The organism is Streptomyces sp. NPDC025618 (assembly GCF_055558795.1).
Window position 1 is genome coordinate 1 of the sequence record NZ_JBVHLW010000026.1, and the last position, 56,381, is coordinate 56,381.

The 56,381-nt window shown below is 73.0% G+C and carries 48 protein-coding genes and 2 pseudogenes (1 of these 50 running past the window's edge); 26 read left to right on the forward strand and 24 right to left on the reverse strand.

The annotated features are described in order from the left end of the window. Nucleotides 1-115, forward strand: a pseudogene (locus ACZ4A5_RS21265) (IS5 family transposase); the annotation flags it as partial. Nucleotides 116-151: 36 nt separating this feature from the next. Here ACZ4A5_RS21265 and ACZ4A5_RS21270 read toward each other — a convergent pair. The 4 genes from ACZ4A5_RS21270 to ACZ4A5_RS21285 all read right to left on the reverse strand — a co-directional run bounded on the left by ACZ4A5_RS21270 (nt 152) and on the right by ACZ4A5_RS21285 (nt 4,893). Then, on the reverse strand, nt 152-1,570 hold the full coding sequence (locus ACZ4A5_RS21270; protein WP_467586146.1) for a phytoene desaturase family protein: 1,419 nt from the start codon (nt 1,568-1,570) through the stop codon (nt 152-154). A gap of 28 nt (nt 1,571-1,598) precedes the next feature. Then, on the reverse strand, nt 1,599-2,426 hold the full coding sequence (locus ACZ4A5_RS21275) for an inositol monophosphatase family protein (RefSeq protein WP_467586149.1): 828 nt from the start codon (nt 2,424-2,426) through the stop codon (nt 1,599-1,601). Nucleotides 2,427-2,508: 82 nt separating this feature from the next. Continuing rightward, nucleotides 2,509-4,320 (reverse strand): gamma-glutamyltransferase family protein, encoded by a 1,812-nt coding sequence (locus ACZ4A5_RS21280; RefSeq protein ID WP_467586153.1) that lies wholly within the window; start codon nt 4,318-4,320, stop codon nt 2,509-2,511. 63 nt (nt 4,321-4,383) lie between these two features. Further along, nucleotides 4,384-4,893, reverse strand: a complete 510-nt coding sequence (locus ACZ4A5_RS21285; protein ID WP_467586156.1) for a DUF3761 domain-containing protein — start codon at nt 4,891-4,893, stop codon at nt 4,384-4,386. A 254-nt stretch (nt 4,894-5,147) separates the two neighbouring features. On the opposite strand from ACZ4A5_RS21285, the gene ACZ4A5_RS21290 reads away from it, so the two are divergent. After that, nucleotides 5,148-6,203: a lipoate--protein ligase family protein gene (locus ACZ4A5_RS21290; protein WP_467586160.1), complete on the forward strand. Its 1,056-nt coding sequence runs from the start codon at nt 5,148-5,150 to the stop codon at nt 6,201-6,203. Between the two features lie 18 nt (nt 6,204-6,221). Here the strand turns inward: ACZ4A5_RS21290 and ACZ4A5_RS21295 are convergent, their stop codons facing one another. From ACZ4A5_RS21295 to ACZ4A5_RS21315, 5 genes are all read right to left on the reverse strand, one after another. Beyond that, the gene (locus tag ACZ4A5_RS21295) at nt 6,222-6,905 is read right to left on the reverse strand and encodes a GNAT family N-acetyltransferase (protein WP_467586163.1); all 684 of its coding nucleotides are present in this window, start codon (nt 6,903-6,905) and stop codon (nt 6,222-6,224) included. Nucleotides 6,906-7,175: 270 nt separating this feature from the next. Beyond that, nucleotides 7,176-8,180 carry a TIGR03842 family LLM class F420-dependent oxidoreductase gene (locus ACZ4A5_RS21300; protein WP_467586166.1) on the reverse strand — a complete coding sequence of 335 codons (1,005 nt, stop codon included), beginning with the start codon at nt 8,178-8,180 and terminating at the stop codon, nt 7,176-7,178. Between the two features lie 11 nt (nt 8,181-8,191). Continuing rightward, nucleotides 8,192-9,592, reverse strand: a complete 1,401-nt coding sequence (gene hydA / locus ACZ4A5_RS21305; RefSeq protein WP_467586170.1) for a dihydropyrimidinase — start codon at nt 9,590-9,592, stop codon at nt 8,192-8,194. Further along, nucleotides 9,589-10,860: an aspartate aminotransferase family protein gene (locus tag ACZ4A5_RS21310; protein WP_467586395.1), complete on the reverse strand. Its 1,272-nt coding sequence runs from the start codon at nt 10,858-10,860 to the stop codon at nt 9,589-9,591. Before ACZ4A5_RS21310 ends, hydA begins: the two co-directional genes overlap by 4 nt. A gap of 83 nt (nt 10,861-10,943) precedes the next feature. Beyond that, complete coding sequence (locus ACZ4A5_RS21315) at nt 10,944-11,786, reverse strand: nitrilase-related carbon-nitrogen hydrolase (RefSeq protein ID WP_366003584.1); 843 nt, start codon at nt 11,784-11,786, stop codon at nt 10,944-10,946. 162 nt (nt 11,787-11,948) lie between these two features. On the opposite strand from ACZ4A5_RS21315, the gene ACZ4A5_RS21320 reads away from it, so the two are divergent. From ACZ4A5_RS21320 to ACZ4A5_RS21340, 5 genes are all read left to right on the forward strand, one after another. Further along, nucleotides 11,949-12,380 carry a MarR family winged helix-turn-helix transcriptional regulator gene (locus ACZ4A5_RS21320; protein WP_467586177.1) on the forward strand — a complete coding sequence of 144 codons (432 nt, stop codon included), beginning with the start codon at nt 11,949-11,951 and terminating at the stop codon, nt 12,378-12,380. Between the two features lie 7 nt (nt 12,381-12,387). After that, complete coding sequence (locus tag ACZ4A5_RS21325) at nt 12,388-13,692, forward strand: MFS transporter (RefSeq protein WP_467586183.1); 1,305 nt, start codon at nt 12,388-12,390, stop codon at nt 13,690-13,692. Between the two features lie 11 nt (nt 13,693-13,703). After that, nucleotides 13,704-14,258: an isochorismatase family protein gene (locus tag ACZ4A5_RS21330; RefSeq protein ID WP_467586187.1), complete on the forward strand. Its 555-nt coding sequence runs from the start codon at nt 13,704-13,706 to the stop codon at nt 14,256-14,258. Between the two features lie 121 nt (nt 14,259-14,379). Then, a complete protein-coding gene (locus ACZ4A5_RS21335; RefSeq protein ID WP_467586191.1) occupies nt 14,380-15,855 on the forward strand; it encodes an AlkA N-terminal domain-containing protein in 1,476 nt (491 codons plus the stop codon). Between the two features lie 5 nt (nt 15,856-15,860). Beyond that, complete coding sequence (locus ACZ4A5_RS21340) at nt 15,861-16,370, forward strand: methylated-DNA--[protein]-cysteine S-methyltransferase (protein ID WP_467586195.1); 510 nt, start codon at nt 15,861-15,863, stop codon at nt 16,368-16,370. Between the two features lie 142 nt (nt 16,371-16,512). Here the strand turns inward: ACZ4A5_RS21340 and ACZ4A5_RS21345 are convergent, their stop codons facing one another. After that, nucleotides 16,513-17,112, reverse strand: coding sequence for a hypothetical protein (locus ACZ4A5_RS21345; protein WP_467586198.1), 600 nt, complete (start codon nt 17,110-17,112; stop codon nt 16,513-16,515). Further along, entirely contained in the window at nt 17,109-17,987 is an 879-nt protein-coding gene (locus tag ACZ4A5_RS21350) for an SIR2 family NAD-dependent protein deacylase (RefSeq protein ID WP_467586200.1), read from the reverse strand. Before ACZ4A5_RS21350 ends, ACZ4A5_RS21345 begins: the two co-directional genes overlap by 4 nt. Before the next feature lie 2,175 nt (nt 17,988-20,162). On the opposite strand from ACZ4A5_RS21350, the gene ACZ4A5_RS21355 reads away from it, so the two are divergent. The 5 genes from ACZ4A5_RS21355 (at nt 20,163) to ACZ4A5_RS21375 (ending at nt 23,180) form a co-directional block, all read left to right on the forward strand. Then, complete coding sequence (locus ACZ4A5_RS21355) at nt 20,163-20,360, forward strand: hypothetical protein (RefSeq protein ID WP_467586203.1); 198 nt, start codon at nt 20,163-20,165, stop codon at nt 20,358-20,360. An 86-nt stretch (nt 20,361-20,446) separates the two neighbouring features. Further along, a complete protein-coding gene (locus ACZ4A5_RS21360) occupies nt 20,447-21,016 on the forward strand; it encodes a TetR/AcrR family transcriptional regulator (protein ID WP_467586206.1) in 570 nt (189 codons plus the stop codon). 65 nt (nt 21,017-21,081) lie between these two features. Continuing rightward, a complete protein-coding gene (locus ACZ4A5_RS21365; RefSeq protein ID WP_467586398.1) occupies nt 21,082-21,684 on the forward strand; it encodes a DUF4865 family protein in 603 nt (200 codons plus the stop codon). Between the two features lie 62 nt (nt 21,685-21,746). Beyond that, a complete protein-coding gene (locus ACZ4A5_RS21370) occupies nt 21,747-22,325 on the forward strand; it encodes a TetR/AcrR family transcriptional regulator (protein WP_467586210.1) in 579 nt (192 codons plus the stop codon). Nucleotides 22,326-22,397: 72 nt separating this feature from the next. Next, nucleotides 22,398-23,180 (forward strand): oxidoreductase, encoded by a 783-nt coding sequence (locus ACZ4A5_RS21375; protein WP_467586213.1) that lies wholly within the window; start codon nt 22,398-22,400, stop codon nt 23,178-23,180. Here the strand turns inward: ACZ4A5_RS21375 and ACZ4A5_RS21380 are convergent. Beyond that, on the reverse strand, nt 23,177-23,947 hold the full coding sequence (locus tag ACZ4A5_RS21380) for a TetR/AcrR family transcriptional regulator (protein ID WP_467586216.1): 771 nt from the start codon (nt 23,945-23,947) through the stop codon (nt 23,177-23,179). The genes ACZ4A5_RS21375 and ACZ4A5_RS21380 overlap by 4 nt on opposite strands. Before the next feature lie 135 nt (nt 23,948-24,082). Here ACZ4A5_RS21380 and ACZ4A5_RS21385 point away from each other — a divergent pair, with 135 nt between their 5' ends. Further along, nucleotides 24,083-24,343, forward strand: a complete 261-nt coding sequence (locus tag ACZ4A5_RS21385; RefSeq protein ID WP_398867587.1) for a hypothetical protein — start codon at nt 24,083-24,085, stop codon at nt 24,341-24,343. Here the strand turns inward: ACZ4A5_RS21385 and ACZ4A5_RS21390 are convergent. Then, the gene (locus ACZ4A5_RS21390; RefSeq protein WP_467586219.1) at nt 24,340-26,070 is read right to left on the reverse strand and encodes a BCCT family transporter; all 1,731 of its coding nucleotides are present in this window, start codon (nt 26,068-26,070) and stop codon (nt 24,340-24,342) included. The two genes, ACZ4A5_RS21385 and ACZ4A5_RS21390, sit on opposite strands and share 4 nt — an antisense overlap. A 151-nt stretch (nt 26,071-26,221) precedes the next feature. On the opposite strand from ACZ4A5_RS21390, the gene ACZ4A5_RS21395 reads away from it, so the two are divergent. Continuing rightward, a complete protein-coding gene (locus tag ACZ4A5_RS21395) occupies nt 26,222-27,400 on the forward strand; it encodes a glycerate kinase (RefSeq protein WP_467586222.1) in 1,179 nt (392 codons plus the stop codon). A gap of 285 nt (nt 27,401-27,685) precedes the next feature. Here the strand turns inward: ACZ4A5_RS21395 and pssA are convergent, their stop codons facing one another. The 9 genes from pssA to ACZ4A5_RS21440 form a co-directional block, all read right to left on the reverse strand. Further along, on the reverse strand, nt 27,686-28,546 hold the full coding sequence (gene pssA / locus ACZ4A5_RS21400; protein ID WP_398867584.1) for a CDP-diacylglycerol--serine O-phosphatidyltransferase: 861 nt from the start codon (nt 28,544-28,546) through the stop codon (nt 27,686-27,688). After that, the gene (locus tag ACZ4A5_RS21405) at nt 28,533-29,180 is read right to left on the reverse strand and encodes a phosphatidylserine decarboxylase (protein WP_361524891.1); all 648 of its coding nucleotides are present in this window, start codon (nt 29,178-29,180) and stop codon (nt 28,533-28,535) included. The genes pssA and ACZ4A5_RS21405 overlap by 14 nt, the downstream gene beginning before the upstream one ends. 171 nt (nt 29,181-29,351) lie before the next feature. Beyond that, entirely contained in the window at nt 29,352-30,557 is a 1,206-nt protein-coding gene (locus ACZ4A5_RS21410; protein WP_467586225.1) for an acyl-CoA dehydrogenase family protein, read from the reverse strand. Between the two features lies 1 nt (nt 30,558). Continuing rightward, entirely contained in the window at nt 30,559-31,071 is a 513-nt protein-coding gene (locus tag ACZ4A5_RS21415) for a MaoC family dehydratase (RefSeq protein WP_467586228.1), read from the reverse strand. 5 nt (nt 31,072-31,076) lie between these two features. Beyond that, nucleotides 31,077-32,042, reverse strand: a complete 966-nt coding sequence (locus ACZ4A5_RS21420; RefSeq protein ID WP_467586231.1) for an HpcH/HpaI aldolase/citrate lyase family protein — start codon at nt 32,040-32,042, stop codon at nt 31,077-31,079. After that, on the reverse strand, nt 32,039-34,051 hold the full coding sequence (locus ACZ4A5_RS21425; protein WP_467586234.1) for a protein meaA: 2,013 nt from the start codon (nt 34,049-34,051) through the stop codon (nt 32,039-32,041). The genes ACZ4A5_RS21420 and ACZ4A5_RS21425 overlap by 4 nt, the downstream gene beginning before the upstream one ends. Continuing rightward, nucleotides 34,051-35,388 carry a crotonyl-CoA carboxylase/reductase gene (ccrA, locus tag ACZ4A5_RS21430; protein ID WP_467586237.1) on the reverse strand — a complete coding sequence of 446 codons (1,338 nt, stop codon included), beginning with the start codon at nt 35,386-35,388 and terminating at the stop codon, nt 34,051-34,053. The genes ACZ4A5_RS21425 and ccrA overlap by 1 nt, the downstream gene beginning before the upstream one ends. Nucleotides 35,389-35,748: 360 nt before the next feature. Beyond that, on the reverse strand, nt 35,749-36,576 hold the full coding sequence (locus ACZ4A5_RS21435) for a TetR family transcriptional regulator (RefSeq protein WP_467586240.1): 828 nt from the start codon (nt 36,574-36,576) through the stop codon (nt 35,749-35,751). 100 nt (nt 36,577-36,676) lie between these two features. Next, nucleotides 36,677-38,509 (reverse strand): 3-hydroxyacyl-CoA dehydrogenase family protein, encoded by a 1,833-nt coding sequence (locus ACZ4A5_RS21440; RefSeq protein ID WP_467586243.1) that lies wholly within the window; start codon nt 38,507-38,509, stop codon nt 36,677-36,679. Between the two features lie 347 nt (nt 38,510-38,856). Here ACZ4A5_RS21440 and ACZ4A5_RS21445 point away from each other — a divergent pair, with 347 nt between their 5' ends. From ACZ4A5_RS21445 to ACZ4A5_RS21465, 5 genes are all read left to right on the forward strand, one after another. Continuing rightward, a complete protein-coding gene (locus ACZ4A5_RS21445) occupies nt 38,857-39,450 on the forward strand; it encodes a HEAT repeat domain-containing protein (RefSeq protein WP_398867576.1) in 594 nt (197 codons plus the stop codon). Between the two features lie 113 nt (nt 39,451-39,563). After that, the gene (locus ACZ4A5_RS21450; protein WP_467586247.1) at nt 39,564-40,007 is read left to right on the forward strand and encodes an SRPBCC family protein; all 444 of its coding nucleotides are present in this window, start codon (nt 39,564-39,566) and stop codon (nt 40,005-40,007) included. Between the two features lie 326 nt (nt 40,008-40,333). Then, nucleotides 40,334-42,727 (forward strand): MFS transporter, encoded by a 2,394-nt coding sequence (locus tag ACZ4A5_RS21455; RefSeq protein WP_467586401.1) that lies wholly within the window; start codon nt 40,334-40,336, stop codon nt 42,725-42,727. 148 nt (nt 42,728-42,875) lie between these two features. Beyond that, on the forward strand, nt 42,876-45,287 hold the full coding sequence (locus ACZ4A5_RS21460; RefSeq protein ID WP_467586250.1) for an ATP-binding SpoIIE family protein phosphatase: 2,412 nt from the start codon (nt 42,876-42,878) through the stop codon (nt 45,285-45,287). A gap of 98 nt (nt 45,288-45,385) precedes the next feature. After that, complete coding sequence (locus tag ACZ4A5_RS21465; protein ID WP_467586404.1) at nt 45,386-46,108, forward strand: class I SAM-dependent methyltransferase; 723 nt, start codon at nt 45,386-45,388, stop codon at nt 46,106-46,108. A 274-nt stretch (nt 46,109-46,382) separates the two neighbouring features. Here the strand turns inward: ACZ4A5_RS21465 and ACZ4A5_RS21470 are convergent, their stop codons facing one another. Further along, on the reverse strand, nt 46,383-47,102 hold the full coding sequence (locus tag ACZ4A5_RS21470; RefSeq protein ID WP_467586254.1) for a hypothetical protein: 720 nt from the start codon (nt 47,100-47,102) through the stop codon (nt 46,383-46,385). Nucleotides 47,103-47,289: 187 nt separating this feature from the next. Between ACZ4A5_RS21470 and ACZ4A5_RS21475 the strand changes: the two genes are divergently transcribed. Both ACZ4A5_RS21475 and ACZ4A5_RS21480 read left to right on the forward strand, forming a co-directional pair. Beyond that, complete coding sequence (locus ACZ4A5_RS21475; protein WP_467586257.1) at nt 47,290-48,897, forward strand: carboxylesterase/lipase family protein; 1,608 nt, start codon at nt 47,290-47,292, stop codon at nt 48,895-48,897. Nucleotides 48,898-49,016: 119 nt separating this feature from the next. Continuing rightward, nucleotides 49,017-49,302 (forward strand): annotated as a pseudogene (locus ACZ4A5_RS21480) (AraC family transcriptional regulator); the annotation flags it as partial. Here the strand turns inward: ACZ4A5_RS21480 and ACZ4A5_RS21485 are convergent. Beyond that, on the reverse strand, nt 49,292-49,657 hold the full coding sequence (locus ACZ4A5_RS21485; RefSeq protein ID WP_467586261.1) for a hypothetical protein: 366 nt from the start codon (nt 49,655-49,657) through the stop codon (nt 49,292-49,294). The pseudogene ACZ4A5_RS21480 and the gene ACZ4A5_RS21485 sit on opposite strands and share 11 nt — an antisense overlap. A 237-nt stretch (nt 49,658-49,894) precedes the next feature. Between ACZ4A5_RS21485 and ACZ4A5_RS21490 the strand changes: the two genes are divergently transcribed. From ACZ4A5_RS21490 to dhbC, 5 genes are all read left to right on the forward strand, one after another. Further along, the gene (locus ACZ4A5_RS21490; protein WP_467586407.1) at nt 49,895-50,728 is read left to right on the forward strand and encodes a M55 family metallopeptidase; all 834 of its coding nucleotides are present in this window, start codon (nt 49,895-49,897) and stop codon (nt 50,726-50,728) included. Then, nucleotides 50,721-52,070, forward strand: coding sequence for a M20/M25/M40 family metallo-hydrolase (locus ACZ4A5_RS21495; RefSeq protein ID WP_467586265.1), 1,350 nt, complete (start codon nt 50,721-50,723; stop codon nt 52,068-52,070). Before ACZ4A5_RS21490 ends, ACZ4A5_RS21495 begins: the two co-directional genes overlap by 8 nt. Before the next feature lie 66 nt (nt 52,071-52,136). Further along, nucleotides 52,137-54,122: a S9 family peptidase gene (locus ACZ4A5_RS21500; protein ID WP_467586269.1), complete on the forward strand. Its 1,986-nt coding sequence runs from the start codon at nt 52,137-52,139 to the stop codon at nt 54,120-54,122. A 169-nt stretch (nt 54,123-54,291) separates the two neighbouring features. Then, nucleotides 54,292-55,071, forward strand: a complete 780-nt coding sequence (locus ACZ4A5_RS21505) for a 2,3-dihydro-2,3-dihydroxybenzoate dehydrogenase (RefSeq protein ID WP_467586272.1) — start codon at nt 54,292-54,294, stop codon at nt 55,069-55,071. 102 nt (nt 55,072-55,173) lie between these two features. After that, a protein-coding gene (gene dhbC / locus ACZ4A5_RS21510; protein WP_467586410.1) for an isochorismate synthase DhbC crosses the window boundary here: on the forward strand, nt 55,174-56,381 show its 5' portion. The gene runs 43 nt beyond the window's last position; only the first 1,208 of its 1,251 coding nucleotides appear in the window; it begins with the start codon at nt 55,174-55,176; its stop codon lies beyond the right edge, outside the window.

The window sequence follows — 56,381 nt, forward strand, 5'->3', positions numbered from 1 at the left end:
CCGCGACTACGAGACCCACCCGCACCGCTCCGAAGCCATGATCCACCTCGCGATGATCGACCTCATGACCCGCCGCCTCACCGGCGAAACCACCCTGAACTGGCGCGGAGCCTAAACCCCAGGACCAAACACGAATCAACGGACCAAACGCTCAGTAAGCCCCCCGCAACCCCCGCCAGACCGCCCGAGCCGCATGATGCCCGCACATACCATGCACACCCGGCCCCGGCGGCGTGGACGAAGAGCAGATGAAGACATTCGGCCGCGCCGTCGCATACGGCACGAGCGAGAGCTTCGGCCGGATCACCAACCGCAACCCCGCCACCGACCCGGCGGCGATATCACCGCCGACATAATTCGCGTTGCGAGCGGCAAGCTCCGGCGGGCCCGCCGTCGCGCGGGCGAGGACGAGGTCGCGGAAGCCCGGTGCGAAGCGTTCGAGCTGACGCTCGATGACCTCGGTCGCGTCGCCCTGCCAGCCGTTCGGCACGTGGCCGTACACCCAGAAGGTGTGCTTGCCCTCCGGGGCCCGGGTGGGGTCGACGACGCTGGGCTGCGACGTGATGAGGAAGGGCACCGAGGGGTCGGCGCCGTGGAGCGCGGCGCCGAGAGCCGCGTCGACCTCCTCGTACGTCGGGCCGATATGGACCGTGCCCGCGCGGCGCGCGGCCTCCGACGCCCAAGGCACGGGGCCGCTCAGCGCATAGTCGATCTTGAACACCGCGGGGCCGTAACGGAAGTTCCGGTAGGCGTCGCCGAGCCCGGCGATGCGGGCGAGGGCGGTGGGCGAGGTGTCGAAGACGTACGCGCGGGCGGGCGGGAGGTCGTCGAGGCGTTTGACCTCGAAGCCGGTGTGGAGGACGCCGCCCTGCTCCCTCACGTACGAGCCGAGGGCGTCGGCGATCGACTGCGAGCCGCCGCGCGGCACCGGCCAGCCGCCCGCGTGCGCGGCGAGCGCGAAGATCAGGGCCATACCGCCGGTGCCGAAGCCGCCGAGCGGCGCGATGCCGTGCGCCGCGAGCCCGGCGAACATCGCGCGGGCCTTCGCGTCGCGGAAGCGGCGCGTCAGCAGGGCCGCGGGCTGCGCGGCGAGCAGGGCGAAGCGCGCGTAGAGCAGGGGGTCGCGCGGCAGGCCCTGCCAGGCGGTGCGCAGGAAGTCCGCGGCCACCGCGTCCCAGTGCCCCCGGAAGGGCGTGACCAGCCGGCGGTAGGCGCCCGCGTCGCGCGGCCCCAGCGAGTGCGCCGTCTCCCCGATGCTGTGGGAGAGGACGGCGGCGCTGCCGTCGGGGAAGGGGTGCGCCATGGGCACCTCGGGGTGGATCCACTCCAGGCCGTGCCGGTGCAGCGGCATCCTGGTGAAGGCGGGCGAGCCCGCCGCCAGCGGGTGCACGGCCGAGCAGGGGTCGTGGCGGAAGCCGGGGAGCGTGAGCTCCTGCGTGCGCGCGCCGCCGCCGATCGCCTCCGCGGCCTCGAACACCTCCACGGCCAGGCCTCGGCGGGCCAGTTCGGCGGCCGCCGTGAGCCCATTGGGCCCGGCACCTACGACGACCGCGTCGAGCATGGTGGGCACCGGACGCAACTCCCCTCGTCCCCGTGGATCAGCCGGCGGACGCCAGCAGGCCCAGGATATGCCGGAGCGTCACCTCGTCCCGCGCGGCGGCGAACGGCAGGGCGTTGCCCCCGGCTATCCGGAACGGCTCGCCCGCGACCGTGCCGCTCGCCCCGCCCGCCTCGGCGACCAGCAGCAGCCCGGCGGCGTGGTCCCAGGCGTTCTCCCAGGAGAAGGCGAGCCCGTCGATGTGCCCCCGCGCCACGTTGAGATATTCGAGCCCGGCCGAGCCGCAGGGGCGCGGCGCGACGCCGTCCGTGCGCAGGGCGGCCAGGACGCGCTTCTGCTCGTCGTTGGTGAAGTCGTAGTGCGAGGTCGCCACTTCGAGGACCTTGCCCGGCTCGGGCGAGCCGGAGCTCAGGCGGGTGCCGTTGAGCTCCGCGCCGCCGCCGCGGCGGGCGGTCGCCATCAGCTCCAGGGCGGGCGCGTACGTCCAGGAGGCGAGCAGCTCGCCGTGGTGGGCCAGGCAGACGAGCGTGGTGAAGCCGGGGTCGCCGTGGACGAACTGCCGGGTGCCGTCGACCGGGTCCACGATCCACACCGGGTCGCTGCCGCGCAGGGCGGTGAGGATGCCGGGGTCGGCGTGCACGGCTTCCTCCCCGACGACGACGGAGCCGGGCAGCAGGGCGGTGAGCGAGGCGGTCAGGTGCTCCTCGGCGAGCCGGTCGGCGACCGTCACCAGGTCGTGCGGGCCGTTCTTCTCGACGATCTCGTCCGCGGCGAGCTGCCGGAAACGCGGCATGATCTCGGTGGCGGCCGCCTTGCGGACCGCCTCCTCGACGTGGTTCAGATCACCTGCGAGAAATTCATCGATCATGCGTCCATCGAACCACGCCCCACCGACATCCGGGGGCGTGGTCATGGCCACAGGATGGCTTCCCCGTGAACGGACCCCGGGGTCAGCGGCCCACCGCGTAGCCCTGCATGCCCCGCGGATTGGCGGCCGCCGACAGCACGCCCGTCTCCGGGTCGCGCGCCACCGCGCTCAGGCGGCCCTGCGACCAGGGCCCGGCGACGGCCACGTCGTGGCCCCGGCGCCGCAGCTCCCCGATGACCCGCTCCCCGATCCGGGCCTCCACCGTGACCGATCCGGGCCGGGTCTCGCGCGGGTGGAAGGAGCTGGGGAAGGACTCCTGATGCCATTGGGGCGCGTCGATCGCGCCCTGGAGGTCGAGCCCGCCGCGCACGGCGGGGCGCAGCGCGGCCGCGAGGAAGAAGTGCAGCTGCCACTGGTCCTGCTGGTCGCCGCCAGGTGTGCCGAAGGCCAGCACCGGCTCGCCGCCGCGCAGCGCGAGGGAGGGCGTCAGGGTCGTGCGCGGCCGCCGCCCGGGGGTGAGGGAATTGGGCAGCCCGGCCTCCAGCCAGGTCATCTGCAGCCGTGAGCCGAGGGGGAATCCGAGCTCGGGGACGACGGGGTTCGACTGGAGCCAGCCGCCACTGGGCGTCGCGGAGATCATGTTGCCCCAGCGGTCGACGATGTCGAGGTGGCAGGTGTCGCCACGCGTCACCCCGTCGGGGCCGACGGCCGGGTCGGTGTCGTACGCGAGGGTCGGCTCGCCCCCGCCGGGCAGCAGCGGCACCCGCGCCACGTCGGCGGGGGTGAGCGCGTGCCGGGGCAGGCGCGGGGTGCGGCCCCCGGGGCTGCCGGGGCGCAGGTCGTACGACGCCAAGTCGCCGATCAGGGCCCGGCGGGCGGAGTTGTAGTCGTCCGAGAGGAGTTCGCGCAGCGGCACGTCACCGGTGGCGTCGCCGTACCACGCCTCGCGGTCGGCCATGGCGAGCTTGCCGCCCTCGACGAGCGTGTGGACGTAGTCGCCGGTGCCGTATTCGGGCAGCTCGCCCAGCAGGGCGAGCTGCTGGAGCAGGACCGGTCCCTGCGACCAGGGGCCGGCCTTGCACACGGTCCAGCCGTTCCAGTCGTACGTGACCGGGTCCTCGTAGCTCGCACGGAAGCCCGCGAGATCGTCACCGGTGAGCGGGGCCGCGTGCCATTCGCCGGAGGAGTCCAGGGTGGGGCGGGCGGCGGCCCGTACGAGCGCCTCGGCGACGAAGCCCTCGCGCCAGACGCGGCGGGCGGCGTCGATGCGGCGCTCCCGGCCGCCGCCCGCCGCGTCGGACTCGGCGAGGAGGCGGCGCCAGGTGGCGGCGAGCGCCGGGTTCCGGAAGAGCCGGCCGGGGGCGGGCGGACGCCCGCCGGGCAGATACAGCGCGGCGGAGTCCGGCCACTCACGGGTGAACAGCTCCCGCACCGCCGCTACGGTCCGGCCGACCCCCTCGACCGGGGCGTGCCCGGACTCGGCGTATCCGATGGCGTACGACAGGACGTCGGCGAGCGGCTTGGTGCCGTGGTCGCGCAACAGCAGCAGCCACGCGTCGAACGCGCCCGGCACCGCGGCCGCGAGGGGCCCCGTGCCGGGCACGAGCGTCAGCCCCAGCGAGGTGTAGTGCGCGATGCTCGCCCCCGCGGGCGCGGGCCCCTGACCGCAGAGCACCCGTACGGCGCCGCCCGCCGGGGCGATGACGGCGGGCACCTCGCCGGCCGGGCCGTTCAGGTGCGGCTCGACCACGTGCAGGACGAAGCCCGCCGCCACCGCGGCGTCGAAGGCGTTGCCCCCGCCCTCCAGCACGGCCATCGCGGACTGCGAGGCGAGCCAGTGCGTGGAGGAGACCATGCCGAAGGTGCCCTGCAAGGTGGGCCGCGTCGTGAACATGACCTCTAGGAGATCCCGCGGAGGCGGTTCCTTCAACCATGCGGGCGCGTCTTCCCGGACCTTTCAGGAGGGAAGATCCTTCAACCACTGCGCGACACCGCCGTGGTGGGAGCACGTGCCCCTGCGGTGCGCGGAGTAGGAGGACGAGCCGTCGTTGCAGATCGCGGACGCGCCCGCGTGGTCACCGGAGGCGGGCGAACCGCCGGTCGACGTGGTGCCGCCGGATCCGCCGGTGGTGGAGTGGGCGCCTCCGCCCCCTGCCGAACCGGCCGTGCCTGCTGAACCGGCCGAACCGGCCGTGCCGCCGCCGGACGGCGCTTCCTCCTTCGGCGTCGGCGCGGGCGTCGGGGACGCGCCGCCCGGTGTGGACGCGGGCGCGGACGACGGCGGGGCCGAGGCCGGCGCGGTCGTCGGCTCCTGGGACGGCGTGACCGGCGCGGAGGTGGCGGCGGTCGGCCTGGTGTCCGCGGACTTGTCGGAGTCGTCGCAGGCGACCGCGCCGATCCCCAGCGTCAGCGCGACGGCGAGAGCCGCTCCGGTCCGTCTCGCCCTGCGCGACAGAAAGGTGTTCACGTTCGGGTTCCCCCCTCGAACGGGCTGCTGCGTCGGAACGTTTCCGCGCATGGCCCCGCACCCGGTCACGAGCCGACGCCCGGCAGACCGGGGGAGCGGGTGGGGGGAGGTGAAGAGAAGGAGCGGTGTTATGTGTGGGGTGCACGTAGTGTAGGTGCTTCACCCACGAGAGTGACAGTAGATGGCGGAGTTACGGTTGATTCCGCTGTCGGCCGGAGGACCGGTCGGAGAGAACATAGCGGGAGGACGCGGCCGTGCACGGCGAATACAAGGTTCCGGGCGGAAAGCTCGTCGTCGTGGACCTGGAGGTCGAGGACGGAGCCCTGCGTGACGTCCGGGTGGCCGGTGACTTCTTCCTCGAACCGGATGAGGCGTTGTTCGACATCAACCGGGCGCTCGAAGGGGCCGACGCCGACCTGCCGGCCCCGGAGCTTGCCGCCCGCATCGACGCGGCGCTCCCCGAGGGCGCGGTCATGTTCGGCCTCACCTCCGAGGCCGTCGGGGTCGCCGTCCGCCGCGCACTCGCGAACGCCACCGACTGGCACGACTACGACTGGCAGCTCATCCATACCGGACCCCAGTCACCCGCCCTGCACATGGCCCTCGACGAGGTGCTCACCGCGGAGGTCGCGGCCGGGCGGCGGCCGCCGACGCTGCGGGTGTGGGAGTGGGGCTCGCCCGCCGTCGTCATCGGCAGCTTCCAGTCCCTGCGCAACGAGGTCGACCCCGAGGGCGCGGCCCGCCACGGCATGACCGTGGTCCGCCGGATCTCGGGTGGTGGAGCCATGTTCATCGAGCCGGGTAGCACCATCACCTACTCCCTGTGCGTGCCCGACGCCCTGGTGCAGGGCCTGTCCTTCGCCGACAGCTACGCCTATCTGGACGACTGGGTGCTGGGCGCGCTGGAGGGCATGGGCGTCAAGGCGTGGTACCAGCCGCTCAACGACATCGCCACCGACTCCGGGAAGATCGCGGGCGCGGCCCAGAAGCGGCTGGTCGGGGCGGAGGGCGCGGTGCTCCACCACGTGACCATGGCCTACGACATCGACGCCGACAAGATGCTCGACGTGCTGCGGATCGGCAAGGAGAAGCTGTCCGACAAGGGGACGAAGAGCGCGAAGAAGCGCGTGGACCCGCTGCGCCGCCAGACCGGCCTGCCGCGGGCGGCCGTCATCGAGCGCATGATCGCCTCCTTCCGCGACCGCTACGGCCTGACGGAGGGCGCGGTCACGCCTGAGGAGATGGCCCGCGCCCGCGCACTGGCGGAGACGAAGTTCAGTTCGGAGGAGTGGACGGCGCGCGTCCCGTAAGTCCTGGGAAGGGGCGGCCTAGGCCGACATGAGCGGACGCGACCGCTCCGGCCTGGGGCCCGCCGCCACCCGCTGTTCGAGCCGCTCGCGCACGTGGGGCCACTCCTCGTCGAGGATCGAGTAGAAGGCCGTGCCCCGCACCATGCCGTCCAGGCCGCGGGTGTGGGCCCGGCGGACGCCTTCGAGGGCCGCGCCGAGACGTTCGATCGCCGCGCGCGAGCGCAGGTTGCGGGCGTCGGCGCGCAGGGACACCCGCCGGACGCCCCACGTCTCGAAGGCGTGGCGCAGCAGGAGCAACTTGGCCTCGGCGTTGATCCCGGTGCCCTGGGCGCGCGGGGCGAGCCAGGTGCCGCCGATCTCCGTCGCGTCGGGTATCGCGGTGAGCGGGTCGCCCAGGGGCTCGCGCGGAGCGGGCGGCCAGGGCACCGGGCCCTGCCAGTAGTCCAGCTCGCAGAACCGGGTCGAGCCCACCACCAGGCCGTCCGCGGCGCGGACCACGGCGAAGGGCAGCGCCCGCCCCGCGATCCGCGCCGCCACCGCCTCGGCGACATAGCGCTTCGTGGCCTCCACCCCATGGGGCACGGGCGTGAAGGCATAGCTGCCGCGGTCCTCGGCCGCCGCCGCGGCCAGCGCCTCGACGTGCCGCTCGCCGAGCGGCTCCAGCCGCACACCGCGGCCGTGGAGGAAGACGGGCACGGGCATGGGCCTTGCCTCCTTCAGCGGGGGAACGGGGGCCCGGCGGCGGGCGTCGCGTGCGCCGCGAGGCGTGTGCGCCGGGTGTGGCCAGTGTGCGTCCGGGAAGTCGCCGGACGGGCGTCGGCGGTGCGAAGGTCAGGAGACAGGCAGGTGAAGGCGAGGTGCGGGGGTCTCGCGGTCTCGCGGTATCGCGTATGCGAATACCCGTAGCCCGTACGGGAAGCCGCCGACCGTCGGAGGGGGAGCAGGCCCGGTCCGGCGGCCGGGGCGGAGCTCCTAGGAGCCGGCCAGCGCGGGAATGACGTCCCGGCCGTAGGCGTCGATCGTCGACTCCTTCGCGTCGTGCATCGCGTAGAGGGCGAACTGGTCCACCCCCAGCGACCGCAGCTCCTCCAGCCGCTCGCGGTGCGCCTCGACGGGGCCGAGCAGGCAGAACCGGTCCACGATCGAGTCGGGCACGAAGTCGGTGGAGGGGTTCCCCGCGCGGCCGTGGTGGCTGTAGTCGTAGCCGTGGCGCTGCTTGATGTATGCGGTGAGGGCCTCCGGCACCAGACCGGAGTGCTCGCCGTACCGCTCGACCAGGTCGGCGACGTGGTTGCCGACCATGCCGCCGAACCAGCGGCACTGCTCGCGCGCGTGGTCCAGGTCGTCGCCCACATAGGCGGGCGCGGCGACGCAGACGGTGACGGAGTCCGGGTCGCGCCCGGCGTCGGAGGCCGCGGTCCGCACGGCCTTGACCATCCACTCCGTGAGGAAGGGGTCGGCGAGCTGGAGGATGAAGCCGTCGGCCTCCCGCCCGGCGAGGGCGAGCGCCTTGGGGCCGTACGCCCCCATCCACACCGGCAGGCTGCCGTCCCGCACCCAGGGCAGGCGCATCGGCGTGCCGCCCACATCCGTCTCGCGCCCCTCGGCGAGATCGCGGATGACGCGCATCGCCTCGCTCAGGGAGGCGAGGGTGTTCGGCTTGCGGCCGGCCACCCGCATCGCGGAGTCGCCCCGGCCGATGCCGCACACGGTGCGGTTGCCGTACATGTCGTTGAGCGTGGCGAAGGTGGAGGCCGTGACCTCGGGGGTGCGGGTGGAGGGATTGGTGACCATGGGGCCGACGATCAGTCGCTCGGTGTGGTCGAGGACGCGGCTGAGGATGACGAACGGCTCCTGCCACAGCACGGCGGAGTCGAAGGTCCAGCCGTAGTGGAAGCCCGCGCCCTCGGCGCGGCGCATCAGGTCCACCACGGCGGAGGCGGGCGGGTCGGTCTGGAGGACGATTCCGAAGTCCACGGCGGTGCTCCTTACACGAGGTACTGACAAGTGGCGCGCGGTACGTAACGGCCGTGCCCGGCACGCCCCGTGAACTGCCGCTCTTCGATGACGGTCTCGCCGCGCGACAGGACGGTCTCGACCTGTCCGGTGATCTGCCTGCCCTCGTAGGCGGAATAGTCGACGTTCATGTGGTGGGTCGCGGCGGAGAGGGTCTGCCGCGCGTGCGGGTCGTAGATGACGATGTCGGCGTCACCGCCGGGCGTGATGGTGCCCTTGTGCGGGGCGAGGCCGAACATCCGGGCGGGGGCGGCACAGGCGATCTCGATCCACCGGCGGCGCGTGATGCGGCCCTCGACGACGGCCTGGTGGAGGAGATCCATGCGGTTCTCCACGCCGGGCAGGCCGTTGGGGATCTTCGAGAAGTCCCCGCGGCCCAGCTCCTTCTGGCCGGCGAAGCAGAACGGGCAGTGGTCGGTGGAGACCACCTGGAGATCGTCCGTGCGCAGCCCGCGCCAGAGCGCTTCCTGGTGCTCGCGCGGCCGCAGGGGCGTCGAGCAGACGTATTTGGCGCCCTCGAAGCCCGGTTCGGCGAGATTGTCCGTGGAGAGGAAGAGGTATTGCGGGCAGGTCTCGCCGAAGACCGGCAGGCCCTTGTCCCGCGCCTGCGCCAGCTCCGCGAGTGCCTCCTCCGCCGAGACGTGCACGACATAGAGAGGGCTGCCGGCCACCCGGGCCAGCTGGATGGCGCGGTGGGTGGCCTCGGCCTCCAGCAGCGCCCGGCGGACCTCGCCGTGGTAGCGCGGGTCCGTGCGGCCCGCGGCGAGGGCCTGCTCGACCAGGACGTCGATGGCGATGCCGTTCTCGGCGTGCATCATGATCAGCCCGCCGTTGCCCGCGGCGCGCTGCATGGCCCGCAGGATCTGCCCGTCGTCGCTGTAGAACACCCCCGGATAGGCCATGAAGAGCTTGTACGACGTGACGCCCTCGCCCACCAGGAGATCCATCTCCTTCAGCGAGCTCTCGTGCACATCGGAGAGGATCATGTGGAAGGCGTAGTCGATCGCGCAGCCGCCCTCGGCCTTGGCGTGCCAGGCGTCGAGCCCCTCGCGCAGCGCCCCGCCGCGCGGCTGGACGGCGAAGTCGACGACGGTCGTGGTGCCGCCCCACGCGGCGGCGCGGGTGCCCGTCTCGAAGGTGTCGGAGGAGGCGGTGCCGCCGAAGGGGAACTCGAAGTGGGTGTGGGCGTCGACCCCGCCGGGGATGACGTACTTCCCCGTGGCGTCCAGGGTGCGCTCCGCCGTCCAGCCCTGGGCGGCGGCGCTGCCGGGCGTGGCCAGGGCGGCGATCCTGCCGTCCTCGATCAGGACGTCCGCCGTCGTCTCCTCGGCGGCGGTGATGACGAGCCCGCCGCGAATGGCCGTTCTGGTCATGGCCGTTCCCCCTCCTGTGCGTGCTGCACCTGGTGCAGGGTCTGCTCCAGGAGCGCGACGCCTTCCTCGGCCTCGGCGACGGTGAGGGTGAGGGGCGGGGCGATGCGCAGCACATTCCCGTCGTGGCCGCCCTTGCCGATCAGCAGGCCGCGCTCGCGGGCGTGCTCCAGGGCGAGGGAGGCGGCCTCCGGCGCGGGCGATCCGTCGGGCCGTACGAGCTCGACACCGGCCATCAGGCCGCGGCCGCGCACCTCCCGGACGACGGGGAGCCCGCCGGCGACGGCGCGCAGCCGCTCCATGAGGAGACCGCCGACGCGGCGGGCGTTGCCCTGGAGGTCGTGCTCCAGCAGATAGGTCAGGTTGGCCAGGCCGGCGGCCATGGTGACGGGGCTGCCGCCGAAGGTCGAGATGGAGTTGGCGGAGAGGCAGTTCATGACCTCGGCGCGGGCGACGACCCCGCCGACGGACATGCCGTTGCCGATGCCCTTGGCGAAGGTGAGGATGTCGGGCGGGCCGCTCGCCGCGTGCGCCTGCCAGCCCCAGAAGTGGTCGCCGGTGCGGCCCCAGCCGGTCTGCACCTCGTCGGAGATCCACAGGATGCCGTGGCGCGTGAGGACTTCGCGGAACGCGGCGTACAGCCCGTCGGGCGGCGAGGTGAACCCGCCGACGCCCTGGACCGGTTCGGCGATCAGCGCGGCGACGTTGCCGTGCGCCTGGCCGAGCATGTCCTCCAGATCCGCGACGCAGGCCGCGGTGAACTCCGCGTCGGACAGCTGTGCGAAGGGCCCGCGCGTGCGCACGCCGCCGTGCAGATAGAGGGTCTGCAGGGGGGAGAGGCTGGTGGGTGACCAGGAGGCGTTGCCGGTGATGCCGACGGTGGAGAAGGACCGGCCGTGGTAGCTGTTCCGCATCGCCAGGATCTGGTTGGACCCGCGGTGGGTGGTGGCGAGCAGCAGGGCCGCGTCATTGGCCTCGGTGCCGGAGGTGGTGAAGAAGACCCGCGCGTCGGGGATGCCGGAGAGCGAGGCGATCCGCTCGGCCAACTCGACCATGTGGCGGTCGAGATAGAGCGTGGAGGTGTGCAGGATGCGCCCCGCCTGCTCGGCGACCGCCTTGGTGACCTCGGGCAGGGCGTGGGCGGTCATGGTGGTGAGGATGCCGCCGAAGAAGTCGAGATAGCGGCGGCCCTCGGCGTCCCACACATGGCGGCCCTCGCCGTGGGTGAGCTCCAGCGGCTCGCGGTAGTAGAGCGTGAGCCACTCGGGCATCACGGCCCGGTGCCGGATGTGCAGACGGGCGGCGGGGGCGTCGCCGGAGGGGCCGGGAGGAGGCACCTCCGGGGGTGCGGCACTCACGGCCGGACCAGCCCGTCGTAGGCGTCGGGCCGGCGGTCGCGGTAGAAGGCCCACTGCTGGCGGACCTCGTCGATGAGGCCGAAGTCCAGGTCGCGGACGACCAGTTCCTCCTTGGTGTCGCTGGCGACATCACCGACGAACTGCCCGCGCGGGTCCACGAAATACGAGGTGCCGTAGAAGTCGTTGTCGCCGTACTCCTCGCGGCCCACGCGGTTGATCGCGGCCACGAAGTATTCATTGGCGACGGCCGCCGCGGGCTGCTCCAACTGCCAGAGATGGGCGGAGAGTCCGCGCGAGGTGGCGGAGGGGTTGTACACCAGCTGGGCCCCGGCCAGGCCGAGCGAGCGCCAGCCCTCGGGGAAGTGGCGGTCGTAGCAGATATAGACGCCGACCTTGCCGACGGCCGTGTCGAAGACGGGCCAGCCGAGATTGCCGGGTTTGAAGTAATACTTCTCCCAGAAGCCCTTCACCTGGGGGATGTGGTGCTTGCGGTACTTCCCCAGATAGCGGCCGTCGGCGTCGATCACGGCCGCCGTGTTGTAGTAGAAACCGGACTGCTCGATCTCGAAGACGGGCACGACGATCACCATGCCCGTCTCCCGCGCGAGCTCCCGCATCCGCTGGACGGTGGGCCCGTCGGGCACTTCCTCGGCCCAGCGGTAGTGCTCGCTCTCCTGCACTTGGCAGAAATACGGGGCGTTGAAGACCTCTTGGAAGCCGATCACCTGCGCGCCTTGCGCGGCGGCGGCGCGGGCGTGCTCCTCGTGCTTGGCGATCATCGATTCGGTGTCGCCGGTCCAGGTCGCCTGAACCAGAGCGGCGCGCACAACATTGGCCATGAGCTGCTCCTTTGCCGGGGCGTCAGCCAGGCTGACACGCGTAGATCCACGTGTGCTGCGACCGTATGACCCGTCACGCTCGGTGGCAAGACCGGCGCGTGGCCTGTGGATAACTCGACAGCCAAACTTGCAAGTTTCCCTGTCGTTCTTTACGGTGGAACCATGCCTGACAAGGAACAGGAACGCGCCGCCGCCGATCTGGCCGCCACCGTCTCCCAGCTCATGCGGCGCCTGCGTACGGCCTCACCCCAAGGCGCCCTCACCCCCTCCCAGCGCGCCGTGCTCAGCCGGCTCGGCACCGACGGCCCCGCCACGACCGCCGCCCTGGCCCGCGCGGAGCTCGTACGTCCCCAGTCCATGCGCGTGATCCTCGGCGTGCTGGAGGAGGCGGAGATGGTCACCCGCTCCCCGCACCCCACCGACGGCCGGCAGGTCGTCTTCTCCCTCACCGCGGAGGGCGAGGAGGCGCTCGCGTCCGTACGCGACTCCAAGAACAGCTGGCTCGCGGCCGCCATCGAGCGCCGCCTGGGCCCCGACGAACAGCGCGCCCTGATCGAGGCCACCCGGCTGCTCAAACGCCTGGTCGAGGAATGACCGTGGAATGAGCCGCGGAATGAAAGGCCCCGGACGCGCGCCCCGGACCCCCGCCACCGGGGCGGCGCGTGACACCGGCGGGACGGGCGCGCCGCCTCCGGCGGACCGCGACTCCGGTCCGGCCTTCGGTGGCCGCTTCATGGCACCGCTCCTCCTCGGCGCGGTCCTCAACCCCGTCAACACCACCGCCATCGCCACCGGCCTCGTCGCCATCGGCCACGACTTCGGCACCGGCCCGTCCGGCACCGCCTGGCTGGTCTCCTCCCTCTACCTCGCCAGCGCGGTCGGCCAGCCCCTCATGGGGCGCCTCGCCGACCTGCTCGGCCCGCGCCGCGTCTTCCTCGCCGGCCTGGTGGTGGTGTGCGCCGCCGGCCTGACCGGAGCCCTCGCCTCCGGCCTCGGGCAGCTGATCGTCTCCCGCGTCCTGCTCGGCATCGGCACCTCCGCCGCCTATCCCGCCGCCATGGCCATGCTCCGGGCCGAATCCCTGCGCGTCGGCCGCGAGCCACCGCGCACCGTCCTCGGACGGCTCTCCCTCGCGGCGCTCGGCAGCGCCGCGATCGGCCCCGCGCTCGGCGGCCTGCTCATCGCCACCACCGGCTGGCGCGGCATCTTCGCCGTCAACGTGCCGCTGGCGATCGTCCCGTTCGTCCTCGGCCTGCGCCTGCTGCCCCGCGACACCGCCCGTCCGGCACGCGGCGGCGGCCGTCCCGCCGAGCCCACTCCGCTGTCCGCGCTCCTGCGCAACCGGCCCCTCGTCGTCACCTGCCTGCGGCATGGGCTCGCCTACCTCACCATCTACTGCACGCTGTACGGCTTCACCCAATGGCTGGAGGAAGCCCACCGCTACTCCTCCTTCACCACCGGCCTCGTCATACTCCCCATGTCCGGTGCGGCGGCGGCCTGTTCACTGCTCGGCGCCCGTACGAAGAGCCTCCGCGCACCCCTCACCACGGCGGCCGCCCTGCTCGCCCTCGGCAGCGGAGGTCTGCTCCTCGCGCACGGCGGCACGCCGCTCGCCGCGCTGCTGCTGACCTCCGCGCTCTTCGGCGTACCGCAGGGCCTCGCCTCCACCGGCAACCAGGCCGCCGTCTACGCCCAGGCCCCGCCCGGCGGCCTCGGCGCGGCGGCCGGCGTCCAGCGCGCCGCGCAGTACCTCGGCGCCATCGCCGCCACCGCCCTGATCGGCCTCTGCTACGGACAGCGGGCCACCGACGCCGGCCTGCACCACCTCGCCACCGTCACCGGTGCGCTGAGCCTGTCCCTCGTCGTCCTGACCGTCACCGACCGCGCCCTGCGCACCCGCACCTGAGGAGCCGCCCCATGCCCGCCACCACCCTCGACCCCAGGACCGCGCTGGTCCTCGTCGACCTCCAGAAGGGCATCCTCGCCCTCCCCACCGCGCACCCCTCCGCCGAGATCCTCGCCCGCGGCGCCCGGCTGGCCGCCGCCTTCCGCGAGCGCGGCCTGCCGGTCGTGCTCGTACGCGTCGTCGGCGCCGCGTCCGGCCGCTCCGAGGCCCCGCTGCGCGGCGGACAGCCCCCGGCCGACTTCGCCGACCTGGCCCCCGAACTCGACCGCCAGGACAGCGACATCGTGATCACCAAGCACACCTGGGGCGCCTTCCACGCCACTGACCTCGACCTCCAGCTGCGGCGCAGGGGCGTCACCCAGATCGTCCTCGGCGGCATCGCGACGGGCGCGGGCGTCGAGTCCACCGCCCGCGCGGCCCACGAACACGGCTACCACGTGACGATCGCCACCGACGCCGTCACCGACCCCGACCCCGAGATCCACCGGGTCGCCATGGAGCGGACCTTCCCGCGCCTGGCCGAGACGGACACCACGGAGAACATCCTGAAGCTGCTCGCCTCTTAGGCCGGCAAGGGTGCGCCTTTGAGGGCATCGAGGGCGCACCCATTTCCGCCCCTCCCGCCCCTCAAACGTCCATGTCGGATTTCCGCGAGCCAAAGCCGCCGCCGCGGACGATCCTTGAAGCATGTACACCGACTTCGACCGCTGTGTCCGGGCCGTCCGCTCCAAGGACGCCCGCTTCGACGGGTGGTTCTACACCGCCGTGCTCACCACGGGCATCTACTGCCGCCCGAGCTGCCCGGCCGTGCCGCCGAAGGACCGGAACATGACCTTCTACCCCAGCGCGGCCGCCGCACAGCAAGCCGGCTTCCGGGCCTGCAAGCGCTGCCGGCCCGACGCCAGCCCCGGCTCGCCACAGTGGAACGAGCGGGCCGACCTCGTCGCCCGGGCCATGCGGCTCATCGGCGACGGCACGGTCGACCGCGAGGGCGTCCCCGGGCTCGCCTCCCGCCTCGGCTACAGCACCCGGCAGATCGAGCGCCAGCTGCTCGCCGAGCTGGGCGCGGGCCCGCTCGCCCTGGCCCGCGCCCAGCGCGCCCAGACCGCCCGCATCCTCATCGAGACCAGCGAACTGTCCATGGCGGACGCCGCGTTCGCCTCCGGCTTCTCCTCCGTACGCGCCTTCAACGAGACCGTACGCGAGGTCTTCGCGCTCTCTCCCACCGAGCTCCGCGCCCGCGCGGCCCATGGCCGGAAGCCCGCCACGCCCGGCGTGCTGGCGCTCCGGCTGCCCTTCCGGACGCCCCTGTGCCCCGACAACCTCTTCGGCCACCTGGTGGCGACCGCCGTGCCCGGCGTGGAGGAGTGGCGCGACGGCGCGTACCGCCGCACCCTGCGCCTCCCGTACGGCCACGGCACCGTCACCCTCGTCCCGCGCCCCGACCACATCGACTGCCGGCTCGCCCTCTCCGACCTGCGCGACCTGGCCGGAGCCATCAGCCGCTGCCGGAGCCTCCTCGACCTCGACGCGGACCCCGAGGCGGTGGACGAACTGCTCGCCGCCGACGAGCGGTTGGCCCCGCTCGTCGCCAAGGCCCCCGGCCGCCGGGTGCCGCGCACCGTGGACCCGGAGGAGTTCGCCGTACGGGCCGTGCTCGGCCAGCAGGTGTCGACCGCCGCGGCGCGCACGCTCGCCGCACGCCTCGTCACCGCCCACGGCGAGCCCGTCGACGACCCGGCCGGGGGCGGCCTCACCCACCTCTTCCCGTCGGCCGAGGCGCTGTCGGGCCTCGACCCCGCGGCGCTCGCCATGCCCGGCGGCCGCCGCACCACCGTCGTGACGCTGGTCCGGGCCCTCGCGTCCGGCGAACTCTCCCTCGGCGTCGGCAGCGACCGCGCCCAGGCGTACGCACAGCTCGCTGAGCTCCCCGGCATGGGCCCGTGGACCACCGGGATCATCGGGATGCGGGCGCTCGGCGACCCCGACGCCTTCGTGCCGACGGACCTCGGCGTCCGGCACGGCGCCGCCGCCCGCGGCCTGCCCGCGACGCCCGGAGCGCTGACCCGGCACGCCGCCGCGTGGCGGCCGTGGCGGGCGTACGCCGTCCAGCACCTGTGGGCGGCCCACGACCACCCCATCAACGACATGCCCAAGGACTGAGCACCATGCAGCGCGTACACACCGTCACCGACAGCCCCGTCGGTCCCCTGACCCTCGTCGCCACCGACGGCACCCTCTCCGGTCTCTATATGACCGACCAGCGGCACCGGCCGCCCCAGGAGACGTTCGGCGAGCGGGACGACAGGCCGTTCACCGAGGCCCTGCGTCAGCTCGCGGCGTACTTCGCGGGCGGGACGACCCGCTTCGAGCTCCCGCTGCGACTGGACGGCACGCCGTTCCAGCGGCGCGTATGGGCGGGGCTCCTGGAGATCCCGTACGGCGAGACGCTCTCGTACGGCGAACTCGCCGAGCACATCGGCGCGCCCAACGCGTCCCGCGCGGTGGGCCTGGCGAACGGCAAGAACCCCATCGGCATCATCGTCCCCTGCCATCGGGTCGTGGGTTCGACGGGCGGACTCACGGGGTACGGCGGGGGACTGGAGCGCAAGCGGACGCTGCTCGCGCTGGAGCGGGGTTCCGGTGCGGGGGCGGGTGATCCGGACCGGCTGTTCTAGGCGATGGTCAAGGCCCGGTGGCCCGTGCGGGCCGGCCCGTCCGCACCGCCGCCGCGCGGCGGTGTCCTCAAGCGCCGGACGGGCTGGTTGTTGCCGATGCGGTCCGTACGCTCAAGGACGCGCCCGCCGCAGGCGGCCGCACCTACCGCCCCCGCCCCTTCAGCTTCAACGGCCGCTTGTAATAAGCCCAGGGGAAGGATCCCGCCCCCACCTGCACCCAGCCCTCCGCTTCCATCCGCCGGTGCCGGTTGCCCAGGGCGAACGGGACGCGGCGGTGTTCCCACGGGTGGTCCGACGCCTCCACCACGTGGAAGTACGGGCCGTAGTCGACGACATGCCAGCCCTCCAGACCCGCCTCCGCGAGTGCCGCCATCTCGTCGAAGGCGGTCAGCGGGGTGAGCACCCGCCGCTCCGGTACGCCCGGCCCTGCGGCCGTGACGCCGGGCGCGGTGGCGGAGTCCTTCGCGGCGAACCGCTGTTGCGCCGCCTGCCGGCTCACCCCGAGGATGCGGCCGATGGTGTCCCAGCTGTGGCCCGCCGCCCGCGCGCCCTGCACCGCCTCGCGCAGCAGCCGGCTGGTCTCCTCGGCGCCGACCCGGGTGGCGGCGACCAGGCGGAGGTAGCCCTCGGCGTCGTGTTCCAGCGACTCGGCCAGTCCGTCCGGGGCGCCGAGGACGGCGCCCGCGATCCCCTCACGGATGCGCGCGCCCTCCTCCGGACCGATCAGCGGTTCGTCGCTCATCGGCCGTCCGCCACGCGCAGCGGCTCCAGCGCGTCCAGGGTCGCGCGGTCACGCTCCCGCCGCGCGGCCCGGCCCGCCCCGACGAGCATGCCGATGGCGCAGAGGACGATGAAGGCGGCGGCGCCCCAGACGAAGTAACGGGCGACATCGGCGCCGTCCGAGAGTCGCGTGGTCATGACGATCAGGGCGACCGCCATGGGGAACATGCCGCAGGCGGCGGCCCGGAGGGCTGAGCTGCGGTCCGTACTCGACCGCGTGTCGGTGATCATGGCGTCAAGATGTCCTTGACATCGATCGCTTGTCAACCTTTCCTTGACGCACGCCTTGGTCACGGCCACCGCCTCGCCCAGCACCGCCGGGTCCAGCCCCTCGCCGAACATCACCGTCGCCGACTTCAGGATGCCGCCGCACGCCTCGCACGCCGGGTCCGCATCGCCCGCCGCGACCCGCTCCAGCGCCTCCTCCATGCCCGACCGGGCCTTGCACCGCGTGCACTGCACCGACCGTGCGGAGCCGTGCAGTTCGAGCACCTTCCGCTCGGGCATCCCCGCCAACTGGTGCAGCCCGTCCACGTTCTGGGTCACCACGCGCACCGGCGTACCGGACCGCTCCAGCCGCACCACCGCCTCGTGCGCCACGTTCGGCCGCGCCCGCAGCGCGGGCCCCTCGCGCCGCATCCGCCACGCGCGCCGCCGGATCTCGGGATCGGCCATGTAGTACTCGTACGTGACGAGCTTCTCGGCCTCCGGATCGCGCCGCCACAGCCCGTTGGGCCCGCGGTAGTCGGGGATCCCGGAGTCCGTGGAGATCCCGGCCCCGCTCATGACCACCACCAGGGGCCGCCGCGCCCCGGACAACACCTCGCCGCTGCTCATGCCGCGAGCGTACGCAGCGACACCTCGCGCGGGCGACGGCATTAAGCGGAGCCGGCGGGCACGCCCTCGTGCGCGCCATTCTGTGGATGTGTCGATATTCGACCGGTGACGAGAAGGGCTCGCCCTCACTGGAGATTTATCGATATTGAGGCCCATCACCCTTACGGGGTCGTTTTGTATGACATGTCTTCCCTCGCTCGGGTGGTGCGGTGCCCGCATACGGGCCAAGGCGCGGGCTTGTCTCGGTGGTGCGTTGCCGCGGCTGTGTTCCTGTGCGACTCCAGGTTTCTGAGGGTGAGTAGGAGCGATATGTCGCTAAAGAGGAGGCGGGTCGGCGCCTTTGTGGCGGGTGGCGGCGCCGTCACATTGGGGGTGATGTTCGCGCTCTGCACGTCGACGGGCGGCGTGCTGTCCGCGGTCGCGCGAGGCCGTTACGACGGGGTTCCCGGAGAGGTGATCGCCGGGGCGGGGCAGCACGTGCGGAAGGGGCCGTCGACCGCCACGCCGATCGTCGCCACGTACGGCCCCGGGGAGCGCGTCCGTATCGAGTGCAGGGGTGTCGGTGAGGACATCCGGGGGGATCGCTCGTGGTACAGGCTCATCCGGGGCGGCGGCTGGATGAGCGCGCGCTACGTCCACGCGTATGGCTCGGTGCCGGTGTGCGGCGACGGCCGTCACGATCCCCGGCGCCCTGCTCGGGGCCCGAGGGGACCCAAGGGCGACAAGGGGGACCGGGGGCCGGTGGGCCCGGCAGGCCCGAAGGGACCGAAAGGGCCGAAGGGACCCAAGGGGGATACCGGCCCGGTGGGTCCTAAGGGGCCGAAGGGGGATGTCGGTCCGATGGGATCGAAGGGACCGAAGGGAGATCCGGGGCGGGTCGGGCCGCAGGGCAGGCCGGGTGCGGCGGGGCCCGCGGGCCCGAAGGGTGGCACGGGTGCTGTCGGTCCGCAGGGTGCGACCGGTCCGGCTGGGGCCATCGGTCCGACGGGTCCCGCCGGCCCGAAGGGCCCCAAGGGCGACAGGGGTGACAAGGGTGGTGTGGGCCCGGCGGGGCCCAGAGGCGACCTCGGTCCCGTAGGGCCGGCCGGTCCCGCAGGACCTTCCGGCCCCAAGGGTGACGCCGGGCGCGTGGGGCCCGCAGGGCCGGCGGGCGCGAAGGGTGACCCGGGGCGTGTGGGGCCGGCGGGCGTGAAGGGCGACCCCGGGCGTGTGGGACCAGCGGGACCAGCAGGAGCAAAGGGCGACCCGGGGCGTGTAGGACCAGCGGGACCAGCGGGACCAGCAGGAGCAAAGGGCGACCCAGGGCGTGTAGGACCCGCGGGACCTGCGGGAGCGAAGGGCCCCGCAGGGCCTGCCGGGCCGGTCGGTCCCGCAGGGCCCAAGGGCGATGCGGGGGCCGACGGTGTCATCGGCCCCGCCGGGCCGAAAGGTGACAAGGGAGACCCCGGAGCTCCCGGCGGCCCTGTCGGCCCCGCCGGGCCGAAGGGCGACCCCGGTCCGGCCGGGCCCAAAGGCGAGCGGGGAGACCCAGGAGGCCCTGTCGGTCCCGCCGGGCCCACGGGTGACAGGGGCGAACCCGGTGACACCGGCCCCGCCGGACCCACGGGTCCCAGCGGCCCCGTCGGCCCCGCCGGGCCGTCCGGCTCCACCGGGAGGCCGGGACCGGCCGGGCCCGCGGGTCCCGCCGGAGCCGCAGGACCGGCCGGACCCGGTGGCCCTCCCGGCCCTCGGGGGGAGCAGGGCGCCACGGGTGCCACAGGCGGCACCGGCGCTACGGGAGCCACCGGCCCCACGGGCCCCGCGGGGCCGGCAGGGCCCACCGGACCCGCCGGTCCCTCGGGCCTCCAGGGGCCTGTCGGCCCGGGTGGCGCCGTGGGCCCGTCGGGCCCCACCGGCCCGATGGGCCCGAAGGGCAACAAGGGGGACCCCGGAGCGAGGGGCCCCGCGGGCCCTTCCGGGGCGACCGGCCCCGCCGGCCCGGGAGGTGTCAGCGGCCCCACGGGCCCCCAGGGCCCGGCCGGCCCCGCGGGCTCGCAAGGCCCGGCCGGACCCGTCGGCCCACAGGGCCCCGCAGGTCCCACAGGTCCCGCCGGTCCCAAAGGCGCGCCCGGCAACGGCGGCCCCCCGCGCATCGTCCAACAGGAGTTCACCGTCGCCTCCCTCGCCCGTGAGCAGGTGCTGAAGAGCCCGGTGTGCCCCTCCGGCACGCGGATCGTCGGCGGCGGGTACGCCCAGGTCGGCACCTGGGCGGGGGCGTTGGAGAAGGTCGCCGAATACCCCCTCGTGGCGGAGAACCGCTATGTGCTGGGAGTGAACAGCGTCAGCCCCAGCGACGTCACCCTCAGGGTCTTCGGGGTCTGCCAGCCCTCCTGACCGCCGGACACCCCGAGCGGCCCGCCGACGGTCGGCGGGCCGCTCGCTCCTTCTCCTCTGTACCTACTGGTATGTACACTCGCCGCATGAGCACCTCGGAACGTCTGATCGAGAGCACCCGTGAGCTTCTGTGGGAGCGCGGATACGTCGGCACCAGCCCCAAGGCCATCCAGCAGCGGGCGGGCGCCGGGCAGGGGAGCATGTACCACCACTTCGCGGGCAAGCCGGATCTGGCGCTCGCCGCGATCCGGCGCACCGCGGAGGAGATGCGGGCCGCGGCGGAGGAGCAGTTCTCCGCCCCGGGCACGGCGCTGGAGCGGATCACCGCGTATCTCCTGCGCGAGCGCGATGTCCTCAAGGGCTGCCCCGTCGGCCGGCTGACGCAGGATCCGGAGGTGATGGCCGACGGGGCGCTGCGCGGTCCGGTCGACGAGACCTTCGACTGGCTGCGCGGCCGCCTCGCCGGGATCCTCGCCGAGGGCCGCGACCGTGGCGAGCTGGACGCGGCGCTGGACCCCGTCGCCACCGCCTCCGCCGTCGTCGCCGTGCTCCAGGGCGGTTACGTCCTGGCCCGCGCGGCCCAGTCGGTGGAGCCGTTCCAGCAGGCCGTGGGCGGAGTGCTCGGCCTCCTGGCCGGTCACGCCGCCACCCGATGAGAAACCCGGACGCCGCCGGCCCCGACGCCATCAGCCCCGACACCACCAGGAAGGCACCGGTCCGCATGCACGCCCAGCAGTACGAGATCACCCTGCCCGCCGACTACGGCATGCGGGTCATCCGCCGGCGCGTGGCCGACTTCGGCCACACCCTCGACGACCGGGCCGGGCTCGCCCTGAAGGCGTACGTCATGCGCGAGCGCGGCGTGAACGGCTCTCCCGTCAACCAGTACGCCCCCTTCTATCTCTGGAACGACACCGGCGCGATGAGCGCCTTCCTCGTCGGCGGGGGCGGTTTCCAGGGAATCATCCGCGACTTCGGGCGGCCGGTCGTCCAGCACTGGGCGGGCGTCGCCACGGAGGCGGGGCCGGCCCGTGCCGCGACGCCGAAGGCCGCCTCCCGTCGTCTGACCCCGGTTCCCGCCGACGCCGACCCCATGGGCCTCACCGACCTCGTCCGCCGCGAGACCGACGAACTGCGCGCGCTGGCACGGCGCGACGGCGTGCACACCGCCGCGCTGGCGGTCGATCCCCGGCACTGGCAGCTGATGCGCTTCGTCCTCTGGGAGCACGCCGTGCCCGAGGCCGAGGGCGCCACCGAGCGGTACGAGGTGCTGCACCTGTCCGCTCCGCACCTGTCCGGACTCCCCGAAGGTCGCCACTGGTAGCGCCGGAATTCCTCGCGATCAGTTGTTGACCTGCAGGTCAAGAACGGCTTAATCTTCCACGCATGGGCAGACCGAAGCAGTTCGATCCGGACATGGCGATCGACCAGGCCATGGACGTCTTCTGGCGCAAGGGCTACGGAGCGACCACGCCGCAGGACCTCGTCGACGAGACCGGCATCGGCAAGGGCAGCCTCTACCACTCCTTCGGCAGCAAGCACGCCCTGTTCACCCGTGCGTTGGAGCGCTACCGCGACACACAGGCGGCCGCCCTCGTCGAACTGCTCGGCGGGCCCGGCTCCGTGCGGGACCGGCTGCGGGCCGGGCTCGAGGCTCTCATCGAGATCGACCTCGGCGACCCCGGCCGGCGCGGCTGCTTCGGCGTCAACACCGCCACCGAGCTCGGCGGCGTGGACCAGGAGGCCACCGAGCTCGTGCGCCGCATGTTCGAGCGCACCGAGGGGGCCTTCCGGGCGGCGCTCGAAGAGGGACAGCGCTCCGGCGAGATCGACGGCCGCCTCGACGTCCGGGCCACCGCGAGCCTGCTGCTGGCGACCGTGATCGGCATGCGCGTCATCGCCCGCACCGCCGACGGCCCGGAGCGGCTGCGCCGGGTGATCGACGGAGTGCTCGGCCCCCTCTGAACCACCCCGCCCGGCTCGCCGGGCTCACCCCTGCCTTGTTTCTGTACCTACAGGTAAAGAAAAGAGCTTCCCATGGACCTCCACCTCACCGGCAAGACCGCCCTCGTCACCGGCGCGAGCCGGGGCATCGGCCTCGCCACCGTCCGCCGGCTCGTCGCCGAGGGCGTACGGACCGTCGGCGTGGCCCGTACGGTCACGGACGAGCTGGCCGCGAGCGGCGCGGCCGCCGTGACGGCCGACCTCGCCACCGCGGAGGGCGCGGCCCACGCGGTGGAAGCGGCGCGTGCCGAGCTGGGCGGCATCGACCTGCTGGTCAACGGGGTCGGCGGCGGTGACACGTACTCCGTCGAGGGCTTCCTCGCCACCGACGACGAGGCGTGGGCCGCCACCTTCGGCATCAACTTCTTCAGCGCCGTACGCGTCACCCGCGCCGCCCTGCCGGATCTGCTGGAGCGGGACGGCGCCGTCGTCAACATCTCCTCCATGGGCGCCCGCGTGCCCTCCAGCGGACCGGTCGACTACACCACCGCCAAGGCCGCGCTGAACGCTCTGGGCAAGTCCCTGGCCGAGGAGTTCGGCCCGCGCGGAGTGCGCGTGAACACGGTCTCTCCCGGCCCGGTCCGCACCCCGCTGTGGGAGGCCGAGAACGGCTTCGGCGACCACCTCGCCAAGGCGGCGGGCACCGACCTGCCGACCTTCCTGGAGCAGGTCCCGCAGATGATCGGCATGACGACCAACCGCATGACCGAACCCGAGGAGGTGGCGTCCCTGGTCGCCTTCCTGCTCTCCGACCACGCCCGCAGCATCATGGGCGCCGAGCTGATGATCGACGGGGGCGCGGTCAAGACGGTCTAGGTGCCCGGAATTTCCACGGGCAGCAGCCGGTTCAGGTGGTAGTCCACCACCTCGCTCACCGACGCCGGCGTGCGGCGGGCGTGGACGATGTCCATGCCCAGGCCGGTGATGCCCGAGACCAGGAGGTCCGCCTCCCGCGAGGGGTCGATGTCCGGGGCCGCCCTGCCGGCCTCCCGCGCTTCGCGCAGGATCGCCGCGACGAGCTCCTCCAGGGGCTGTCCGCCGTGCAGGAAGACCGCGGCGAGCCCGGGGTCGGTGAGGCTGCGCGCGTAATAGGCGGCGAACACCCGCAAGGACATGCGGCGTTGCTCGTCCAGCGGCAGGAACTCGTCCAGGATCGCCCGCAGCAGCGCACGGGGGTCGTCCGGGCACCGCAGCGCCTCGACACGGGTCCGGGCGCTGCGCTCGTTCTCCTCGTGCAGCATCCGGAGCGCGGAGACGAGGAGGTCGTGCTTGCCGGCGAAGTGGTACTGCACGACCCGCGGTGACACGCCCGCCTCGGCGGCGATCTCCCGCGTGCTCGCCTCGTGGAGCCCGCGCCCGGCCGCGATCCGCCAGACGGCCTCGGCGATCTCGCGGCGCCTGCGGGCGCGTGCGCCGCCCGGCCCGGCGGGAGTCCGGGGCGCCGCCACCGGTGGCCTCTTCCGCTGCCGGTACGCCTTGGCCTGGCAGCCGCGCGAGCAGTACGCGGGCGGGCGGCCTCGGCTCGCCCGGGGCAGCGGCGCACCGCACACCCGGCAGCCGACGGCCTTCTTTTCGTCACGCATGCATGGAGCGTACTCCTGCTGGAATGTGTGATGAAAAGGGATATTGCCTCATGGATGCGTGGAATTCCCTCCCCGATGGTTGATACGGTCGTAACGTAGGTCCACGTGACGGAACGATGCGATCCGGAGGCGGCCATGAATGAGGCCTGGTACCGGCTGGGAATGCTCCTGGTGTTCATAGCGGGATTCTGGGAGGGGGCGGCCGCCCTCTTCTTCCGGCTGTTCACGGCCAAGGAGCCGTCGCTGATGATCGCGGTGAACTACCTGTCCGCCCCCTGGTGTTACGTCGGGGCCGTGGCGGTCGTGCTCGTGACGTTCGCCGTCGTCGCCGTGCTCGACGCCGGGCACAAGAAGGCGCTGGCGCGCGAGGAGAGGCAGCCGCGGGGCGCGGCCTAAGCGCCCCCGGCCCCGCCGCCCTTGTCGCCGTCCTCGCGTTCGCGGGCGCTCTCCGCGACGCGGCGCAGGCGGGGGTGGCGGACCGGGCCCTGTTCCGTGATCGCCTCGCCGATCATCGTGCGCATCGCGTCCCGCAGCCCGTGCAGCGGGTGGTGCCGGGCCGGGCCCGCGCCCGGGTCCTCGCGCAACTCCCGTACGAGGGACCAGCACAGCGCCAGCATCACCAGGACGAAGGGCAGGGCGACCAGGATCGTCGCCGACTGGAGCGACTTCAGGCCGCCCGCCACCAGCAGGACCGCCGCGACCGCGGCCATCAGCACGCCCCACGTCACCACCAGCCAGGTGCGCGGGTGCAGCGCGCCCCGGCTGGAGAGCGAACCCATCACCAGGGACGCGGAATCGGCGCTGGTGATGAAGTACGTCATCACCAGCGCCATCGCGATCCACGAGGTGAGCACGTCCAGCGGCAGGGTGTCCAGCAGCGCGAACAGCGACGCCTCCGCCCCCTCCTTGACCGTCCCGGCCATGTCGGCCGTGCCCGTCATGTCCAGGCGCAGCGCGCTCCCGCCCATCACGCAGAACCACACCACGGTCGCCCCGCTGGGCACCAGCAGGACCCCGATCAGGAACTCCCGGATGGTCCGGCCGTGCGAGATGCGGGCGATGAACGTCCCGACGAAGGGCGCCCAGGACAGCCACCACGCCCAGTAGAAGATCGTCCACGCGCCCAGCCACGCCGAGTCGGTGAACGCCCCCGTGCGCGTCGCCAGGTTCAGCAGATCGTGCAGATAGCCGCCGGCGGCCGCCGGGATGGTGTTGAGGACGAAGACGGTCGGGCCGAGGACGAACACGAACAGCATCAGACACGCGGCGAGCACGATGTTGAGCGTGCTCAGCCACTTGACGCCCTTGTGCAGGCCGGAGAAGGCCGACAGCACGAAGGCCGCGGACAGCGCGCCGATGATGATCAGTTCGAGGGTGGTGGTGTCCTTGACGCCGGTGGTGATGTTGAGGCCCTTGGACACCTGGAGCGCGCCCAGCCCGAGGCTGGTCGCCGTGCCGAACACGGTCGCGAAGACCGCGAGCAGATCGATCGCCCGCCCGGGCCAGCCCGCCGCCCGCTCCTCGCCGAGCAGCGGGACGAAGGCCGAGCTCAGCCGGTTGCCGCGGCCCTTGCGGAACCCCGCGTAGGCGAGGGCGAGGCCGGACATGCCGTAGATCGCCCACGGGTGCAGGGTCCAGTGGAAGAAGGAGTACTCCAGCGCCGTACGGGCCGCGGCGGGCGAGTTGGCGGTGACACCGCTACCGGGGGGCGGGGAGACGAAGTGCAGCAGCGGTTCCCCCACGCCGTAGAACATGAGGCCGATGCCCATGCCCGCGCTGAACATCATGGCGATCCACGCGAGATTGCTGAACTCCGGCTGGTCGTCGTCCCGCCCCAGCCGGATCCGCCCGAAGCGGCTGAACGCGATCACCACGCACAGGGCGAGGAACACGTCGGCCGCGATGACGAACAGCCACGCGAAATTGGACAGCACCCAGTTCAGCGCGGCCGACGTCACGCGGTCGAAGGAGTGCTTGGCCAGCGCCGCCCACGCCACCACCGCGAGGACGGCGGCGCCGCCGATCGCGACGATGGTGCGGTCGGGGGAGTCGTCCGCGGGCGGACCGGAGGCGGCCGGGGAGGAGGGGGCCGGGTCGGGCGACTCGTATGCGTCGGTGCTCATGTCGCCCCACTATGGCCGGGATGCACTGAAATGGGTGGCCTGGCACGCCGTCCACAGGCATGGGCAACACGCAATCCCCCGGGTAGGGTCGCGGCGCGACGGCCCGTGCTCGTTGTGCGGCGCGGGCCCGGACCGGCGAGGGGACGGCGGGATGACAGACGCGACAGCCGCGGGGGCGACGGCGGGGGGCTCGGGCGCGTCCGGCCGCCGGGTGCTGATCGCCGCGGACAAGTTCAAGGGCTCGCTCACGGCGGTCGAGGTCGCCGAGCACGTGGCGGACGGGCTGCGGCGCGCGGTGCCGGGTGTGCGGACGGAGGCGCTGCCCGTCGCGGACGGCGGCGACGGCACGGTGGCCGCCGCCGTGGCCGCGGGCTTCGAGCGCCGCACGGAGCGGGTCACCGGACCCCTGGGGGAGCCCGTCACGGCCGCGTACGCGCTGCGCGGTGACACCGCCGTGGTCGAGATGGCCGAGGCATCGGGCCTGCGGCACCTGCCCGGCGGACGGCACGCCCCGCTCACGGCCGGGACGTACGGCACCGGGGAGCTGCTGCGGGCGGCGCTCGACGCGGGCGCGGCCACGATCGTCCTCGGCGTCGGCGGCAGCGCCTCGACGGACGGCGGCGCGGGCATGCTGAGCGCCCTGGGCGCGCGCTTCACGGACGCGCACGGCACGCCGCTGACCTCCGGCGGTGGCCCGCTGGCCGGGCTCGCGCGCGCCGACCTCTCCGGCCTCGACCCGCGGCTCGCGCGCACCCGGGTCGTCCTGGCCGGCGATGTCGACAATCCCCTGACAGGACCGAAGGGCGCCGCGGCGGTCTACGGGCCGCAGAAGGGCGCTACCCCGGACGGCGTGGCCGCGCTGGACGCGGCCCTCGCGCGGTACGCCCGCGTCCTGGCCGACGCCGTCGGCCCCCGGGCCGCCGAGTACGCGGAGGCTCCCGGCGCGGGCGCCGCGGGCGGTCTCGGCTACGGCGCGCTCGTCGGGCTGGGCGCCGCCTTCCGCCCCGGCATCGAGGTCATGCTCGACGTCCTGGGCTTCGCCGCGGCACTGGACCGGGCGGACCTCGTGATCACGGGGGAGGGCTCCCTGGACGCGCAGACGCTCCACGGCAAGGCGCCGGTGGGGGTGGCGGCGGCGGCGCGACGGCGGGGAGTGCCGGTGGTGGCGGTCTGCGGCGTGCTTTCGCTCTCCGCGGGGGAACTGCGGGGGGCCGGGATCGATCGGGCCTATCCCCTCGCGGAGCTGGAGCCGGACGCCGCGCGGTGCATGGCCCTGGCGGGGGAGCTGCTGGAGCGGGTGGCGGAGCGGGTGGCGGGGGATTTTCTCTGAACCGTCTTGTCTTCGGCTGCGCTCTTGCGCTCCGCGCGGCTGCGGGTCGAGCTTCTTGCGCTCTGTGTGTCACTGCGGGCCGGTGGGGGCTGGTCGCGCAGTTCCCCGCGCCCCTTTACGGGGCCTGCGGCCCCTTGGGGCCTAGGGGCGGAGCCGCATGGTGTCACCGTCCCGCGCCCCTTGCGGGGCCTGCGGCCCCTTTGCGGGGCCGACCGGTGCCCAAAAGCGTGGGGCCCGGGCGGATTGCCCGGGCCCCACGAGATGTTCCGCTGCGCGAGCGCGGCGTTACGGCAGCTGTGCCGCCTCGGCCTCACGGGCCTCGCGGCGGTTGTCGCGGAACGTGTTCACGCGGCGCGCCGTCGCGAAGAGCGGGATGACCGCGCCCAGGACGACCTGGAGCGCGCAGCCGGTCTGGAGCAGCAGCTCACCGCCCGGTGCGTCGAAGGCCCAGGCCGCCAGCAGGCCCATGCTCAGCACGATCCAGCTCAGCATGGCGACCGCCAGCCGGCCCCGCGGCTTCGGGTACTCGACGCGGCTCACCATCAGCCACGCCACCCCCACGATCGCCAGCAGCGTCGGGACGAACGGCAGCTCCAGCAGCACGATCGACACGACGGTCAGCGCGCCGAAAGGGCTCGGCATCCCCTGGAAGATGCCGTCCCGCAGCTGGACGCACGAGAAGCGCGCGAGCCGCAGCACCACCGCCAGCAGCACCACGATCGCCGCCACCGCCGACACCCGCTGGTGGGCGTCCTGGGCGACGACGCCCCAGACGACCACGAAGTAGGCGGGCGCCAGCCCGAAGCTGATCAGGTCGGAGAGGTTGTCGAGCTCGGCGCCCATCGCCGAGCTGCGCAGCTTCCGCGCGACGAGCCCGTCGAAGAGGTCGAAGACCGACGCGAGGAGCATCAGTATCACGGCCGTGGCCGCGCTGTGGCGGGCCATGCCGCCGTCCTCGTTGCCCGTGAGGTGCGGCATGAGGACGCCGGTGGTGGTGAAGTACACCGCCATGAAGCCACAGATCGCGTTACCGAGAGTGAGCGTGTCCGCTATCGACAGCCGCGTGGACAGCGGCATGTCGACCTCGTCCTCCGGCTCGGCTTCCGGCACCCAGGCGGCCTGTGTGTCCGGATCAATCACGGTCAAGGCGTGTCACCCCTGCCGTGGTGGGCTGGCCGACCTCGACCCCGGCCTCGATCCCCTCGGGGAGATAGACGTCGACGCGGGAGCCGAACCGGATCAGACCGATCCGCTCGCCCTGCTCCACCTTCGTGTCCTGCGGTACATAAGGAACGATACGCCGTGCGACGGCGCCGGCGATCTGCACCATCTCGATGTCACCGAGCTCGGTGTCGAAGTGCCAGACGACGCGCTCGTTGTTCTCGCTCTCCTTGTTGAAAGCGGGAACGAATCCACCGGGGATGTGCTCGACCGACGTCACGGTGCCGGCCAGCGGCGCCCGGTTGACGTGGACGTTCAGCGGGCTCATGAAGATCGCGACGCGGGTGCGCCCGTCCTTCCAGGGCATGACGCTCTGGACCACGCCGTCGGCCGGGGAGATGACCCGGCCCTCGGCGATCTCGCGATCGGGGTCGCGGAAGAACCACAGCATGCCCGCCGCGAGCGCGGTGCTGGGGACGGCCAGCGCCGCCCAGCGGCCGGAACGGCGGGCGCGGGTGAGGCTGACCGCAGCCGTGGCGACGGTCGGGAGGAGCCACGGCGATGCTCCGCGCGCAAGGCGGACGCGGCCGCGTGGTGCAGAGGAAGAGCTGTGGGGCATGGGTGACCTTCGTAGCGGAGTGGTGCCGCGTAACGATTGGGGGACGGCGGCTTTCCGGGGATGCTATCGGGTACGGCGGGCAACTGGCTAAGCGCCAGGGCCAGTCGATGGCCGAACACCGATGACTCGGTGTGATCTTCTTCTCGGTGAAACCACTCCCAATCGGGACAATCATCCCTGGAGTCGGTACTCCTCGAGTAGCCGACGACCAATGATCATTTTCTGGATCTCGGCCGTACCCTCTCCGATGAGCAGCATCGGCGCCTCGCGGTAGAGGCGCTCGATCTCGTACTCCTTGGAGAAGCCGTAGCCGCCATGGATGCGGAACGCGTCCTCGACCACTTCCTTGCAGTACTCGGAAGCGAGGTACTTGGCCATCCCGGCCTCGAGGTCGTTGCGCTGCCCCGAGTCCTTCTTGCGTGCCGCATTCACCATCATCGCATGCGCCGCTTCGACCTTTGTCCCCATTTCGGCCAGTTTGAATTGAATGGCCTGATGTTGGGCGATGGGTTTTCCGAAGGTCTGTCGCTGTTGCGCGTAGGAGACGCCCAGTTCGAAGGCGCGCTGAGCGACGCCGCAACCACGCGCGGCGACATTCACGCGGCCGACCTCGACGCCGTCCATCATTTGGTAAAAACCCCGGCCGGTGACGCCGCCGAGCACCCGGTTTCCGGGAACGTGCAGCCCATCCATGATCAATTCGGTGGTGTCGACGCCCTTGTAGCCCATTTTGTCGATCTTGCCGGGGATCGTCAGCCCCGGTTTGACCTCGCCGAAGCCGGGCTCCTTCTCGATGAGGAAGGTGGTCATCGATTTGTGCGGCGCGGTGCCCTCGGGGTGCCCCTCGTCGGTCCGGCAGAGCACCGCGACCAGCGTGGAGGAACCGCCGTTGGTCAGCCACATCTTCTGGCCGTTGAGGACGTAGTCCGCGCCGTCCCGGACGCCCTTGGACGTGATGGCCGACACATCCGAGCCCAGGCCCGGCTCGGACATCGAGAACGCGCCCCGGACCTCGCCGGTCGCCATTCTCGGCAGGAAATGGTCCTTCTGTTCCTGGGTGCCGTGCTGCTTCAGCATGTAGGCCACGATGAAGTGCGTATTGACGATGCCCGAGACGCTCATCCAGCCGCGGGCTATCTCCTCGACGCACAGCGCGTATGTGAGAAGCGACTCACCGAGCCCGCCGTACTCCTCCGGGATCATCAGGCCGAACAGCCCGAGTTCCTTGAGGCCCTCGACGATGCGCGTCGGGTACTCGTCACGGTGCTCCAGCTCCGTGGCGACCGGGATGATCTCTTTGTCGACGAATTCACGGACGGTGGCGAGGATTTCCCGCTGGATGTCCGTCAGCCCGTCGGTCTGCGCGAGGCGTCCCATCTCACTTCTCCCGGATGATCGGCTCGGGGCGGCCGGGCTGTTCTCCGCCGCGCTCCTCGGTGTATGTGGCGGTGGGGACCATCACCTTGCGCCGGAAGACGCAGACGACGGTGCCGTCCTGCTTGTAGCCCTTGGTCTCGACATACACGATGCCGCGGTCGCTCCTGGACCTCGACGGCGTCTTGTCGAGCACGGTGGTCTCGCCGTAGATCGTGTCGCCGTGGAAGGTCGGCGCGATGTGCTTCAGCGACTCGACCTCCAGATTGGCGATCGCCTTGCCCGAGACATCCGGCACCGACATGCCCAGCAGAAGTGAGTAGATGTAATTGCCGACCACGACGTTCTTGCCGAAATCGGTCGTCTGCTCCGCGTAGTTGCTGTCCATGTGCAAAGGGTGATGATTCATGGTGAGCAGGCAGAAGAGGTGGTCGTCGTATTCGGTGACCGTCTTGCCGGGCCAGTGCTTGTAGACATCGCCGACGGTGAACTCTTCGAAGGTGCGGCCGAACTGCATCGTGCTCAGGCCTCCGGGATCTCGAACTTGGAGGTACGGGTCATCCCGGCCGCGCGGCCCTTGCCGGCCACGACCAGCGCCATCTTCCGGCTGGCCTCGTCGATCATCTCGTCGCCGAGCATCGCCGAACCCTTCATGCCGCCCGCCTCGGAGGTGCAGTAGTCGTAGGCGTCCAGGATCAGCTCGGCGTGGTCGTAGTCCTCCTGCGACGGCGAGAAGATCTCGTTGGCGAGCCCCACCTGATCGGGGTGGAGCACCCACTTGCCGTCGAAGCCCAGCGCCGCCGCCCGGCCCGCCACCTCGCGGTAGCCGTCGGGGTTGCGGATCTGGAGGTAGGGGCCGTCGATGGCCTGGAGGTCGTTCGCGCGGGCCGCCATCAGGATGCGCATCAGGATGTAGTGATAGGCGTCGGCGCCGTAACCGGGCGGCTGGTGGCCGACCACGAGCGACTTCATGTTGATCGAGGCCATGAAGTCCGCCGGGCCGAAGATGATGGTCTCCAGGCGCGGCGACGCCTCGGCGATCGCGTCCACGTTGACCAGGCCCTTGGCGTTCTCGATCTGCGCCTCGATGCCGATGCGCCCGACCTCGAAGCCCATCGTCTTCTCGATCTGCGTCAGCAGCAGGTCCAGCGCCACGACCTGCTCGGCGTCCTGCACCTTCGGCAGCATGATGCAGTCGAGGTTGGGGCCGGCGCCCTCCACGACCGTGATGACGTCGCGGTACGTCCAGTGCGTCGTCCAGTCGTTGACCCGCACGACCCTGGTCTTGCCCGCCCAGTCGCCGTTGTTGAGCGCGTCGACGACGGTGTGCCGGGCGCCCTCCTTCGCCAGCGGGGCGCAGGCGTCCTCCAGGTCGAGGAAGACCTGGTCGGCGGGGAGGCCCTGGGCCTTCTCCAGGAAGCGCGGGTTGCTGCCCGGGACGGCGAGGCAGGAGCGGCGCGGCCGCAGACGGTTGAGGGGCGTTGTCATGCGGGGACCTCCAGAGGGTCGAGGTGGTTCGCTTTCCGGATCTCGTCGACGATACGGCCGATGATCTCCGTGATACCGAAATCCTTGGGAGTGAAGACTGCCGCGACACCCGCCGCCCGCAGGGCGGCGGCGTCCGCCGACGGGATGATGCCACCGACGATCACGGGGACGTCGTCGGCCCCCGCGCCCCGCAGCCGGGTCAGCACGTCGGGCACCAGCTCGGCGTGCGAGCCGGAGAGGATCGACAGGCCGACGCAGTGCACGTCCTCGGCCACGGCCGCCGAGACGATCTGCTCCGGGGTCAGCCGGATGCCCTGGTAGACCACCTCGAAGCCCGCGTCGCGGGCCCGTACGGCGATCTGCTCGGCGCCGTTGGAGTGGCCGTCCAGGCCGGGCTTGCCGACCAGCAGGCGCAGCTTGCCGCTGCCCAGGTCCTCGGCGGTCCTGGCGACCTTCGCGCGCACCGCCGCGAGCGGGGTGCCCGCCTCGGCGGTGACCGCCACGGGGGCGCTGCTCACGCCCGTGGGGGCGCGGAACTCGCCGAACACGTCGCGCAGCGCCCAGGCCCACTCGCCGGTCGTGACCCCGGCGCGCACGCACTCCAGCGTGGCCGCCATCAGGTTGTCCGTGCCCGCGGCCGTCTTCTTCAGGGCCGACAGGGACTCCTGGGCGCGGGCCTCGTCGCGGTTGTCGCGCCAGGCGTGCAGGGCCGCGACGACGCGGGCCTCGTTGGCCGGGTCGACCGTCATGATCGCGGTGTCGAGGTCGGCGGTGAGCGGGTTGGGCTCGGTGGACTCGAAGCAGTTGACGCCGACGATCTTCTCCTCGCCGGCCTCGATCCGGGCCCGCCGCTCGGCGTGCGAGGACACCAGCTCCGACTTGAGGTAGCCGGACTCGACGGCGGCCATCGCGCCGCCCATCTCCTCGATCCGGCCGATCTCCGTGAGGCACTCGGTGACCAGGGCGTCGACCTTGGCCTCGATGACGTGCGACCCGGCGAAGATGTCCTCGTACTCCAGCAGGTCGCTCTCGTGGGCCAGGACCTGCTGGATGCGCAGCGACCACTGCTGGTCCCAGGGCCGGGGCAGGCCCAGCGCCTCGTTCCAGGCGGGCAGCTGGACGGCGCGGGCGCGGGCGTCCTTGGAGAGGGTGACGGCCAGCATCTCCAGCACGATGCGCTGGACGTTGTTCTCCGGCTGCGCCTCCGTCAGGCCCAGGGAGTTGACCTGGACGCCGTAGCGGAAGCGGCGCTGCTTGGGGTCCTCGATGCCGTAGCGCTCGCGGGTGATCTTCTCCCAGATGCGGCCGAAGGCGCGCATCTTGCACATCTCCTCGATGAAGCGGACGCCCGCGTTCACGAAGAAGGAGATGCGGGCGACGACCTCGCCCTTGCGGTCCTCGGGGACCTGCCCGGAGGCGAACACCGCGTCGAGCACGGCGATCGCGGTGGACATCGCGTACGAGATCTCCTGGACCGGAGTGGCCCCCGCCTCCTGCAGGTGGTAGCTGCAGATGTTGATCGGGTTCCACTTCGGGATGTTGTTGACCGTGTACGTGATCATGTCGGTGGTCAGCCGCAGGCTGGGCCCCGGCGGGAAGACGTGCGTCCCGCGCGAGAGGTACTCCTTGACGATGTCGTTCTGCGTCGTCCCGGACAGCTTGGTGATGTCGGCGCCCTGCTCCTCCGCGACCACCTGATACATCGCCAGCAGCCACATGGCGGTGGCGTTGATGGTCATGGAGGTGTTCATCCGGTCCAGCGGGATCTCGTGGAACAGCCGCCGCATGTCGCCGAGATGGGCGACGGGCACCCCGACCCGGCCGACCTCGCCGCGGGCGAGGATGTGGTCGGAGTCGTAGCCGGTCTGCGTCGGCAGGTCGAAGGCGACCGACAGCCCGGTCTGGCCCTTGGCGAGGTTGCGCCGGTAGAGCTCGTTGGACGCCTCGGCCGTGGAGTGGCCGGCGTACGTCCGCATCAGCCAGGGGCGGTCCTTCTGACGTCCGGTCATCACACGTTCCTGAAGCGGTTGATCGCGTCGATGTGCTGCTCGCGCAGCTCGTGGTCGCGCACGCCCATGCCCGCCTCGGGGGCCAGCGCGAGCACGCCGACCTTGCCCTGGTGGAGGTTGCGGTGCACGTCGTACGCCGCCTGCCCGGTCTCGGCGAGGGTGTAGGTCTTCGACAGCGTCGGGTGGATCTTGCCCTTGGCCACGAGGCGGTTGGCCTCCCACGCCTCGCGGTAGTTGGCGAAGTGCGAGCCCACGATCGACTTGAGCGACATCCACAGATAGCGGTTGTCGTACTCGTGGCGGTAGCCGGAGGTGGAGGCGCAGGTGACGATCGTGCCGCCCTTGCGGGTGACGTAGACGCTGGCGCCGAAGGTCTCGCGGCCCGGGTGCTCGAAGACGATGTCGACGTCCTCGCCGCCGGTCAGCTCACGGATGCGCTTGCCCAGCCGCTTCCACTCGCGGGGGTCCTGGGTCTGCTCGTCCTTCCAGAACCGGTAGTCCTCCTCGGTGCGGTTGATGATCGCCTCGGCGCCCATCCGCCGGCAGATCTCGGCCTTCTGCTCGCTGGAGACCACACAGATCGGGGTGGCGCCGCCGGCCAGCGCGAACTGGGTGGCGTAGGAGCCGAGTCCGCCGCTCGCGCCCCAGATCAGGACGTTGTCGCCCTGCTTCATCCCGGCGCCGTTGCGGGAGACCAGCTGCCGGTAGGCGGTGGAGTTGACCAGGCCGGGGGCCGCGGCCTCCTCCCAGGTCAGGTGCTTGGCCTTGGGCATCAGCTGGTTGGACTTCACCAGCGCGATCTCGGCCAGGCCGCCGAAGTTGGTCTCGAAGCCCCAGATCCGCTGCTCGGGGTCGAGCATGGTGTCGTTGTGGCCGTCCGCGGACTCCAGCTCGACCGACAGGCAGTGCGCGACGACCTCGTCGCCCGGCCGCCAGGCGTTCACCCCGGGGCCGGTGCGCAGCACCACGCCCGCCAGGTCGGAGCCGATGACGTGGTACGGCAGGTCGTGCCGCTTGGCGAGCGGCGACAGCTTGCCGTAGCGCTCCAGGAAGGCGAAGGTCGAGACCGGCTCGAAGATCGAGGTCCAGACGGAGTTGTAGTTCACCGAGCTGGCCATCACGGCCACCAGGGCCTCGCCGGGGCCGAGTTCGGGCAGCGGGACGTCCTCGACGTGCAGCGACTTGCGAGGGTCCTTCTCCCGGCTGCTGAGGCCGGCGAACATCTCCGCCTCGTCCTTGTGCACGGTCACCGCGCGGTAGGACTCGGGGAGGGGCAGCGCGGCGAAGTCCTCGGCCGAGCTGTCCGGAGCGAGTATCGCGTCCAAAATGTGGTTCATCTGTTGAGCCTCCGGCGAAGCGCGTCGTGGAACGGGCTTGAGGGAACGTCGGGGGTGGTGCAGAAGGCGGTGCCGTCGGTTCGGCGGGTGGTGCGGCGGCGCTGGTGGCGCGGGGGCCTGTGACGCAGGCGTCCGGGCGCACAGGAGTGCTTGTGGGGACAGCCGGCGCACGACGGTTTTCGTCTGCGCGCCGGCCGCCCGGACACCCACAAGGTAGTGGCACCGCGTGCCAGGGGACAAGACACCGAGTGCCAACAATTTCTCTCAGATGTCATCCGGAAGGCACGTATGAGCAAGGAAGGGCGGCCACCCTGCCCGGGTGGCCGCCCTGAATGTCCTGAACTATCGGGTTATGGAGGGTCAGTTCTTCTTGAGTGCCTTCTCGATGGCGCGCATGACCTCCTCCAGCGGCGCGTCCGTGCGGGCCACCGTGACCAGCACCTCGCCCTCGGTCCGCGCCGTGGCGGCCGGGGCGCTCTGAGCGGAGCGGCCCGCTCCGATGCCGGTGCCGAAGGTCTCCCGCACGATGGCGAAGGCGTGGTCGAGCTGGGTCTCCACATCGCCCTCGCCGCCGCCGCGCAGCCAGCGCCGCAGCACGTGGTTGTGCGCGGTGACCACCGCCGAGGCGGCGACCTCGGCGAGCAACGGGTCGTCGTCGCCCACGTGGTGGGCGCTCTCGTCGAAGTGGCCCAGGAGATAGCGGGTGAACAGCCGCTCGTAGCGGGCGACCGAGGCGATCTCGCGCTCGCGCAGGGCCGGCACCTCGCGGGTGAGGCGATAGCGCTCCACGGAGACCGCGGGGGAGGTCGCGTACATCCGCATGACCTCCTTGATCCCCCGGCAGACGGTGTCCAGCGGGTTCTCGTGGGAGGGGGCGGCGTCGAGCACGCCCGCCGCCCGCACGAGCGTGTCGTCGTGGTCGGGGAAGATCGCCTCTTCCTTGGAGCGGAAGTGGCGGAAGAAGGTCCGCCGCGCCACCCCGGCCGCGGCGGCGATCTCGTCGACGGTCGTCGCCTCGTAACCCTTGGTCGCGAACAACTCCATCGCGGCCGCGGCGAGTTTGCGGCGCATGGTGAGCCGCTGGGCCGCCGCGCGGCGGCTGCCCGCGCTCTCGGCGGCGGTACGCGGCTCTCGGGGTGCGTCGGCGGACGGACGCGGGGTGCGGACGGCCTTGGCGGGCTGGGGCATGTGGGGAACGTAACACGCGTCCGTATGGGCGTGCCGGGGCGGACCGGCAGCCGGTTCGAGCAGTCCGCCCCACCCCACGCCGTCGCACCGCACCGGGCGGTCAGCGCCGGGCGTACTCACGGAAGCCGCGCCCTGTCTTGCGGCCCAGGCACCCCGCCGCGACCAGGTGCTCCAGCAGCGGTGCCGGCGCGAGCCCCGGATCGCGGAACTCGCGGTGCAGGACCTTCTCGATGGCCAGCGACACATCGAGGCCGACCACGTCCAGGAGCTCGAAGGGGCCCATCGGATAGCCGCCGCCCAGCTTCATCGCGGCGTCGATGTCGTCGAGCGTCGCGTAGTGCTCCTGCACCATCTTGATCGCGTTGTTGAGGTACGGGAAGAGCAGCGCGTTGACGATGAAGCCCGCCCGGTCCCCGCAGTCCACCGGGTGCTTGCGGACGCGGGCGCACACCGCCCGGACGGTGGCGTGCACGTCGTCCCCGGTGAGGACCGTACGCACCACCTCCACCAGCTTCATCGCGGGCGCCGGGTTGAAGAAGTGCATCCCGACGACCTCCCGCGGGCGGCCGGTGGCGCGGGCGCAGGCGATCACCGGCAGCGACGAGGTGGTGGTGGCCAGGATCGCGCCCGGCTTGCAGACCTTGTCCAGCGCCGCGAAGAGCTGCTGCTTGACGGCCAGGTCCTCCGCCACCGCCTCGACGGCCAGGTCCACCTCCGCGAAGGCGTCCAGCGAGCCCGCCGGGGTGATCGCGGCCAGCGCGGCATCCCGTTCCGCCGGTGTCAGTCTGCCCTTCTCCACCGAGCGGGCCAGGGAGCCCGCGATCCGCGCCTTCGCCGCCTCGGCCTTCTCCGCCGTCCGGGCCGCGAGGACCACGGCGTAACCCGCCTTCGCGAAGACCTCCGCGATGCCGCTCGCCATCGTGCCCGAGCCCGCGACGCCCACGGCACGCACCTCGCGCACCTCGGCGCCGCCCTGCGCGACACTGCCCGGCGTCCGCTCGTCCGGCACGACGACCGCCGAGTCCGGCGCCTCGTACGTATAGAACCCGCGGCCGGACTTACGGCCGGTCAGCCCCGCCTCGGCGAGCTGGCCGAGGATCGGCGCGGGCGCGTGCAGCCGGTCGCGGGAGGCGGCGTACATCGCCTCCAGGACCGTGCGGGCGGTGTCGACGCCGATCAGGTCGAGCAGCGCGAGCGGGCCCATCGGCAGGCCGCAGCCCAGCCGCATCGCGGCGTCGATGTCCTCGCGGGTGGCGTAGCGCGACTCGTACATCGCGGCCGCCTGGTTGAGATAGCCGAACAGCAGCCCGTCGGCCACGAATCCGGGCCGGTCGCCGACCGCGACCGGCTCCTTGCCCAGCTCGCGGGCGAGCTCGGTGACGGCCGTGACGGCCGTGGGCGCGGTGAGCACCGAGGAGACGACCTCCACCAGCTTCATCGCCGGCGCCGGGTTGAAGAAGTGCAGGCCGAGAACGCGCTCGGGGCGGGCGGAGTCGGCGGCGAGCCGGGTCACGGACAGCGCGTTGGTGCCCGTCGCCAGGATGGTGCCGGGGCGCACGATCGCGTCGAGGGCGGTGAAGACCTCGTGCTTGAGGGCGTAGTCCTCCGGCACCACCTCGATCACCAGATCGGCGTCGGCGGCGGCCGTGAGCTCCTGGGAGGTGCGGAAGCGGGCCAGTGTGGCCCGCCGCTCCTCCTCGGTGATCCGCTCGCGCCGCACGGCGCGCGCGGTCGCGGCCTCCAGGGCGCGGACGGCGCGCGCGGCGGCCGCCTCGGAGACGTCGATGCCGACGACCTCGCGGCCGGCCTGGGCCAGCACTTCGGCGATGCCGGTGCCCATGGTGCCGAGACCGATCACGGCGACGGTGCGGAGGGCGGGGCCGGAGTGACCCGGCTGGGAGGGGACAGGCTCAGGGGTGGACATACGGTCCATCGCGAGACTCCAGAAGGTGTTCCCCGTGCGCGGGGATGCGTCGGTTGAGTGCCGGTCGGGTGCGCGGACCGTGGCGGCCCGCGACGGCCGTGGGATTTCCGGGTACGGGTAAGGAGCGCCCACGGAAAGGGAGTTGAGCTCACGGCCGGCCCTGTCCCGGGGCCGGGCCGTACCGATGTGTGCCGAACCGACGAACCGACATCACCTACGCGGCGGCTGCGTCACCAGGCCGCCCGAGCAGGGGTGCTGCTCTTGCCGGGAGATTAACTCAACGGTAACCAAGAGCACCAGGGGAAGGGCGCGCGACTTACGATGTGGTTCAGGCCACTCGGGGAGGAGAGCGGGCAATGGAAGAGGAATTTCGCGCCCTGCTGAAGCGGGTACGCGCCGAACTGGTCAGCCCCGCCGAGTTCGCGGCCTTCGAGCGCCTCCTCGCGCTCGTCCGCACCTCCCGCGACGGGCGCCGCGACGAACTCGCCGCCATCCTGGTGGCCCCCGAACGCCCGCTGTGGGCACGCGAGATCGCCGCCTTCGCGCTGGGCGCCGAGGGCGACCGGCGGGCCTTCGAGACCCTGGTGCTCCTCCTCAACTACCGCGAGCCCGTGCGGTGCGCCACCGCCGCCTTCGTCCTCGCCCGGCTCGGCGACCCCCGCACGGCCCGCGCGGCCGCCGCCCTCGCGACCAATCCCTTACGCACCGCCTACGCCCTGCACCCCGTCCGCCTGCTCACCGAGCTCCGCGCCCCGGAGTCCGTGCCCGCCCTGCTCGCCACCCTGGAGCGGCTGCTCGCCGCCCGGGACCACTGCTGGCCCATCGCCCGCGCCTGCGTCGAGGGCCTCGGCGTGCTGGGCGACCGCCGCGCGGAGGACGCCCTGGTGGCCGCCCAGGCCCACGACCGCCTCCGTGCGGCCGCGGGGGAGGCGCTCGGGCGCCTGGGGTGACCGCCGCGCTCCGGCGCCGTGGGCCGTGCCCGGTCACGAGGATTTGGGCGCCCGTCGCGTTGGTGGTTGGCTGACCTCCGCAGGGACAACGCACGACGTCCGGGAGGACAGCCATGGGCCAGGTCGAGGCCACCACGGAGCGGATCATCGCGGCGGACCCGGAGGAGGTGTTCGACGCGCTCGCCGACTACAGCGGCACCCGCGCCAAGCTGCTGCCCGAGCACTTCAGCGAGTACGAGGTGCGCAAGGGCGGCGACGGCGAGGGCACCCAGGTGCACTGGAAGCTCCAGGCCACCAGCAAGCGCGTGCGCGACTGCCTGCTGGACGTCACCGAGCCGACCACCGGGCAGCTGGTCGAGAAGGACCTCAACTCCTCGATGGTCACCACCTGGACCGTCACCCCCGCCGGCGAGGGCAAGGCCAAGGCGGTCGTCTCCACCGTGTGGAACGGCGCCGGCGGCATCGGCGGCTTCTTCGAGCGCACCTTCGCCCCCAAGGGCCTCGGCCGCATCTATGACGCCGTGCTCGCCAAGCTGGCCGCCGAGGTGGAGAAGTAGCCGCCGCGCAGCCGTGGCAGCAGGGGCCGCCGATCCCGAACCGGCCCTGGAACAAAGCGAGAACAGTCGGTGGAAGCCCGGACCGCAACGGTCCGGGCTTCACCGTTTCGGGTGGTTTCCCTAACCCTCCCACCGTGCCCTGTATGCCTCCGACCGGCGCGAAAGCCGCACAGGGGGCACTCTCCGGTCAATCACCGCGCTTGCTAGCCGTTGTTGCCAAATGCGAGAAAAGGGCGGCGATGCAGGCGCGATGAGGGGAGTCGTACGTGGGCGGGACCACATTCGGGACCACCTTGGTGCAGAGCGAGGGACCACCGTCCCCGGCCCTGCGGGACCAGGGCGGGGCCCTCGCGCACGGCGACGGCCCACCGCCCGCCCTCCCCGCGCCCGGCCCCCCGGCCCCCGCGCACCACGTGCCCCGGCCCGGCCCGGCCCGCGTCCGGGTCGTCTTCGTCGGCCTGATGCTCGCGCTCCTCCTCGCCGCGCTCGACCAGACCATCGTCGCCACCGCCCTCCCCAAGATCGTGGGGGAGCTGCACGGCCTCGACCGGATGTCCTGGGCCGTCACCGCCTATCTGCTGAGCTCCACGGCGGTCCTGCCGGTCTACGGCAAGCTCGGCGACCTCTGTGGGCGCAAGGGGGTCTTCCTCTTCGCGATCGTCGTCTTCGTCGCGGGCTCCGCGCTCGCCGGGCACGCCGCCACCATGAACCAGCTCATCGCCTTCCGCGTGCTGCAGGGCGTCGGCGGCGGCGGGCTGCTGATCGGCGTCCAGGCGATCATCGCCGACATCGTGCCGCCCCGGGAGCGCGGCCGCTTCATGGGTGTCATCGGCGCCGCCTTCGGCCTCGCCTCCGTCGCCGGGCCCCTGCTCGGCGGCTTCTTCACCGACCACGCCTCCTGGCGCTGGTGCTTCTACGTCAACATCCCCTTCGGCCTCCTCACCTTCCTCGTCGTCGCCGTGGGCCTCAAACTCCCGGTGCGCTTCCGCAGGGGCCGCTTCGACGTCCTCGGCGCGCTGCTGCTCATGGCCTTCTCGGCCTGCCTGGTGCTGCTGACCACCTGGGGCGGCACGGAATACGAGTGGCGCTCGCGCGTCATCCTCGGGCTCGCGGCGGGCGCCCTCGGCACCGCCCTGCTCTTCGTCGTGGTCGAGCACATCGTCACGGAACCGATCATTCCGCCGCATCTCTTCCGCGACCGGGTCTTCAACGTCTGCGGCATCGTCGGCGCGGCCATGGGCGTCGGCCTCTTCGGCGCCGCGAGCTATCTGCCCACCTTCCTCCAGATGGTCGACGAGGCGGACGCCACCGAGTCCGGGCTGCTGATGCTCCCGATGATGGGCGGGGTGGTGCTGTCCTCCCTCGTCACCGGCCAGCTCATCAGCCGCACCGGCCGCTGCAAGCCCTTCCCCGTCATCGGCGGCGCCGTCTCCGCGGTGGGCATGTACTACCTCTCCCACCTCGACACCCACACCCCACGGGCGGTCTACAGCCTCTGGATGGGCATCCTCGGCGTCGGCGTCGGGCTCGCCCTGCCCGTGCTCGTCCTCGCCGTGCAGAACTCCGTCCACCCCGCCGACCTCGGCACCGCCACCAGCGCCAACAACTACTTCCGGCAGATCGGCGGCTCGGTCGGCGCCGCCGTCTTCGGCACGCTCTTCGCCCGCCGCCTCGCCGACCGGCTGCACGCGGAACTGCCCCACCGCGCCGGGCTGCCCGCACCCGACTCGATCACCCCGCAGCTGGTGCGCGCCCTGCCCGAGGCGGTCCGCGACGGCTACGTACGGGCCTACGCCGACGCCATGCCGCGGATCTTCCTGTATCTCGTACCGGTGCTCGTCCTCGGTTTCCTGCTCGCCTTCCTGCTGAAAGAGAAACCCCTGGTGTCCCACAACGCCCCCGAAGCCCCCGTCATCCCCTCCGCGCGCGCCGAACCGTCGGACGGCCCGGCGCACTTCGTCGCGGGCATCCCCGTCACCGGCACCGTCCAGCACCCCGACGGCACCACGGTGCCGCGCGCCGCGCTCACGCTCATCGACGTCCGCGGCCAGCAGATCGGGCGCGGCGCGAGCGGGGAGGACGGGCGGTACGCGCTGAGCACGCCCGGCACCGGCTCGTACGTCCTCATCGCCGCCGCGAGCGGGCACCAGCCGCAGGCGGTCACCGTCACCATCGGTGAGCGGCCCATCGAGCTCGACGTGGTCCTCGGCGGCGCCGGCCGCCTCGCGGGCACCGTGCTCACCCCCGACGGCAATCCGGTGCGCGACGCGCTGGTGACCCTCACCAATGTGCACGGCGAGGTCGTCTCCACCACCCGCACCGGGCGCGAAGGCGGCTATGTGATCTCGGAGTTGGTCGCGGGGGAGTACACCCTCGCCGCCAGTGCCCCCGCCTTCCGCCCCGCGGCGCTGCCGGTGACGGTCCAGTCCTGCCGCGAGACCCGCCAGGACATCGAGCTGGCCGGCGGCGCGGTGCTGCGCGGCGTCGTCAGGGCGGGCGGCGGCCGGGCCGTGGAGGACGCGCGGGTGACGCTGCTGGACGCCGCGGGCAATGTGGTCGACTCGGCGGCCACCGGAGCGGACGGGGCGTTCCGCTTCGTGGACCTGTCCGCCGGCGAGTACACGGTCATCGCGGCGGGCTATCCCCCGGTGGCCACGGTCCTCCAGGTCGCGGGCGGCGGCCGCACGGAGCGGGACCTCCAGCTGGGCCACGCGGACTGAAGTCCGGGCCGGGGCGCCTTCGATCGCCGGCCGGGCGCGCGCCGCCCGCCCGGCGATCCGGCGTGTCGGTTCCGCCGATTCCGCCCACGGGCCGGGCCCGGGCCCCTACGGTAGTAACGGTGGCGCAAACCATAAGGAGCATCCGCCCATGCACCATGGCACGCCCGTCCCCGGACGGATCCCGCTCGCGGTGGTCGTCGTGGGGTCAGCCGGCCTGGTGACCCACTGGAGCGCGGGCGCCCGCAGACTGTTCGGATACGACCGCGACGAGGCCGTCGGCGCCCTGGCCGCCGACCTCATGCCCATCGGCGGCGCCCTGTACGAGGACCCCGACGACGGCCACCGCGGCACCGGCCTCGACGTCTTGCTCGGCCGCGCGCCGGCCGACGGCGCCGCCGGTTACCCCAGCGCCGGACGGGCCCGCTCGCACTCCCCCGAGCGCGGGTCCGCCGAGGTGCTGTGGTGGGCCTATCCGCTCGCCGGGCCCGAGGAGCGGCTGCTGGTCCTCGCCGCCGACGCCGAGCCGCTCGGCTCCACCGCGCAGGACCAGGTGTTCCCCGGCTTCGCCCCGCACACCACGCTGCCCGACGGCGAGGGCCTCGCCGACCGGCTCCCCGACATCCTGCCCGCCATGGGCCCGGCCCTCAGCGGCCGCATCGTCTCCCAGGTACTCGAACTCGGCTATCCCGTGCTGGAGTTCAGCCACCACCAGCGGATCCCGGTCACCCCCGACTGGGGCACCCCGAAATACGCGGAGCGCGCGGCCCGGCAGGCCGGCCGCACCACCGCCACCGCCGCGCCGCCCGCGCACGCCCCGGGCGCCCCGGCGGACCCCGCCGACGCCCCGGACCTCGAATACGCGGCCGTACGGGAGCGGCTGGAGTTCCTCAACGAGGTCAGCGGCGCCATCGGCACCTCGCTCGACCTGGCCCGCACCATCCGCGAGGTCACCAGCGCCGCCGTGCCCCGCTTCACGGACTTCGCGGGCACGCACCTGCGCGCCGCCGTCCTCGCGGGCGAGGGCTTCCCCGACGGCCCGCCCGACGTCACCACCGTCTGGCACCGCGTCTGGGTCGAGCACAACGACGAGCCGGGCCGCTGGGACGACACCGTGCCCGTCGGCGAGGCGATCGCCTTCCCCGAGCACACCCCGTTCTTCCAGTGCATGGTCACCGGCGAGCCCGTGCTCATCCCGCGGATCGGCGAGGAGCTCGCCAACCGCATCTCCGGCCAGTTCGAGAAGCGGGACCTGCGGCCGCTCATCACCGGCAGGTCGATGCTGGTCGTGCCCCTCAAGGCGCGCAACGTGGTGCTCGGCTTCATGGTGCTGATGCGGCGCGACGGCCGCACCCCCTTCGACGACATGGACCGCACGACCGGCGCCGAACTCGCCGCGCGCGCCGGGCTCGTCCTCGACAACGCCCGCATGTACACCTACCAGGAGAACGTCGCCGACACGCTCCAGGACAGCATGCTCCCGCAGCTCGCCCCGCGCATGGCGGGCTGCGACACCGCCACCCGCTATCTGCCGGGCACCCGCCTCGGCCGGGTGGGCGGCGACTGGTTCGACAGCATCAAGCTGCCCGGCTCGCGCACCGCCCTCGTCGTCGGCGACGTCATGGGCCACGGCCTGAACTCCGCGGCCATGATGGGCCAGCTGCGCACCGCCGTACAGACCATGGCCGCCCTCGACCTGCCGCCCGAACAGCTGCTGCGCAATCTCGACGACCTCGCCCAGCGGCTCGGCGAGCACTATCTGGCCACCTGTCTCTACGCGGTCTACGACCCGGTCCGCTCGGAGCTGACGATCGCCAACGCCGGGCACATCCCGCCCGTGCTCGTCCGGGCCGCGGACGGCCGCAGCGTGCTGCTCGACCTGCCCACGGGCGCGCCCATAGGCGTCGGCGGGGTGGCCTTCGAGGCCGCGACCGTCCCCGTCGCGCCCGGCGACCGGCTGGTGCTGTGCACGGACGGGCTCGTGGAGGTCCGCGGCCAGGACATCGGCGCCGGGCTCGCCGCGCTCTGCGAGTCCGCCGCCCACCCCGCAGCGTCCATGGACGACGCCTGCGACACCATCATCCGCGCCCTCAACACCGGTGACGACGGCCGCAAGGACGACGTCGCCCTGCTGATGGCCCGGCTCAACGGCATCCCCGCCGAGCACACGGCCGCGTGGGAGCTGGAGTGTGCCCCCGCCGAGGTCCGCCGGGCCCGCCGGCTCGTGCGCGGTCAACTCGCCGAGTGGGGGCTCGAAGCGGCGGCCCCGACCGCCGAGATCCTGGTCAGCGAGCTCGTCACCAATGCCGTGCGGCACACCGGATCGCGCCGGCTGGGCCTGCGCCTGGTGCGGACTGACGTGCTGCTCTGCGAGGTCACCGACGAGGACCACGCGCTGCCCACGCTGCTGGGCCCTGCCCTCGGCGAGGAGTCCGGGCGCGGGCTCCGGGTGGTGAGCGGCCTCGCGCGCGAGTGGGGCGCGAGCCACACGGGCCGGGGCAAGGCGGTGTGGTTCGAGCAGTCGCTGGTGAACGCCGGCGGCCCCGGGTCGAACATCAGGTGAAAGTACGGGCACGGTAGCCACGGGGATCTTGCCCCGGCCGCCGGGCGGCGGTAGTCAAGATCATGACGTACCGTCATACCGGCTACCCGGGAGCGCATATGGGCACATCACAGCAGTACGCCGAGGCGTGGGAAGGCTTCTGGAGAGAGACCTCCGACGCGCCGGGCGACGCGATCTGGGACGCGGACCCCTCGCTGACGGCGGTCCCGCACCTGGAGTTGCTCGCCCCGCACGCCGACGCCGCCCTGCCGGTCGTCGACCTCGGCTGCGGAAACGGCACCCAGACCCGCTATCTCGCCACCCGCTTCCCGCGCGCCGTGGGCGTGGACATCTCGGCGGCGGCCGTCGAGCACGCGCGCCGCGCGGATACCGAGGGCGTCGCGGAGTTCGAGCAGCTCGACCTGACGGACACCGAGGCGGTGCGCGCGCTCCACGCGCGGATCGGGGACGCCAACGTCTATATGCGGGCGGTGATCCACCAGAGCCGCCCCGAGGACCGCCCGGCGGTCGCGCGGGCGGTCGCGGAGCTGACCGGCGCGCGCGGCCGCGCCTTCGTGGTCGAGCTCACCGAGGCGGCGAAGGACGTGCTGGCGGAGGCAGTCCTCCGCCCCGACCACCCGTCACCCAAGGGCAGCCGCGTCGTGAAACACGGCCTGCGCCCCGCGGAGGTGGCGGACGGCGAGGTTCCCGGACTGCTCCGGGGAGCGGGCCTCGCGATCCTCGCCGAGGGCGCGATCACGCTCGCGATGACGGAGTTCCGGGAGGACGGGACGCGGATCGCGCTGCCGGCGCGGTGGTTCGTGACGAGCCGCGAGGTGTGAGCGCTCTCCCCTGGGAGTCCACGGGCCATCGTGAAACCCCGCCCGGCCCGCGGCAGTTCGCCCCGATCGGCATTCCGGGCTGAACCGGTGCGAGCCGGGCGGGCGAAGCGAGATCTTCGTCAGGTTCTCAGCAGGCCGGGTGACGTCCACCGGGGTTCGGCGGCGCCCTGAAGGGGCGCGGGGAGGCGTCGGTGTGCGGCTCCGCCGCGTGGGCGCGACCGGTCACGACGGCACCGTGGACGGCAGACGGCACATCGCGCTTCCAGGGGAGCGCTCAGGCGGCATCCGGACTGTCGCCCGCCAGCAGGAGCTGCGGCACCTGCGTGAACGTCCATCCCGACCCCGACCGCACCAGCACCCACACCAGATCGAAGCGCGCGTCGGGCCAGTTTTTCGGCGGGGAGGGCCGCACCTCCCCGCCCAGCCCTTTGACGATCTCCGTTATGGCGTTGTGCTCCCACGAGACCAGGGTGCAGCCGTGCCGCCCGGCGAGCTCCTTCGCCAGCGCCTTCTCGTCACCCGTGCGGTACGTGACGTTCGTCCGCACCCCCAGCTTCGCCGCCACCGGCGCGACCGTCTCGCTCGGCCGCAGCCCCTTCGCCCCCGGGTGGGGGCCCGCGGCGTAGACGGCGTCCGGGCGCCGCAGGCCCTCGCGCACCTTCCCGCCCTCGGGGGCGAACAGCGTCACCAGCGCGCCCGCCCGCTGCCAGCCGCGCACGAGCAGGGCGTGGTCGTTCTGCTCACCGTCCTCGGTGATGCCGAAGGGCGGCTTCTTCCCGCTCTCCTTCGGCTTCTCGCCATGCCGGATGATCATGATCATGTCCGCTCCGGACCCGGAACCGGCCGCTCCGGCCGGGGAGTCGGACGACGCGGCCGCGGCCTTGCCGTCGCCCTTGCCGCAGGCGGCCGACAGCGACCCGGCCGCGGTCACCAGCCCGCCGAACGTGATCATCCGCAGCAGGGTGCGGCGGGGTGCCACCGGGGCGTTGTCCATGAGCGGGCTCCTTATGGGTGAGGGCGCGTCGGCTCCGTACGCGCCGCCAGGGTGACCTGTACCCCGGTTTCCCCCGGACAGGTGATGGTCCGCGGGAGCGCGTGAACCGATTCTGGACGAAGGCGGACGGGAGTCCGGCGCGGGGGTCCCCACGCGAGAGCGCGGCACGGCCGAGGGAGAAGATCTGGTGTTCCCGTGGAACAGCCGGCGGCGGGCCCGCCGCACCGTGGCCGCGGCCGTCGCGGCCCTGGCGCTCACCGCCGCGCTGAGCGCCCCCGCTGCGGGCACCGCCGCCCCGGCCGACTGCCGGGCGCGCACCTCGCTCGGCGCGGTGCGGGGCGCCGGGCGCGGCGGCGTGTGCGCCTATCTCGGCGTGCCGTACGCCGCGCCGCCCACCGGCGCCCGCCGCTTCCGGCCGCCCGAGCCGCCCGCCTCCTGGCAGGGCACCCTCCCGGCCGGCGAGGCGAAGCCACCGTGCCCCCAGGACCTCTCCGACGGCGACGGCAGCGGCGTCGAGGACTGCCTGCACGTCAACGTGTGGTCCTCCCGCGCACCCGGCGCCCACAAGCCCGTCATGGTCTTCCTGCACGGCGGGGAGGACATCTACGAATCCGCGAGCGACGCCCTGGACGACGGCGCCGCCCTCGCGGCGCGCGGTGACGCCGTCGTCGTCTCGGCCGACTACCGCCTGGGCATCCTCGGCTGGACGGAACTCGGCCGCCTGGACCGCTCGTACGCCGGATCCGGCAACAACGGCCTGCGGGACCAGGTCGCCGCGCTCTCCTGGGTGCACGACCACGTCCGCGACTTCGGCGGCGACCCGGGCGACGTCACCGTCTTCGGGCAGTCGGCCGGCGCCGTCTCCGTCGACGCGCTGCTCGCCGGGGACCGGCCGGAGCGCCTCTTCCGCCGCGCCATCGCCGAGAGCGGCCCGGCGAACGCCGTGCACACCGCCCACTCGGCCCGGGCGGCCGCCGAGCGCGTCTTCGGCCTCGGCGGCATCCGCGGGGTCGGCGATCTCAACGCCCTGTCCACCCGGCAGATCCTTGAGCTCCAGCGGAAGGTCCGGGCCGGCCTGCCGGGATTCGCCGGTGCCGTGTTCTTCGCGCCGTACATCGACGGCTCGCTGGTCCCCGGCCCCGTCGTCGACCGGATCACCGTGGGCAGCGCCCGCCACGTCGACGTCATGGCCGGCACCAACACCAACGAGACGGACTTCTGGGCGCTGTTCACCCCGGATCTGCTCAAGCTGCCGCTCCGCGCCTACCCCTCCTTCCCGCCCGTGCTCGCGGGCCGAAAACAGCGGATGTACGACGTCTACGCCGCGGACCGCCCAGGGCTCAGCGAGGGCCGGGTGGTGAACGCCATGCTCACCGACCAGCTGGAGCGGGTGCCCACGCTCCGGCTCGCCGAGGCCCAGTCCCGCTGGCGCCCCACCTATGTCTACCAATTCGACTGGCATGTCCCGTATGCGGAGGGCGTGCCGGACGCCCAGAACCTGGGCGCCATGCACCAGTTGGAGATGCCCTTCGTCTTCGGCAACCTCGACCTCGGGTGGGTGCCGCGCGGCCCCGCGACCGTCAGCGCCCAGCGGCCCGCGCTCACGCGCCTGTCGCACGCGATGACGGACGCCTGGGCGGCGTTCGCCCGCCGCGGCACCCCCGACTGGCGGCCGTACCGGACCACCGACCGGGCCACGCTGATCTGGAACCTTACGCCCCGCGTCGAACGCGCCCCGCTGGAGAAGGAGCGCGCCCTGTGGGACGACTACTCCTTCCCCCCACAGGACTCGTGAGCCGATCCGCCCGCTTGACCGGATCGTTCCGCATCGGGCCCCGAGCGTGCCTTGGGCGAGGGGCCGCGCGGCGCCCAGGATGAGGGCATGAACCTCCACCACGAGCCGGGCACCGGCAAACCTCCGCGGGGATCGCGAGCGGCATCGATCTCGCGCTGCACCTCGTGGCCGCCCGGCACGGGCCCGCCGCGGCCGCCCGCGTCGTCCGCTCCATGGTCGTCCACGCCCGCCGCAACGGCGACGAGCAGCAGGAGCTGCGCGTCGAGCGTGCCGAACACCTCATGGCCCAGCTCGACCGCGGAGGCGGCGGCCCGCGCGGTCGGCTTCCAGGACGCGCGGATGCTGCGCCGCCTCCGCGCCCGGCCGCCGGCGTCCGGGGCGGCCGCCGAGCCGGTCAGCTGGTGAATCTCACGCTGCGCGCGGCGACATTGCCGACCGCGGCACGCGGCGCGAGCGTGCCCAGCCGCCTGAAGCAGCGGTTGTCGGAGAAGTAGAAGGCCCGGCTGTTCGTCCCGTTGGTGATCTGACGGACCGTGGTGTGCTCGCCGGAGAGCAGCTCGACGCACTTGCCGGCGGGCGGGTTCTCGGTGCGCCGCCGCACCTTCTCGTGCAGGCAGACCGTGTCCGCCGCGCCGGTGCCCGGCTGGCACCGGTCGTACTCGACGGTCAGCGCGCCGTTCGCCGCCCGCGCGTCCGGGCAGAGCGCGGCGACGAGCAGCAGGACGGGCGCGACGGCGCCCAGGGCACGGCGGATACGCATGGGAAATCCCCTCACGAAGCGGTGGACTTGGTGCCCACCAGCTATCCACGCCACGCGGCCCGCGCGCGGGGATTCACTCGTCGGTGGGCGCTGCGCCGCGCCGCCGAACGCCCCTTCGCACAGGCGGCCTTGGCCCAGGCGGGCCGGGACCGGCGGCCGCCTCCCCGGCGGGCCACGGGAGAAATACCCGCTGACACCCGTGCGCCCCCCACCGCCCTGCGATAAGACTGTCGCATGGTGAAGATCCTGATCTCCGCGGACATGGAAGGCGCCACCGGTGTCACCTGGCCCGCCGACGTGCTGCCGGGCACCCCGCAGTGGGAGCGCTGCCGCCATCTGTTCACCTCCGACGTCAACGCCGCGATCCTGGGCTTCTTCGACGGCGGCGCCGACGAGGTGCTCGTCAACGAGGCCCACTGGAGCATGCGCAACCTCCTGCTGGAGAAGCTGGACGAGCGCGCCGAGATGCTCACCGGCAAGCACAAGTCGCTGAGCATGGTCGAGGGCGTGCAGCACGGCGACGTGGACGGGATCGCCTTCGTCGGCTATCACGCGGCCGCGGGCGCCGAGGGCGTCCTCGCGCACACCTATCTGGCCAATTCGCTCACGGGCGTATGGGTGGACGGCACGCGGGCCAGCGAGGGGTTGCTCAACTCTCTGGTCGTCGCGGAATACGGTGTGCCCGTGGTGCTGGTGACGGGCGACGACCGGACCTGTGAGGACGCCAAGGGCTATGCCCCGGCGGCCCGTTCCGTCGCCGTCAAGGACTATGTGTCGCGGTACGCGGCGGTGTGCCGCACCCCCGCGCGCACGGCCGCGCAGATCCGGGCCGCGGCGCGCGAGGCGCTGCCGCTCGCCGTGCGGCACGAACCGGCGCACGCCGGGCCCGTCAGCATGGAGCTGGAATTCGACGCCGAGCACCTCGCCGGGGCCGCCACGTGTGTGCCGGGCGTCGAGCAGAGCGGCGAGCGCCGGGTCGCCTACACCACGCCGACCATGTACGAGGGCATTCGCTGCTTCAAAGCGGTCACGACCGTCGTGTCGGCCGCCGTGGAGGAAGAATATGGCTGACACCCGGGCAGGCACCCGAGCGGAGCGGATCGACGGACAGGCGCTCGACGAGGCGGTGCGTTTCACCTCGGAGCTGATCCGTATCGACACCACCAACCGCGGCGGCGGGGACTGCCGGGAGCGCCCGGCCGCCGAGTACGTGGCCGAGCGGCTGGGCGAGGCGGGCCTGGAGCCCGTACTGCTGGAGAAGGAACCCGGCCGGACGAACGTCGTCGCCCGGATCTCCGGCACCGACCCGGGAGCGGACGCCCTGCTCGTCCACGGCCACCTGGACGTGGTGCCCGCGGAACCCGCCGAGTGGTCCGTGCACCCCTTCTCGGGCGAGGTGCGCGACGGCGTGGTGTGGGGCCGTGGCGCGATCGACATGAAGAACACGGACGCGATGGTCCTGGCGGTCGTCCGCGCGTGGGCGCGGGCCGGGGTACGGCCGCGCCGGGACATCGTGCTGGCCTTCACCGCCGACGAGGAGGACACCGGGATCGTCGGGTCGGAGTTCCTCGCGGGCGAGCACGCCGCCCTGTTCGAGGGCTGCACCCAGGCCATCGGGGAGTCCGGCGGCTACACCTTCCACGCCGGGCCGGGGCTGACGCTCTATCCGGTGGCGGCGGGGGAGCGGGGCACGGCCTGGCTCACGCTGACCGCGCGGGGCAGAGCCGGCCACGGCTCCAAGGTGAACACGGAGAACGCGGTCAGCGCGCTCGCCGCCGCCGTCGCCCGCATCGGCGACCACCAGTGGCCGCTGCGGCTCACCCCGACCGTACGGGCGGCGCTGACGGAGATCGCCGCGCTGCACGGCATCGACGCCGCCCTGGACAGCCCCGACTTCGACGTGGAGGGCCTGCTCGGCAAGCTCGGCCCGGCCGCCGCGCTGCTCGCCCCGACACTGCGCAACAGCGCCAACCCGACGATGCTGCACGCGGGCTACAAGGTCAACGTCATCCCCGGGGCGGCCGTCGGGCATGTGGACGGGCGGACGGTGCCGGGCGGTGAGGAGGAGTTCGTCGCCACCATGGACGAGCTCACGGGGCCGGAGGTGAGCTGGGACTTCTACCACCGCTACGACGCCCTGCAAGCCCCCGTCGACGTGCCGCTGTTCGAGCGGATGCGGGCGGCCGTCGAGCGCTTCGACCCCGACGGGCACGTGGTGCCGTTCTGCATGTCGGGCGGCACCGACGCCAAGCAGTTCGCCGCTCTGGGCATCGTCGGCTACGGCTTCGCGCCGGTCCGGCTGCCCGCCGGTTTCGACTACCAGGCGCTGTTCCACGGGGTCGACGAGCGGGTACCGGTCGACGGGCTGCACTTCGGGGTCCGGGTGCTCGACCACTTCCTCATGGACCTCTGAGCCACCTGTATTCCCGGGCGCCGCACTTCCCGGCGCCGACCCGACGGACAAGGAGATGTGACGGACATGGTGTCCACGGCGCCCTACGGAGCCTGGCGGTCCCCGATCGACGCCGGGCACGCGGCCCACGCCGGAGGCCGGCCCGATGCCGTGGGCACGGTCGGCGACGAGGTCTGGTGGGTGGAGCCGCGCCCGGCGGAGGGCGGCCGCCGCGCCCTGGTGCGGCGGCGGCCCGACGGCACCGAGTCGTCGGTGCTGGCGGAGCCGTGGAACGTGCGCAGCCGGGTCATGGAGTACGGCGGCGGCCCCTGGGCGGCGGTGCCCCGGGAGGAGGGCGGGCCGCTCGTGGTGTTCACGCACTTCGCCGACCAGCGGCTCTACGCCGTCGAGCCGGACGCGCCGGGCGGCGCGGCGCCCCGGCCGCTGACCCCGCTGTCCCCGGTCGGCGGGGGGCTGCGCTGGGCGGATCCCGTGCTGGTCCTCGAGCGCGGCGAAGTGTGGTGCGTGCTGGAGGAGTTCACGGGCGAGGCCCCCACCGACGTCCGCAGGGTGATCGCCGCCGTGCCGCTGGACGGTTCGGCCGCCGGTGACCGGTCCGCGGTCCGCGAACTCACCGACGACGCGCACCGCTTCGTGACCGGCCCGCGCCTCTCCCCGGACGGCGGGCGGGCGGCCTGGATCGCCTGGGACCACCCGCGGATGCCCTGGGACGGCAGCGAGCTGAAGACCGCCCGGATCGCCGACGGCGCTTTCACCAGGGTGCGGACGCTCCTGGGCGGGCCGCGGGAGTCCGTCGCCCAGGTGGAGTGGGCGCCGGACGGCTCCCTGATCGCCGCGACCGACCGCAGCGGCTGGTGGAACCTGCACCGGGTGGACGCGGACAGCGGACGGGGTGTCAATCTCTGCGCCCGCGAGGAGGAGTTCGCGGGCCCCCTGTGGCATACGCACCAGCGCTGGTTCGCGCCGTTGGCCGGCGGGCTGATCGCGGTGCTGCACGGCAGGGGCGCCGCGGTGCTCGGCATACTCGACCCGGCGACCGGTGAGGTCGCCGACGCGGCCGGGCCCTGGACGGAGTGGGCCCCGACGCTGGCGGTGAGCGGCACCCGCGTCGTCGGGGTGGCCGCGAGCGACCGCACCTCCTACGAGGTGGTGGAGCTCGACACCCGCACCGGCCGGGCCCGCGCGATCGGCGCCCGCCACACCGACGCCGTGGACCCCGCCTACTACCCCCGGCCGCGGGTCCGCACCTTCACCGGACCGGGCGGCCGGGAGATCCACGCCCACATCTACTCGCCGCACAGCCCCGACCACGCCGCGCCCGACGGGGAGCTGCCGCCGTTCGTGGTGTCGGCGCACGGGGGTCCCACCAGCCGCTCGCCGCTGGTGCTCGACCTGGAGATCGCCTATTTCACCTCGCGCGGCATCGGGGTCGCCGAGGTGAACTACGGCGGTTCGACCGGCTACGGCCGGGCCTACCGCGACCGGCTGCGCGAGGCGTGGGGCATGGTCGACGTGGAGGACTGCGCGGCCGTCGCCGAGGCGCTGGCCGAGGAGGGCACGGCCGACCGGGCCCGGCTGGCGATCCGCGGCGGCAGCGCGGGCGGCTGGACGGCGGCGGCGTCGCTCGTCTCCACCGGGCTCTACGCCTGCGGCACCATCGCGTATCCGGTGCTGGACCCGCTGACCTGGGCGGCGGACGGGACGCACGACTTCGAGTCCCGCTACGCGGAGTCGCTGGTGGGCTCGCCGGCGGAAGACCCCGACCGCTGTCGCGAGCGCTCGCCGCTGCACGGCGCGGCCCGGATCTCGGCGGCGTTCCTGCTGCTCCAGGGGCTGGAGGACCCCGTCTGCCCGCCCGCGCAGAGCGAGCGGTTCGTGGCGGCGATGGCCGGGCGGGGGGTCCCGCACGCGTACCTCACCTTCGAGGGGGAGGGGCACGGCTTCCGGCGCGCCGAGTCGATGGTGCGCGCGCTGCACGCGGAACTGTCCCTCTACGCGCAGACCTTCGGGGTCGAGGTGCCCGGCACGCCCGTGCTGGAACTCAGGAAGTGAGCCGGCGGCGAACTGTCACCAAAAGCGGCTCCCCCTCTGGGCAGAGGGGGATGGCGTCGGCGGACCCTGAGTCATCGCGGGCGCCACCGCGCCGGCCGGCGCTCTTCGGACCGAAACCGTCATGTAAGGTAAGCCTTACCTTACTTTGCGTGGGAATCGGGGAACCGTCGTGCAGCAGGCAGAACTCTCCGGCCGCGTAGCGCTGGTGACCGGCGCGGGCCAGGGCATAGGCGAGGCCGTGACGCGCGCTCTCGTGGCACAGGGAGCGCGCGTCGCGGCCCTCGACCGCGCCCCGGACGGCATCCGGCGCCTCGAAGCCGAGTTCGGCGCCGCCACCGTCACCGCCCACACCGCCGACGTCTGTGACAGCGCCGCCGTCGAAGCCGTCGTCGACGAGGCCGAGCGCACCATGGGTCCGCTCGCGATCCTGGTCAACGTCGCCGGCGTGCTCCGCGCCTCCCCCGTCGTCGGCATCACCGACGAGATCTGGGAGCGGACCTTCGCCGTCAACTCCACCGGCGTCTTCGTCGTCTCACGGGCCGTCGCCCGCCGGATGGCGGGACGCCGCGCCGGATGCATCGTCACCGTCGGCTCCAACGCCGCGGGCGTGCCGCGCACCGGCATGGCCGCGTACGCCGCCTCCAAGGCCGCCGCCACCATGTTCACCAAGTGCCTCGGCCTGGAGCTGGCCCGCAGCGGCGTCCGCTGCAACGTCGTCTCGCCCGGCTCCACCGACACCGCCATGCAGCGCGATCTGTGGACCGACGACGCGTCATCCCGGCGCGTCGTCGAGGGCGACCCCGAGAGCTACCGCGTCGGCATCCCGCTCGGCCGCGTCGCCGAGCCCGCCGACATCGCCGAGGCCGTCACCTTCCTGGTCTCCGACCGCGCCCGGCACATCACCATGCACGACCTCTACGTCGACGGCGGTGCCACGCTGGGGATTTGACGGTACGTCATGTCGGAGAGTGACCGGGGCCGCCGCGTCCACCGGCCCTCCTTCACGCCTCGCCCGGTGCGACCCACCGGAGGAACGGAGCCACAGGTGACCATGGTCCACCATGGCGCCGACCGGACGAGCGGGCCCGGCGCCCGCCCCGTCGGCCGCCTCACCGCGACACCCGGCGACCCCGGGCATGGGGCCGTCGGCGCGGCGACCTCGCTCCTCGGCGCCTACGCACCCGGCCGTACCCGCTTCTTCGCCTCCCCGGCCCGCACCCTGCTGGCCCACGGCGAACGCGCCAAGGTGCCGCACGGTGACGCGCCCCTCGCCCGGCGCGTCACCGAGACCCTCGACGCCCAGCTGCTCGCCGGTCACGAGGCGCCCGTCGTCGGCACCGTGCCCTTCGACCCCACCGCCCCCGCCGAACTCGCCGTCCCCGAGGCCGTCCGCTGGGCGCCCCCGCTCGCCGACGACCCGCTGATCGCCCTGCCCGCCGCCGCCCCGGCCGCCGCCCGCTGGGACATCAGACCCGTGCCCGGACCCGCCGCCTACGGCGCCGCCGTCGCCGAGGCCGTACGCCGCATGCGGCGCGGCGGCCTCGCCAAGGTCGTCCTCGCCCGCACCCTGGAGCTGCGCTGCGACCGCGAACTCGACCTCCCCGCCCTCCTCCAGCGGCTCGCCCGCCGCGACCTGGGCGGCTACACCTTCGCCGTGCCCTCCGGCCCCGGCCGCACCCTGCTCGGCGCCAGCCCCGAACTCCTCGTCGCCCGGCGCGGCACCACCGTCACCGCCAACCCGCTCGCCGGCTCCACGCCCCGCGGCCCCGACCTCGCCGAGGACGTCCGGCGGGCCGCCGCCCTCCTCCGGTCGGAGAAGGACCTGCACGAGCACTCCGTCGTCGTCGACGCCGTCCGCGACGCGCTCACCCCCTACTGCCGCACCCTCGACGTGCCCCGGCGCCCCACGCTCGTACGCACCGCCGCCATGTGGCACCTCTCCACGGCCATCGGCGGCGAACTCGCCGCACCCGCCGTCTCCGCACTGGAGCTGGCCTCGGCCCTGCACCCCACACCGGCCGTCTGCGGCACCCCCACCCGCACCGCCCGCGAGGTCATCGCGGAGCTGGAGCCCTTCGACCGGGGACACTTCACCGGCATGGTCGGCTGGGGCGACGCGAACGGCGACGGCGAATGGGTCGTCACCATCCGCTGTGCCGAGGCCGAGGAGCGCACCCTGCGGCTCTACGCGGGCGCGGGCGTCGTCGACGGCTCGACCCCGGAGGCCGAGACCGCTGAGACCTGCGCGAAGTTCCGTAC

Coding starts and splice junctions, on each gene's coding strand:
- ACZ4A5_RS21275 (WP_467586149.1), bottom strand. CDS start 2,426: ATGATCGATGAATTTCTCGCAGGTGATCTGAACCACGTCGAGGAGGCG.
- ACZ4A5_RS21280 (WP_467586153.1), bottom strand. CDS start 4,320: ATGTTCACGACGCGGCCCACCTTGCAGGGCACCTTCGGCATGGTCTCC.
- ACZ4A5_RS21295 (WP_467586163.1), bottom strand. CDS start 6,905: ATGCCCGTGCCCGTCTTCCTCCACGGCCGCGGTGTGCGGCTGGAGCCG.
- hydA (WP_467586170.1), bottom strand. CDS start 9,592: ATGACCAGAACGGCCATTCGCGGCGGGCTCGTCATCACCGCCGCCGAG.
- ACZ4A5_RS21310 (WP_467586395.1), bottom strand. CDS start 10,860: ATGCCCGAGTGGCTCACGCTCTACTACCGCGAGCCGCTGGAGCTCACC.
- ACZ4A5_RS21315 (WP_366003584.1), bottom strand. CDS start 11,786: ATGGCCAATGTTGTGCGCGCCGCTCTGGTTCAGGCGACCTGGACCGGC.
- ACZ4A5_RS21320 (WP_467586177.1), top strand. CDS start 11,949: ATGCCTGACAAGGAACAGGAACGCGCCGCCGCCGATCTGGCCGCCACC.
- ACZ4A5_RS21325 (WP_467586183.1), top strand. CDS start 12,388: ATGAGCCGCGGAATGAAAGGCCCCGGACGCGCGCCCCGGACCCCCGCC.
- ACZ4A5_RS21330 (WP_467586187.1), top strand. CDS start 13,704: ATGCCCGCCACCACCCTCGACCCCAGGACCGCGCTGGTCCTCGTCGAC.
- ACZ4A5_RS21335 (WP_467586191.1), top strand. CDS start 14,380: ATGTACACCGACTTCGACCGCTGTGTCCGGGCCGTCCGCTCCAAGGAC.
- ACZ4A5_RS21340 (WP_467586195.1), top strand. CDS start 15,861: ATGCAGCGCGTACACACCGTCACCGACAGCCCCGTCGGTCCCCTGACC.
- ACZ4A5_RS21345 (WP_467586198.1), bottom strand. CDS start 17,112: ATGAGCGACGAACCGCTGATCGGTCCGGAGGAGGGCGCGCGCATCCGT.
- ACZ4A5_RS21350 (WP_467586200.1), bottom strand. CDS start 17,987: ATGAGCAGCGGCGAGGTGTTGTCCGGGGCGCGGCGGCCCCTGGTGGTG.
- ACZ4A5_RS21360 (WP_467586206.1), top strand. CDS start 20,447: ATGAGCACCTCGGAACGTCTGATCGAGAGCACCCGTGAGCTTCTGTGG.
- ACZ4A5_RS21365 (WP_467586398.1), top strand. CDS start 21,082: ATGCACGCCCAGCAGTACGAGATCACCCTGCCCGCCGACTACGGCATG.
- ACZ4A5_RS21370 (WP_467586210.1), top strand. CDS start 21,747: ATGGGCAGACCGAAGCAGTTCGATCCGGACATGGCGATCGACCAGGCC.
- ACZ4A5_RS21375 (WP_467586213.1), top strand. CDS start 22,398: ATGGACCTCCACCTCACCGGCAAGACCGCCCTCGTCACCGGCGCGAGC.
- ACZ4A5_RS21380 (WP_467586216.1), bottom strand. CDS start 23,947: ATGCGTGACGAAAAGAAGGCCGTCGGCTGCCGGGTGTGCGGTGCGCCG.
- ACZ4A5_RS21385 (WP_398867587.1), top strand. CDS start 24,083: ATGAATGAGGCCTGGTACCGGCTGGGAATGCTCCTGGTGTTCATAGCG.
- ACZ4A5_RS21390 (WP_467586219.1), bottom strand. CDS start 26,070: ATGAGCACCGACGCATACGAGTCGCCCGACCCGGCCCCCTCCTCCCCG.
- ACZ4A5_RS21395 (WP_467586222.1), top strand. CDS start 26,222: ATGACAGACGCGACAGCCGCGGGGGCGACGGCGGGGGGCTCGGGCGCG.
- ACZ4A5_RS21405 (WP_361524891.1), bottom strand. CDS start 29,180: ATGCCCCACAGCTCTTCCTCTGCACCACGCGGCCGCGTCCGCCTTGCG.
- ACZ4A5_RS21410 (WP_467586225.1), bottom strand. CDS start 30,557: ATGGGACGCCTCGCGCAGACCGACGGGCTGACGGACATCCAGCGGGAA.
- ACZ4A5_RS21415 (WP_467586228.1), bottom strand. CDS start 31,071: ATGCAGTTCGGCCGCACCTTCGAAGAGTTCACCGTCGGCGATGTCTAC.
- ACZ4A5_RS21420 (WP_467586231.1), bottom strand. CDS start 32,042: ATGACAACGCCCCTCAACCGTCTGCGGCCGCGCCGCTCCTGCCTCGCC.
- ACZ4A5_RS21425 (WP_467586234.1), bottom strand. CDS start 34,051: ATGACCGGACGTCAGAAGGACCGCCCCTGGCTGATGCGGACGTACGCC.
- ccrA (WP_467586237.1), bottom strand. CDS start 35,388: ATGAACCACATTTTGGACGCGATACTCGCTCCGGACAGCTCGGCCGAG.
- ACZ4A5_RS21435 (WP_467586240.1), bottom strand. CDS start 36,576: ATGCCCCAGCCCGCCAAGGCCGTCCGCACCCCGCGTCCGTCCGCCGAC.
- ACZ4A5_RS21440 (WP_467586243.1), bottom strand. CDS start 38,509: ATGGACCGTATGTCCACCCCTGAGCCTGTCCCCTCCCAGCCGGGTCAC.
- ACZ4A5_RS21445 (WP_398867576.1), top strand. CDS start 38,857: ATGGAAGAGGAATTTCGCGCCCTGCTGAAGCGGGTACGCGCCGAACTG.
- ACZ4A5_RS21450 (WP_467586247.1), top strand. CDS start 39,564: ATGGGCCAGGTCGAGGCCACCACGGAGCGGATCATCGCGGCGGACCCG.
- ACZ4A5_RS21460 (WP_467586250.1), top strand. CDS start 42,876: ATGCACCATGGCACGCCCGTCCCCGGACGGATCCCGCTCGCGGTGGTC.
- ACZ4A5_RS21465 (WP_467586404.1), top strand. CDS start 45,386: ATGGGCACATCACAGCAGTACGCCGAGGCGTGGGAAGGCTTCTGGAGA.
- ACZ4A5_RS21470 (WP_467586254.1), bottom strand. CDS start 47,102: ATGGACAACGCCCCGGTGGCACCCCGCCGCACCCTGCTGCGGATGATC.
- ACZ4A5_RS21485 (WP_467586261.1), bottom strand. CDS start 49,657: ATGCGTATCCGCCGTGCCCTGGGCGCCGTCGCGCCCGTCCTGCTGCTC.
- ACZ4A5_RS21495 (WP_467586265.1), top strand. CDS start 50,721: ATGGCTGACACCCGGGCAGGCACCCGAGCGGAGCGGATCGACGGACAG.
- ACZ4A5_RS21500 (WP_467586269.1), top strand. CDS start 52,137: ATGGTGTCCACGGCGCCCTACGGAGCCTGGCGGTCCCCGATCGACGCC.